At 39.6% G+C, this 57,671-nt stretch carries 45 protein-coding genes and 1 pseudogene (1 of these 46 running past the window's edge); 32 read left to right on the top strand and 14 right to left on the bottom strand.

Annotation, left to right across the window (positions count from 1 at the left end; genetic code table 11):
* The 8 genes from L2567_RS19715 to L2567_RS19680 form a co-directional block, all read left to right on the top strand.
* Nucleotides 1-75 carry the 3' end of a C45 family autoproteolytic acyltransferase/hydolase gene (locus L2567_RS19715; RefSeq protein ID WP_235299579.1) on the top strand. Its footprint begins 1,170 nt before the window's first position, so 75 of the gene's 1,245 nt are visible here — the last part of the coding sequence; its start codon lies off the left edge, out of view; the stop codon is at nucleotides 73-75.
* A 39-nt stretch (nucleotides 76-114) separates the two neighbouring features.
* Entirely contained in the window at nucleotides 115-816 is a 702-nt protein-coding gene (locus L2567_RS19710) for a DUF6090 family protein (RefSeq protein WP_235299578.1), read from the top strand.
* Nucleotides 817-858: 42 nt separating this feature from the next.
* Entirely contained in the window at nucleotides 859-2,496 is a 1,638-nt protein-coding gene (ggt, locus tag L2567_RS19705) for a gamma-glutamyltransferase (protein WP_235299577.1), read from the top strand.
* 81 nt (nucleotides 2,497-2,577) lie between these two features.
* Complete coding sequence (locus tag L2567_RS19700; protein WP_235299576.1) at nucleotides 2,578-3,267, top strand: DUF6090 family protein; 690 nt, start codon at nucleotides 2,578-2,580, stop codon at nucleotides 3,265-3,267.
* A complete protein-coding gene (locus tag L2567_RS19695) occupies nucleotides 3,260-4,015 on the top strand; it encodes a DUF6090 family protein (protein WP_235299575.1) in 756 nt (251 codons plus the stop codon). The genes L2567_RS19700 and L2567_RS19695 overlap by 8 nt, the downstream gene beginning before the upstream one ends.
* 41 nt (nucleotides 4,016-4,056) lie before the next feature.
* Entirely contained in the window at nucleotides 4,057-4,767 is a 711-nt protein-coding gene (locus L2567_RS19690) for a DUF6090 family protein (RefSeq protein ID WP_235299574.1), read from the top strand.
* A gap of 28 nt (nucleotides 4,768-4,795) precedes the next feature.
* The gene (locus L2567_RS19685) at nucleotides 4,796-5,086 is read left to right on the top strand and encodes a DUF6090 family protein (protein WP_235299573.1); all 291 of its coding nucleotides are present in this window, start codon (nucleotides 4,796-4,798) and stop codon (nucleotides 5,084-5,086) included.
* Nucleotides 5,087-5,407: 321 nt separating this feature from the next.
* Entirely contained in the window at nucleotides 5,408-5,953 is a 546-nt protein-coding gene (locus L2567_RS19680; protein ID WP_235299572.1) for a hypothetical protein, read from the top strand.
* A 466-nt stretch (nucleotides 5,954-6,419) separates the two neighbouring features.
* Here the strand turns inward: L2567_RS19680 and L2567_RS19675 are convergent, their stop codons facing one another.
* Nucleotides 6,420-10,469 carry a hybrid sensor histidine kinase/response regulator transcription factor gene (locus L2567_RS19675; RefSeq protein WP_235299571.1) on the bottom strand — a complete coding sequence of 1,350 codons (4,050 nt, stop codon included), beginning with the start codon at nucleotides 10,467-10,469 and terminating at the stop codon, nucleotides 6,420-6,422.
* Between the two features lie 136 nt (nucleotides 10,470-10,605).
* Between L2567_RS19675 and L2567_RS19670 the strand changes: the two genes are divergently transcribed.
* Nucleotides 10,606-13,011, top strand: a complete 2,406-nt coding sequence (locus L2567_RS19670; protein ID WP_235299570.1) for a penicillin acylase family protein — start codon at nucleotides 10,606-10,608, stop codon at nucleotides 13,009-13,011.
* 54 nt (nucleotides 13,012-13,065) lie between these two features.
* A complete protein-coding gene (locus L2567_RS19665; RefSeq protein WP_235299569.1) occupies nucleotides 13,066-13,428 on the top strand; it encodes a DUF2200 domain-containing protein in 363 nt (120 codons plus the stop codon).
* A 1-nt stretch (nucleotide 13,429) separates the two neighbouring features.
* Here the strand turns inward: L2567_RS19665 and L2567_RS19660 are convergent.
* The 4 genes and pseudogenes from L2567_RS19660 to L2567_RS19645 form a co-directional block, all read right to left on the bottom strand.
* Nucleotides 13,430-13,894, bottom strand: a pseudogene (locus L2567_RS19660) (GNAT family N-acetyltransferase); the annotation flags it as partial.
* A gap of 108 nt (nucleotides 13,895-14,002) precedes the next feature.
* Entirely contained in the window at nucleotides 14,003-15,346 is a 1,344-nt protein-coding gene (locus L2567_RS19655; protein WP_235299568.1) for a M28 family metallopeptidase, read from the bottom strand.
* A gap of 57 nt (nucleotides 15,347-15,403) precedes the next feature.
* Nucleotides 15,404-15,622: a hypothetical protein gene (locus L2567_RS19650; protein WP_235299567.1), complete on the bottom strand. Its 219-nt coding sequence runs from the start codon at nucleotides 15,620-15,622 to the stop codon at nucleotides 15,404-15,406.
* A 38-nt stretch (nucleotides 15,623-15,660) separates the two neighbouring features.
* Nucleotides 15,661-16,512 (bottom strand): hypothetical protein, encoded by an 852-nt coding sequence (locus tag L2567_RS19645; protein WP_235299566.1) that lies wholly within the window; start codon nucleotides 16,510-16,512, stop codon nucleotides 15,661-15,663.
* Nucleotides 16,513-16,721: 209 nt separating this feature from the next.
* On the opposite strand from L2567_RS19645, the gene L2567_RS19640 reads away from it, so the two are divergent.
* From L2567_RS19640 to L2567_RS19625, 4 genes are all read left to right on the top strand, one after another.
* The gene (locus L2567_RS19640) at nucleotides 16,722-17,519 is read left to right on the top strand and encodes an alpha/beta fold hydrolase (protein WP_235299565.1); all 798 of its coding nucleotides are present in this window, start codon (nucleotides 16,722-16,724) and stop codon (nucleotides 17,517-17,519) included.
* Between the two features lie 3 nt (nucleotides 17,520-17,522).
* Nucleotides 17,523-19,475 (top strand): PAS domain-containing hybrid sensor histidine kinase/response regulator, encoded by a 1,953-nt coding sequence (locus tag L2567_RS19635; RefSeq protein ID WP_235299564.1) that lies wholly within the window; start codon nucleotides 17,523-17,525, stop codon nucleotides 19,473-19,475.
* Nucleotides 19,476-19,581: 106 nt separating this feature from the next.
* The gene (locus tag L2567_RS19630; protein ID WP_235299563.1) at nucleotides 19,582-20,259 is read left to right on the top strand and encodes a hypothetical protein; all 678 of its coding nucleotides are present in this window, start codon (nucleotides 19,582-19,584) and stop codon (nucleotides 20,257-20,259) included.
* A gap of 28 nt (nucleotides 20,260-20,287) precedes the next feature.
* Nucleotides 20,288-21,889 (top strand): thiol-activated cytolysin family protein, encoded by a 1,602-nt coding sequence (locus tag L2567_RS19625; protein WP_235299562.1) that lies wholly within the window; start codon nucleotides 20,288-20,290, stop codon nucleotides 21,887-21,889.
* Between the two features lie 7 nt (nucleotides 21,890-21,896).
* Here the strand turns inward: L2567_RS19625 and L2567_RS19620 are convergent, their stop codons facing one another.
* A complete protein-coding gene (locus L2567_RS19620) occupies nucleotides 21,897-22,853 on the bottom strand; it encodes an alpha/beta hydrolase (RefSeq protein WP_235299561.1) in 957 nt (318 codons plus the stop codon).
* Nucleotides 22,792-23,409 (bottom strand): hypothetical protein, encoded by a 618-nt coding sequence (locus L2567_RS19615; RefSeq protein ID WP_235299560.1) that lies wholly within the window; start codon nucleotides 23,407-23,409, stop codon nucleotides 22,792-22,794. The genes L2567_RS19620 and L2567_RS19615 overlap by 62 nt, the downstream gene beginning before the upstream one ends.
* 125 nt (nucleotides 23,410-23,534) lie before the next feature.
* Here L2567_RS19615 and L2567_RS19610 point away from each other — a divergent pair, with 125 nt between their 5' ends.
* From L2567_RS19610 to L2567_RS19575, 8 genes are all read left to right on the top strand, one after another.
* Nucleotides 23,535-23,852 (top strand): DUF3467 domain-containing protein, encoded by a 318-nt coding sequence (locus L2567_RS19610; protein ID WP_235299559.1) that lies wholly within the window; start codon nucleotides 23,535-23,537, stop codon nucleotides 23,850-23,852.
* A gap of 200 nt (nucleotides 23,853-24,052) precedes the next feature.
* Nucleotides 24,053-26,056, top strand: a complete 2,004-nt coding sequence (locus L2567_RS19605; protein WP_235299558.1) for a tetratricopeptide repeat-containing sensor histidine kinase — start codon at nucleotides 24,053-24,055, stop codon at nucleotides 26,054-26,056.
* Complete coding sequence (locus L2567_RS19600; RefSeq protein WP_235299557.1) at nucleotides 26,029-26,769, top strand: LytR/AlgR family response regulator transcription factor; 741 nt, start codon at nucleotides 26,029-26,031, stop codon at nucleotides 26,767-26,769. Before L2567_RS19605 ends, L2567_RS19600 begins: the two co-directional genes overlap by 28 nt.
* 1,329 nt (nucleotides 26,770-28,098) lie before the next feature.
* The gene (locus L2567_RS19595) at nucleotides 28,099-29,820 is read left to right on the top strand and encodes an IlvD/Edd family dehydratase (protein ID WP_235299556.1); all 1,722 of its coding nucleotides are present in this window, start codon (nucleotides 28,099-28,101) and stop codon (nucleotides 29,818-29,820) included.
* A gap of 9 nt (nucleotides 29,821-29,829) precedes the next feature.
* Nucleotides 29,830-31,182, top strand: coding sequence for a GntP family permease (locus L2567_RS19590; RefSeq protein ID WP_235299555.1), 1,353 nt, complete (start codon nucleotides 29,830-29,832; stop codon nucleotides 31,180-31,182).
* A complete protein-coding gene (locus L2567_RS19585; RefSeq protein ID WP_235299554.1) occupies nucleotides 31,183-32,028 on the top strand; it encodes a fumarylacetoacetate hydrolase family protein in 846 nt (281 codons plus the stop codon).
* 124 nt (nucleotides 32,029-32,152) lie between these two features.
* Nucleotides 32,153-34,705 carry a hypothetical protein gene (locus L2567_RS19580; RefSeq protein WP_235299553.1) on the top strand — a complete coding sequence of 851 codons (2,553 nt, stop codon included), beginning with the start codon at nucleotides 32,153-32,155 and terminating at the stop codon, nucleotides 34,703-34,705.
* Nucleotides 34,706-34,764: 59 nt separating this feature from the next.
* Nucleotides 34,765-36,444: a hypothetical protein gene (locus tag L2567_RS19575; RefSeq protein ID WP_235299552.1), complete on the top strand. Its 1,680-nt coding sequence runs from the start codon at nucleotides 34,765-34,767 to the stop codon at nucleotides 36,442-36,444.
* A gap of 433 nt (nucleotides 36,445-36,877) precedes the next feature.
* Here the strand turns inward: L2567_RS19575 and ruvB are convergent, their stop codons facing one another.
* The gene (gene ruvB, locus L2567_RS19570) at nucleotides 36,878-37,903 is read right to left on the bottom strand and encodes a Holliday junction branch migration DNA helicase RuvB (protein ID WP_235299551.1); all 1,026 of its coding nucleotides are present in this window, start codon (nucleotides 37,901-37,903) and stop codon (nucleotides 36,878-36,880) included.
* Between the two features lie 90 nt (nucleotides 37,904-37,993).
* A complete protein-coding gene (locus L2567_RS19565; RefSeq protein ID WP_235299550.1) occupies nucleotides 37,994-40,357 on the bottom strand; it encodes a TonB-dependent receptor domain-containing protein in 2,364 nt (787 codons plus the stop codon).
* A 285-nt stretch (nucleotides 40,358-40,642) separates the two neighbouring features.
* On the opposite strand from L2567_RS19565, the gene L2567_RS19560 reads away from it, so the two are divergent.
* Complete coding sequence (locus tag L2567_RS19560; protein ID WP_235299549.1) at nucleotides 40,643-41,653, top strand: sensor histidine kinase; 1,011 nt, start codon at nucleotides 40,643-40,645, stop codon at nucleotides 41,651-41,653.
* A 30-nt stretch (nucleotides 41,654-41,683) separates the two neighbouring features.
* The gene (locus L2567_RS19555; protein ID WP_235299548.1) at nucleotides 41,684-42,367 is read left to right on the top strand and encodes a LytR/AlgR family response regulator transcription factor; all 684 of its coding nucleotides are present in this window, start codon (nucleotides 41,684-41,686) and stop codon (nucleotides 42,365-42,367) included.
* A 12-nt stretch (nucleotides 42,368-42,379) separates the two neighbouring features.
* On the opposite strand, the gene L2567_RS19550 is transcribed toward L2567_RS19555, so the two are convergent.
* The 3 genes from L2567_RS19550 to L2567_RS19540 all read right to left on the bottom strand — a co-directional run bounded on the left by L2567_RS19550 (nucleotide 42,380) and on the right by L2567_RS19540 (nucleotide 44,593).
* Nucleotides 42,380-43,000 carry a hypothetical protein gene (locus L2567_RS19550; protein WP_235299547.1) on the bottom strand — a complete coding sequence of 207 codons (621 nt, stop codon included), beginning with the start codon at nucleotides 42,998-43,000 and terminating at the stop codon, nucleotides 42,380-42,382.
* Between the two features lie 15 nt (nucleotides 43,001-43,015).
* The gene (gene moeB / locus L2567_RS19545) at nucleotides 43,016-44,137 is read right to left on the bottom strand and encodes a molybdopterin-synthase adenylyltransferase MoeB (RefSeq protein WP_235299546.1); all 1,122 of its coding nucleotides are present in this window, start codon (nucleotides 44,135-44,137) and stop codon (nucleotides 43,016-43,018) included.
* Nucleotides 44,138-44,239: 102 nt separating this feature from the next.
* Complete coding sequence (locus tag L2567_RS19540; RefSeq protein WP_235299545.1) at nucleotides 44,240-44,593, bottom strand: HesB/IscA family protein; 354 nt, start codon at nucleotides 44,591-44,593, stop codon at nucleotides 44,240-44,242.
* A 163-nt stretch (nucleotides 44,594-44,756) separates the two neighbouring features.
* Here L2567_RS19540 and L2567_RS19535 point away from each other — a divergent pair, with 163 nt between their 5' ends.
* The 8 genes from L2567_RS19535 (at nucleotide 44,757) to L2567_RS19500 (ending at nucleotide 54,175) form a co-directional block, all read left to right on the top strand.
* Nucleotides 44,757-45,272: a DUF7935 family protein gene (locus L2567_RS19535; RefSeq protein ID WP_454824040.1), complete on the top strand. Its 516-nt coding sequence runs from the start codon at nucleotides 44,757-44,759 to the stop codon at nucleotides 45,270-45,272.
* A 4-nt stretch (nucleotides 45,273-45,276) separates the two neighbouring features.
* Entirely contained in the window at nucleotides 45,277-46,035 is a 759-nt protein-coding gene (locus tag L2567_RS19530) for a 5'-nucleotidase C-terminal domain-containing protein (protein WP_235299543.1), read from the top strand.
* Nucleotide 46,036: 1 nt separating this feature from the next.
* Nucleotides 46,037-46,957, top strand: a complete 921-nt coding sequence (locus L2567_RS19525; RefSeq protein ID WP_235299542.1) for a bifunctional metallophosphatase/5'-nucleotidase — start codon at nucleotides 46,037-46,039, stop codon at nucleotides 46,955-46,957.
* A 328-nt stretch (nucleotides 46,958-47,285) separates the two neighbouring features.
* Nucleotides 47,286-48,689, top strand: coding sequence for a chromosomal replication initiator protein DnaA (gene dnaA, locus L2567_RS19520; RefSeq protein ID WP_235299541.1), 1,404 nt, complete (start codon nucleotides 47,286-47,288; stop codon nucleotides 48,687-48,689).
* 302 nt (nucleotides 48,690-48,991) lie between these two features.
* Nucleotides 48,992-49,663 carry a TetR/AcrR family transcriptional regulator gene (locus tag L2567_RS19515; protein WP_235299540.1) on the top strand — a complete coding sequence of 224 codons (672 nt, stop codon included), beginning with the start codon at nucleotides 48,992-48,994 and terminating at the stop codon, nucleotides 49,661-49,663.
* 53 nt (nucleotides 49,664-49,716) lie between these two features.
* A complete protein-coding gene (locus L2567_RS19510) occupies nucleotides 49,717-50,670 on the top strand; it encodes an NAD(P)H-quinone oxidoreductase (protein WP_235299539.1) in 954 nt (317 codons plus the stop codon).
* A gap of 3 nt (nucleotides 50,671-50,673) precedes the next feature.
* Entirely contained in the window at nucleotides 50,674-51,258 is a 585-nt protein-coding gene (locus L2567_RS19505) for a uracil-DNA glycosylase family protein (protein WP_235299538.1), read from the top strand.
* A gap of 136 nt (nucleotides 51,259-51,394) precedes the next feature.
* Complete coding sequence (locus L2567_RS19500; protein ID WP_235299537.1) at nucleotides 51,395-54,175, top strand: zinc-dependent metalloprotease; 2,781 nt, start codon at nucleotides 51,395-51,397, stop codon at nucleotides 54,173-54,175.
* A 92-nt stretch (nucleotides 54,176-54,267) separates the two neighbouring features.
* Here L2567_RS19500 and L2567_RS19495 read toward each other — a convergent pair whose 3' ends face one another.
* On the bottom strand, nucleotides 54,268-56,373 hold the full coding sequence (locus tag L2567_RS19495) for a proprotein convertase P-domain-containing protein (protein WP_235299536.1): 2,106 nt from the start codon (nucleotides 56,371-56,373) through the stop codon (nucleotides 54,268-54,270).
* Nucleotides 56,374-56,444: 71 nt separating this feature from the next.
* The coding region (locus L2567_RS19490) for a T9SS type A sorting domain-containing protein (protein WP_235299535.1) at nucleotides 56,445-57,671 on the bottom strand (1,227 nt) is incomplete at its 5' end.

Here is a 57,671-nt window from a genome sequence, read left to right as displayed (position 1 = left end):
CTTGGTGAAAAACCATACATGTTGATCACTGCGGGTCCCCCTGATGAAACGGAATATCAAACTTTAAATTTTTAAGACGAAATGCTGCGACTATTCCGAAATCTACGCAAGCAAATGTTACGACAAAATGGCGTATCCAAGTATCTGTTGTATGCGCTTGGTGAAATCCTACTGGTTGTTTTTGGAATTCTCATTGCGTTAAAGATTAACAATTTGAACACAGAAAGGAAAAACGCTGAACTTGCCGAAGTGTATTTAGAATCTTTGATCCGCGACTTGGTGTCTGACACGATAGATATCAATAGAATTGTCGATGTTCAGAAAAAAGATCTCCTTGCGATTAAAAGTACTTTGAATAAAATACACTTGGCATCGACTACCATCGATACAATGGAGAAAATTATAAAATTAGAATACGACTATGCCTTTAAAGTGAAACGTGATTACGCGAATAACACTTTCAACACCATTATTTCTTCAGGTAACATCGAATTGCTAGATAAGGAACTGGTAGAAAAACTTATGGACCTAAATAGCTTGCAGATAGATCAACTAGAACGATTTAGGAGCAATATTGAATACTATCAATCGGTAATGTCAATGCACATGGTTCATTTCCCAATTAACGTTGAGGTTCATGAAGGAGATATCATCGATCAAATTTTATGGGACAATCTTGACCCCAAAGAACTGGTCGGCACATTCGTGGCAGCGCTTGGGGTCAGAAAGTTTATGTTTGAAAATACAACTGCCGCACATACAAGGATTAAAGAAAAATCTATTGAAATCATTAATTTTATTGAAGAGCATAAATGATGATCATTGAAATAGAAAAACTTCCCCTAAAAAATTAAAAAAATGAAAACGGTCACCCTTCAAATCCTATTTCTTGTAACATTACTTTGTTCTTGTAGCACGAAAGTGGAGAAACCCTTATTATTTGGTGAAGTCGCCTCTGCCCATCCTTTAGCTACAAAAGCAGGCCTGGAAATACTAGAAAGAGGAGGAAATGCCTTCGATGCAGCGATCGCCGTTGCGGCAACACTGAATGTAGTAGAACCGATGATGTCTGGAATTGGCGGATATGGAACGACGCTCATTTACGATGCAGAAAAAAAGAAAGTGAGATATTTGAACTCAAGTGGCCGATTTCCTGAAGCAACAAATTCGGATTTGATGAGGGCACCTACTTCTAGCCACATGGAGAATCGTATTGGTCCTAAAGCGATTTCAACGCCTGGAAATTTGAATGCTTGGGCTGCTCTACATAAGGCATATGGCAGTCTTGAATGGTCAGAGCTTTTTGATGCTGCTATAAAACATGCAGAAGAAGGATATTTAATCAGTGCTAACACTGCAAGATTTATCGAATATTCTTTTTCGGCTTTTAATGATTATCCGAAGTCCTTTTACAGCAAGAATGGAGAACCGCTTAAAGAAGGTGATCGGCTCATCCAAAAAGATCTTGCTCAGACCTTTCGAACCATTGCAAAGGAAGGTGCTGATCCATTTTACAGAGGCGAAATTGCCGAAAAGATTGATCAGAAAATGAAGGATATCGGAAGTTTTCTTAGGAAAAAAGATCTTGAGTTAAATGAAGCGGAGTGGTGGGAGCCTTTAAGTTATAACTATAGAGGTTACGAAGTCTATACCGCATCGCTGCCAGCCAATTCATTCCCAACGTTGTTCAACCTTGGTCTGATGGAACAGTTTCCCAGGGATTCCTTGAATCATAATTCAACAGATTACCTCCATCGATTTGCTGAGATGACAAAAGAATCTTATAGAGCTCGTTTAGCCTATTCTTTTGACCCTGATGTTAGAGAAGCACCGATTGATAGTATCCTCTCAAAAGAAGTGCTCAACGCATTTGTAAGTTCAATTGATAAGGATAGAGCAACCGAGTTTGAACCACCTTTTTCACCCAATAGCGTTAATACTACGCACTTTGTAGTTGCAGATCGATCTGGCAACATCGTCAGTGCAACACAGACTCTTGGCAATGTTTTTGGAAGTCGAATTATGGTCGAAGGTACAGGAGTATGGCTCAATAACTCTATGGCTTATTCCACTTTTGAACCAAAGGGCAACCCGATGGATGCTTTTCCTAGTAGGCATAAATTGTCTGGAGACAGTCCGGTAATTATTATGAAGGATGGGAATCCTTATGCTGCGATGGGTTCTCCGGGAGGTCACACGATAACGCAGAATGTTCCTCAAATCATTTTCAATCTTTTAGATTTTGACATGTCTATGCAAGATGCGATAGACGCTCCGAAGATTACATTTGTAGAACCTAATACCATTCGGGTAGATTCAGAATTGGACGCTACCACGATTAAAGCATTAGAAGAGAAAGGACATCAAATGGTAAAGGGTTCTATCGGGAATGCAACTGGAATCAAGTTGATGTATGATGAGCAAGGGGTGTTGAAGTCCTATGATGTGGGTATAGATCGAAGAGGTGAAGGTAGAAATGCAATAATAGATCATTAGATGGTGTGTAGACGGATCTTGCCTACTGGGAATTGAAATAATAAGATGATTAAGTTTTTCAGAAAATCACGATATAGACTTATGAGAGCAAATAAGGTAAGCAAATACTTTACATATGCCATTGGTGAGATAGTCCTTGTTGTCATCGGCATTCTCATTGCTTTACAGATAAATAATTGGAACGAAAACCGTAAAAACAAGATCAAGGAGCGTAACATCATTTCAGAAATTCATCAGGAGTTTATCAATAATAAGAAGCAGCTGGCATTCATAAAGTCTATGCATCAATATCATTTGGATCAAGTTAATAAAGTGGTCAACTTATTTCCTATAGATGTAACGAAAACGAATTTAGACTCATTAAGCTCATTTATGCTCGAGTCATTTGCAGATTGGACTTTTGAACCTACACAGGGCAGGATAAAATGGCTCGTTAACAGTACAAATTTTGATTTGATTCAAAACGAAGAACTTCGGGATGCCTTTTTGCTTTGGGAACCTACTTTTGAGTACTATCATGAAGATGAGCAACATGCAATAGAGTTTAACAGACAAAGTTTGTATCCCTACATGCGAAAACATTTCAGTCGCGGCATCAACTTTGAAGATGATCGAATGGATTTATCTGTACTGGAATCGATTGAATTTGAGCAGATGATGCATACGCGTAGAGCAAGACTTAGGGCAATTCTAGAAAATCACACCAATGAATTACAACGTCTAGAAGCAATAATTGAAATCATAATAGACTTAACGAAACGAAATGATTAAGTTCTTTAGAAGCATTAGAAAATCTTTGCTAAACGAAAACAGGACAGGCAAGTACCTCAAATATGCCATCGGCGAGGTACTTTTAGTAGTCATTGGCATCTTGATAGCGCTTCAGATTAATAACTGGAACGCGGGACAACAGCAATCTAAAAAAAATACAAAGCTCCTAAGGAATCTGGTCAGTGATATTAAGAAGGATATAGATGGTTTCACAAAAGTAGATTCAGTGTATGCTATCTATGAATCGAATGCAGAAAAAGGCCTTCACTTATTTTATAAAGCCAATACTGTAAAGGATATCGATTCTGTCATGCAGCTTTCACAGACCTCTTGGAATGAATTGTTCTTTACTAGCAGAACCTATGACGAAATGGTCAATTCTGGTAGTATGTACACTCTGGATAATGAAGAACTTCAACAAAGGATAAGTGCATATTACACCAGCATATACGCCAATCAGCGGTATATTAGAGAGGTGAACACCTCGCAGAGAGAATTATTTGTGCAATCTAAAGATATGTACCCGGTTTTTCAGCTTTTATCAGAATTCAACGACCCAAATATTGGATTAAAACTCTTAGATACTACGTGGATTAATAATCCCAATTCTTCAACTTACTTGGCTTTTAGTCACTATTTAAACTTAAGCCAGAGTGATAATAACCAGTACCGTCGTAGAGTTTTTAGAAGGCTTCTAAAGCAAGCCGAGGCACTAAAGTCAAAAATTTATGAAGAAATAGGAGATTAAAGAAAATGATTAAATTTTTTCGTCAAATACGCTATAAACTCATGAGTGAGAACAAAACTGGCAAATACCTCAAATATGCCATTGGTGAGATTATACTTGTGGTAATAGGCATCCTCATTGCACTTCAGATTAATAATTGGAATGAAACCTTAAAAAACAAGGAAAGAGAACGCGAAATCTTGCAAGACATCAAAACCTCACTACAATCAGATCTGGAATTATATGACAAGGTGTTTAACGGTCGGTTTGAGACCAAAAGAATAGGTTTAGAATTCTTAAAAAAAGCAGCATATGCCAATCAAAATCACAGCAAAGACACGCTTATGCGATACGTGAGAATGATACAGCTTGACATTCAATTCCGATATGAACGGGGCCCATTCGATGCGTTAAAATCTGCAGGATTTGAACTGATTAAAGATAAGGAAATGAGAAAAAAGATCATCACAACTTATGAATCATATCTACCTGGATATAGTCTCTTTATTAATAACTATAACGATGATAGGGTAACATTAGGGCAAAAATTTCAGCAAGATATCCTCAAAGAAGTTCTCATTAAAGAGGAAGAAGGAAGGCTTGACATAGTGGCTCGTATAAAGGTCGATAATCTGTTGCAACACCCATCATTCATCTCTCTATTAGCCTTAGAACAAGACAAATATGAAAACTATATGGATCGAATGGCTGATGTCAAAAATCAGATGAACGTCCTAATTGCTGAATTAAATGGTCTAATAGTCGATGATTAAATTTTTTCGTCAAATAGGCTATAAACTCATGAGTGAGAACAAAACTGGCAAATACTTCAAATATGCCATTGGCGAGATTATACTTGTGGTAGTTGGTATACTGATAGCTTTACAAGTCAACAATTGGAACGAAAAGAGAAAACTGAACAATGAAGGAAAAGAAATCTTGACTGCCTTGCAAGCAGAATTTACAAGCAATAGAAAAGTACTAAAGGAACGTATTCAAAATCTTGAGGAAGCGAATCAATATGTAGAATTGGTCCTCCAATTCGTCGGTTCCAATGAGGCAAGGTTGCAATCTGAGAATACAGTACAGTAATGAAGATTCAAAATTGTTTACGGGAAATTATGAAGAGGTTTTCTCAGACCTGGAATTTGAAAATCTTTACTATGGAAAAAAATTTTGGAATTTAGTGATGATTGATCATTATAAATCATTGGATCACTTAGCAAAAGAAATCATTGGTAGAACGGAATGAGCGAGGTGGGTATAGCAGAATTCTTTTACGTAGATATGCTTATTTTCAGTGAACGAGTGAATACTTTAGGTCTATGTAAATGCGGTAGAATTCATTAGGGGTGACATATTTGATAGAACATAATTTTGTTAACTTTCAAAATTATAGTATTTTCATATATTATGGGATGGGAAGAATTACTAAGTTTCGTACTAATAGGTTTGTTTGCTGGTTTACCAGTCTGGTACATCCATTTAAAATCCCGACAAGTGGTAGAACCGGATGATGATGGTAAGTATCATTTGAGAATGAATAGAACTTACCAGGTCTTAGGATACGCCTCGCTCGCTATCATGATCGTTTTCCTGGCGATAGCTATTTATTCAAATGATCGTGCGATGTTTGAACTGACAGGTTTAATTCTTATTTTATTTGGTACGATAGGCGCACCCATCCTACTTTACTATGTGAATCACAAAGTACATTTTGATGATCATGAACTACACATTACGGATTGGTTAGGTGAAGATAACATGATCAAGTGGTCAGAAATTGATCAAATACAATACAATCGATTTTCTGGCAAATTGAATATAATCTGTGGTCAGCAAAAATTCTGTTTACACCAGCACCTGGTTGGATTTAAGACTTTAGTGGGTGTGATGGAAGAACAGACCCAATTTAATGCTCAGGACTTAAAAATTCCGATCAAAGGCGACAGAAGTTGATCCAGTTCATCAAGCGTTTATCCATTTAATTCACTTCATCAGCAGATAAGATTCTCTGCATAAATCCTCCATGAAAATTTTAATACTATCTCAAAAGCAAATCATTGAGAGCAACCGGAACAAGACATTCGCACTGCGTAATTGTACAATTATAAAAACTTGATAGGGTAGAAAAGTTTCTTAATAAAATAAGTCTGCGTGTAAAACCTGTGTGCTGTACACAAGGAGACTTCTTTGAAAGAAAAAATATGGGTGCCCTCTCCTGTAGCTACAGTAAATTTTTCGAGTGAAGTAAATGGCTTCTAGAGTGTTGGTTCAAACCTAAGCTTCTGTAAATTTTTCAATTTGAATTCAAGGGTCTTGAGCATTTTATAAGTATTATTTTAGATGCAGATAAAAATGTTTTATTAGTCCGGTTTTGTAGTGGGTTATTATACTCGAAAGGTGTAAAATTATTCAGAGACCATTAATTATCGGAACTTGAGGATTGATGATAGTTGCTTGGACTTGTTCCATATTCTTCTTTAAACACTTTAGAAAAGTATTTGGGATCTTTAAATCCCAACTGATAAGCTATTTCCGATATGTTAGCTTTCGAATGATTGAGGAGAATAGTGGCCTCGTGCATCTTGATCATTTTTTGGTATTGGATTGGGGTTTTTCCAGTTAAGGTCTTGATTTTCTCATGCAAGTGCGTTCGACCCATACCCATAGCACGACACATTTCTTGGATTCCGAAGTTTTCGCTATCGATATTCTTTTGAACTACACTTCTGAAATGAAGAATAAATTGGTCTTCTCTGTTAGGTAGACTTACTGCGTCATTGATATTTTCTAATTTATTGTATCTTTCTTGAAGAGCTTTTCTCATTGTGAGAAGATTTGAAATTCGAAGTAATAGTTCTTCTTTGTCAAATGGTTTCATCATGTAGCCATCTGCTCCGAGCTTCAAACCATCTAACTTAGATTCTTGATCTGCCTTCGCTGTGAGCATGATGATAGGAATGTGGCTGGTTCTTATATCACTTTTTAACTGACGGCAAAATTCATAGCCGTCCATTACAGGCATCATAATGTCTGAAATAATGATGGTAGGCATCGTCTGAAGCGCAATTGATCGTCCTTCTTCACCGTTGTGAGCCTTTAAGATATAGTAGTTTTCATTAAGGCATAATATTAGATAATGCATGACATCTGCATTATCTTCTACAATGAGTACTGTTGGTTTATCTTTGCTCTGGTTGTTGAGGTCAATCTGTTCCTTTTCTTGTTTTCCGTTAATAGGAAAGGAAGCAGACCATTGATGGATTGAACTGAAATCCAGTTTAGTCTTAAATTCAGCTTGGTTTGATTTTGGTAACTTAATAATAAATGTTGTACCATAACCTTCTTCACTGGCGACATGCATTTGTCCATTCATTAATGCAACCAATTCCTTAACAATCGTCAAACCTATTCCAGTTCCTATCCCTGCCTGGCTATTGGCATTCCCAATTTGGTAATAACGATTGAATATATTGGTCAAGTTCTCCTTTGGTATACCTACACCATTGTCTTTCACCATAATTTGCAAAACCGCTTTGTCTTCCTTTAGGCCAATTTTTACATAGCCACCTTTGAGTGTATTCTTAATTGCATTATATACAAGATTGGATATGATTTTGAGAACTTGATCTGGGTCAAAATCGCAAATCAATTCATCTTCAGGGACTTCGTAGAGCAACTCTACTTCATTAGAATTCGCAATGGGTTCAAATGACTCCCCAATGTACCTTAGATAGTATGAAAGGTCGGACTGAATGGGATTATGAAGCATCTTTCCAGACTCCAACTTCCTGAGATCTAGCATTTGATTAACCAGAGAAAGTAAACTTTGTGTATTCCTCCTGATCATTTCAGATATTTTGGAATCGCTATCAAGCTGCTTAGATAATCCGTCGATAATGGTAAGTGGTGTGCGAAACTCATGTGTAATATTAGTATATAGCTTAGATTTCAATCTATCTAATTCTTCTAATTCCTCTGTCTGTTTCTGAATGGTGTAAGTTCTTTTATCTACTTCTTGTTCCAGAAGTTGTCGCAAACGCTTTTGCCTGATTGACCATGCGATCAACAGCGTTGTTACAAGGAATACACAAATCAGAACAAACCACCACGTCTGATAGAAATAACTGCCCACTATTAATGGTACCCTGATCGTATTGATAGTAGGCACTCCTCTGTAATCTGATCCTTTTATAAGCAAGTTGTATGATCCACGGGGTAAATCCACCAGGGAAAGTTCATGGATATTACCTATGAAGTTCCATTGATCGCTGACAGTCTCCAACCTATAAGCAAAACTTGAAGAAGTAGGATTTGTGTACCTAGATAATCCATAAGAAACTTTAAGGTTTCTGTTCGCTGCTGGCAGATATATGCCTTTGTCCAGATTAGATACGATAGACATCGTTCCTTCTACAATGGTAGAATCACCAAAGCTGAGACTGGTGAGATAAATCTTTACTGGATCATCTTCATTGATCTTTTGCTTGTATTGGATAGGATCGATGATGCTGATTCCGGCAACACTTCCAAAAAACAAGAGGCCATCCTGATTCTTAAAAATAGACCACCTGTTGCATTCATTATTGACAAGACCGTCAGCTTCGTAGACGTGACCAATGATGTTTAAATTTTGATCGATGATGGTAATGCCATTAAAGGTGCCGATCCATAAATCACCTTCGTTGTCTTTTTCCAGCACTGCAACGGTATTGTCACTTAAACCCTTGCTCTCATCTACTATCATCAGATCTTCAGTCCTGGGATCGAATATCCATACACCTTCAGCAAAAGTGCCTAACCAAAAGCGACCTTGATCATCAGAGGTCATCATGTTGATGGGAACTCTTAAGGAGGGATGAACCAACTTAAAATCCTTATTCTTCATTCGATCTAATTGATACAGCCCAATGCTGGTCACCAGATATACCTCCTCTTCAAAGAGGAAAATTTGGTTCACATAACCTGGGACATCTGAATCAGATAATAGTCTTTGCTGATTGGTCTCCGTATTCCAGGTGTAGAGCTTTCTGTTAGATACAATAATATATTCGTCACTGTCTGGAATGATTTTATATCGTAGGATGTTCCTTCCGAAATTAAACTCAGAGCACTCTAAAGTGATCGGATCTATCTTATACAATCGGTTCAGCCTGGGTTCAATGATTCGTCCTCCATTATCTTTTTCGATAACACCGTCATACATATATTCATCTTTGCAGTCTAAAACCCCGTTTTGAATTTGTAAACCTGTAGAATCGATTTCCAGAATACGACTGCCACCCAAGTAGTAATGCTCGTTCACTAAATGATGGATGCCTCTCATTGCCGAAGATTCAATTTTCTGGATGCCTTCGTTAGAAGTAACATCTACAATTTGAAAGTTATATGCAGCTTTAACCACTTGCTTGGTAAAGTCGGTACTGTAGTAGTTTAGGTCAATACCATATTCCCAGCCGATATCATCGAAACTTTGAATAACTGCAGAGTAATCAGAATATTGTCCTAACTGACTTCGTATCAAACCTTTTTTAGAGCCATCGAAATATTCAAATATTAGTAAGATATTGGATAGTTCATCTAGAAATAATCCCATCTTTTTGATGTTCCCTTTATATGCCTTAGGAACAGAGTATCGAAAGTCTTCGAACTGCCCTGATTTCCTATTTAGTTTGAAAACTTGATCAACTTTTGAGAGGTAGATAAATTGTTCACCCTCTAATGTTTCAATAAATCGTGTTATTACTAAATGAGGATCCCTGACATCTTTATCAATAGTGAAGATCTTTTCGACGGTTTGCTGTATCGGATCAAAGCGATATAGATTATAAAGATCCGATGCATAATAAAAGTCTTTGACTTTTAAAAATGGATAATTACGTGTTGCCGATGGTATTTTTTTGAGAACTTTAAAACTACCCAGGATCCGCATTCGTCCTGATTCAAAATTAACGATGACCATATCCTGATCTGTATGACAAAGAAGATCATAACCTTTATCATTTTTGATGGCACTGCCTATTCTCAGTTTTTTTCCTTCAAGCGTCGGAAGATTGTAGTGATCGAATTGTCCTGAGATTGGATTGAACTCATAAAATGCATAATTTTCTCTTGCCATTTCCTGTGTTCTTTTGAACAGGTATCCATAGTTTATATTATTATTAAACCCTATGGGATGTAGATAGGAAAAATCATCTAATCCTGAATCTATAATATTTTTTTGCAGCGGCTTAAAGCCATCTAGCTGATAGAATGAAACATCGTAGGATATCTGGGCATGAAAGCATGGAATAACCATCAACTTTCCAAGGCTGTCAACAAAAGAATAAAACACACATCGATCAGGAAGGCCATTTTCAATCCCATAAAGTTGTTGAGCAGAAGGGTAAAAGACGCGCTCTATGTTTGCTTGACTTAATCCAGTCGTGATTAACAGGAAGAAGTTTAAAATTATAAGCAAATTACTTCTCATACAAAAGGTGGTTGGGCGTTATGTGCTTACCAAATTAAGCAAAACCATTGATTTGTTTAAATGAAGAGTCTTAATGGATGTTAAATAATTTGTATTTTACTTCATAGATTACTTCTACTAAAAAGACTTACTCGTTATGTTGCACTTCAAATCGACAGGGTTTATCCTTTGTCTCCTATGCTTTTTTGCTGAATCTATTGATGCGCAGATCATTCCTGAGCGCTTAACACTCGATCAACTTGACAAAGAGGTAGAGATTTTAGTAGACGAGTGGGGCATCGCTCATATTTATGCACAAACAGAACACGATTTATTTTTCACGCAAGGCTGGAATGCCGCAAGAGACCGTTTATTCCAATTTGAAATATGGCGCAGGCAGGCTGAAGGAACAGTTGCAGAAATACTGGGTCCAGAAGAATTGCAAAGGGACATTGGAACCAGATTATTTAAATTCAGGGGTAATATGGATGACGAAATGAACCACTATCATCCAAGAGGAAAATCCATCATCACAGCTTTTGTAGATGGTGTAAATGCCTATATTGACCTGGCCAATAAGAAGCCAGAAGAACTGCCACTTGAATTTAAGCTCCTAGGCATTCAGCCAGTAAAGTGGACACCTGAGGTGGTCATTTCTCGCCACCAGGGACTACTTGGAAACATCGATGATGAATTAGATGTTGCAAGACAAGTTGCTGCTGTCGGTGTTGACAAGACACTTGATTTGAACTTTTTTCATCCTAAAGAACCTAAACTGGCATTGGATTCTACGATAAAAAAAGAGTGGTTAGACCACGATATTCTTGAATTGTATAATGCATATCGAAAACCTGTTGCTTTCAGAAAAGAAAACCTGGTTTCAGCGGTCAACGAGATTCCTGAAAATAAGAGACCATTCAATGAATTTCAAAATGACCAGTCAGATTATAGCATTGGTTCTAACAATTGGGTCATTACAGGCGAACATACTGTGAGCGGATTTCCAATAATGGCCAATGATCCGCATCGAAGGCAGTCTGTTCCTTCATTGAGATATATGTGTCACCTGGTCGGTCCTGGCTGGAATGTCATAGGAGGGGGAGAACCTGAAATACCGGGAATTTCCATCGGGCATAATGGAGTTGGTGCTTGGGGATTGACCGTTTTCAGAACTGATGCAGAAGACTTGTACGTTTATGAGTTAAATCCATCTGACCAAAATCAATATTGGCACAATGAGGAGTGGGTCGATTTTGATTCTATAGTGACTATGATCCCGGTAAAAGGAGCTCAAGATTATCGGGCTGTTCTGAAATATTCGATCCATGGACCTGTTGTCTATTCCATTGAACCTGAAAATGTAGCATTTGCAGTGAAATGTGGGTGGATGGAAGTAGGTGGTGCTCCTTATTTAGCCAGCTTGAGAATGAATCAATCCCAGAATTTTGAGGAATTCAGAGAAGCCTGCAATTATTCAAATATTCCAGGGGAGAATATGATTTGGGCTGACAGGTCTGGAAACATCGGATGGCAGTCGGTGGGCATCGCGCCTTTAAGAAGAAACTTTAGTGGGATGGTCCCCGTTCCAGGTGACGGCAGATTTGAATGGGACGGCTATCTGCCCATTATCGAAAAGCCTAATATTTATAATCCTGAAAGTGGTTTTTTCATTACTGCTAATGAAAATGTCACTCCATCAACTTATACTGAATGGGATGCAATTGGTTATTCCTGGGCTGATCGTTTCAGGGGAGACCGGATTCATGAGGTTTTGTCTCAAGGTGGCAAGTTTTCAATGATGGATATGGCTCGATTGCAAACGGACTATAAATCGATTCCTGCCACCCAGCTTATTCCATTGTTACGAGGTGTGAAGTCAAATTCACCCGAAGTTAAGTATATCATGGAGAAACTATTAAATTGGGAGGATTTCGAACTGAATCCGGAGTCGGTGTCGGCTGCCATATATGTAGAGTGGGAATCCGTTTTGAAGCAGGAATTTGAACGCAGTTTCGTACCCGTCGCGATCAGAGATATATACAGTGTGCAAATGAGCAGATTAATTGACTTACTCACCTTTCCTGATGGGCGATTTGGTGAAAATATCATAGCGGGAAGAGATGCCTTTTTACGTTCTACACTTCGGGAAACTTCCGAAAACTTGAAAGATAGGTTGGGGGATGATACAAGTCAATGGCAATATGGACAACTTGAAAATAAACACATATTCCTGGAGCATGCCTTAGGTCAATTGGTGAGTGATTCCATCGCTGAAAAGCTAAATGTGGGGCCTCACATCAGAGGTGGAAATGGATATACCGTAGGGAGTACAGGCAATAATTTAAATCAATCCAGTGGTGCGTCTTTCAAAGTGATTATTGATACAGGGAATTGGGATGGTTCGTTATTTATGAATAGCCCAGGTCAGTCTGGTAATCCTGATTCAGCATTTTATGATAATCTTTTCGAGGACTGGGCATCTGACAGGTATTATCCTTTATTTTACAGCAGAGAAAAGGTAGTAGGTGCCACCGCGAAAAAAATTCTTCTGAATTCAAAATAGTGCCTCATTATATTAAATTCAAGATATCATTATATTTAAAGTAAAACCGCAAACATGAAAGTCACTCCTGAACACAATGAGAGAATTGCGAAGATGAAGTTCTCTTCAGTATATCCGCATTACGTGACGAAAGTCGAGAAGAAAGGTAGAACCAAAGCAGAGCTGCATGAGGTGATTCATTGGCTCACAGGTTACTCTGATCAAAAGATAGAGGAGCTGATCCATGAGGAGGTCACTTTTAAGCAATTTTTTGAAAAGGCTCAACTAAATGAAAATGCAGATCAAATTAAAGGAGTTATCTGTGGTTATAGAATCGAAGAGATTGACAATGACCTCACAAGAAAAACCAGGTACTTAGACAAACTGGTGGATGAACTTGCGAAAGGTAGAAAGATGGAGAAAATTCTAAGAAAATAGGTTATTCGATTACCTTCTTGAAGCATATCAAACCCGCTTCCTGATCAAGTTCAGACAATTCACTTTCTGCTATCGATTGAAAACCCATCTTCTCCAGAAGGTTTACAGTAGCTATGTTTTTGGGTGAGCAAACGCCAATAATCGTTTTTAAATCCAACATGTGAAATCCAAACTTCAGAACCTCATCAATGGCTTCTGACATTAATCCCCTTTTTTGAAAATCTGGATGTAAATCATAACCGATTTCTCCCTGGTTTTGGTTAAAGTCTAGATGCCAAAGCGTAATGGTTCCTACTAAAAATCCAGTGGTTTTTAATTCCATTCCCCAGAAAATGGACTTCTTGTAAAAAAAGTCCTGATCCCGATCCCGTATGAATGAAATGGCATGATCTACATTTTCAGTTCTGGGTCTTTCAACATAAGCATTGACCCTTGGATCATTCCTTAGAAAATGTATAAAAACGGCATCATCTGAGGTTAATTAACGCAAGATCAACCTATTGGTCTCTAACCTTGGAAATCGGTTTGCAAATTTGAATTTCATCGAAATCATGGTTAATGGCGTAAGATTGAATCATTTTTTAAGCACAGGTCTGCCAAACTCACTGTCCGGTTTCCATTCTGGCCATACATCTGAATTAGCCAGGTGCCAGCCTACATTGAAGTAAAGTTGACCATCCTGCAGCATACCACCAAAATTCCAATCCTCCGGGTCAAAATTATCCGCGGGCGCATGATACCTTTTGGCTATGTATGTATCTGTGAATTCCTTAGCATATGCTTTTCCTTTTTCTTTGTGATCATAAGTGCCGCCGGCATAGAGTACCGGGATGCCTTTCTTTGCAAAATTAAACTGGTCTGATCGGTAGAAGTAGCCTTTCTCCGGTTCCTGTTCTGGAATGGTATATCGGCCTTGCTTTTTAGCCTCCTCTGCTGCAATGTCATCCATAGTAGAATATCCCATTCCGGTAATACTCAAATCTTTCATCTCTCCTGCCGGATTTACGCCGTCCATATTCAGATTGGCTACAATCTGATCATTCGGTATCGTTGGTTTTTCAGCATAATACTCTGAGCCAAGCAGACCTTGCTCTTCAGCGGTCACAAGTAGGAATGCCACTGATCGATCGGGCTTTTGTTCTGCAGTAGCAAACATCTCGGCAATAGCAAGGACTGTAGAGGTGCCACTTGCATTGTCTAATGCTCCATTATAAATACTGTCACCATCGATAGGCTCACCTACTCCTATATGATCCCAATGCGCCGTGTATAGTAGATATTCTTCGGGATTTTGCTGACCGGGAAGAATGCCTATCACATTTTGAGATTCACAAATATTGCTTTCAGCCTCTATCTGAACAGACACCTTAGCCTCAAGTGGAATAGGCTTAAAACCCGGAGTTCTGGCAGCATTGATCATCGCAGTAAAATCCTGACCTGACATTTTGAATAATTCCTGGGCGGCATCGATGGTGATCCAACCTTTAATAGCCGTATCGTTTTCTCGATTCATGTCAGCCAAACCCTGCTTTGGTCCGGTCCAGGAACTTTGAATGACAAACCAGGGGTAACCAGCCATCGACGTTTGATGAATGATCAAAAGACCATCAGCCCCTAACTCATCAATAAAGTCATACTTGTTGTCCCACCGACCACCAAAAGTCATGGTATTTCCCTTAAAGAAAGTAGAGTCCTCACCACCAAATCCTGGATCGTTGACCAAAACAACTGCAGTCTTACCCTCCATGTCCATACCAGCATAATCATTCCAGTTGTCTTTTTCGGAGACAATGCCAAAGCCACAGAAGACCAGGTCGGAATTATTCAAGCTATATTGGCCAGCACCTCTTTCTGTGTGAACGACAAAATCTTTACGAGGCTGTAGGTTGAGCTCGCCCGATTTCGTTTGAATTCTCATCTCGCCTAATATCTCTGTCTCGATTTCGATCAGCGGCACTGTTTGGGTGTAAAGATCTCAGTTTCCAGGCTGAAGTCCCAGGGCTTTCATTTCTTCGACCAGATATGCGATTGTTTTCTCCTCACCCTCAGAACAAGGCATGCGGCCTTGGAATTCGTCTGAGGCAAGCGCTGCCATATGCCGTGCAATGGTGTCTTGAGATATTTTTTGGTCAATGTTTTCTTGCTGACAAGATATCAATACTGCAAAGGAGAATAAGATCGCTATTCGATTCATTAAAATCATTTTAGATGAATAATGAAGTTAACAAATTTTCAGGATCTTACAGCCACTATACTTTCCTCTGGAGTCGTCACCGTGAGTGAACTGATTTGGTTATTTTCCGAATTAAACCTGATCTGCACAGATGGGGCACCGTTATAAATAAAGGTATGATCTGCTGTCTTGTAAATTGCCCCTCCAAACCCTCCAATCGGGGCTAACGATAACATTTTCCGCATATTCAACTGCACTGTAAAGCCTTCAACTCCTTCGCTACCATAGTAATAGTCACCTAAGAATTGATCGGATTCATCTTCACTGACATCGAGATAGTCAAGCCCACCGGCATCTCCAAGTTCCTGTAGATAAGCAATGGTTTTTTCTAAGCTTAGGAGGTCAACTTTATCCATATTATCTTTCATACGTTCACCGGCATAGGCATGGTCAAGCAGGCTAATACCATGGGGTCCCATTGTCTTCTGCATTCCCGGGTAATTTTGGATGATGCTTTGTAAGGCCTGGAAATTACCCATCATGGCAAAGGTGAAAATTGTAGGCCTGGCATCTTTGCTTATCAGAAATTGAACGATATCTCTTCTGCCGACATGCGATGCTGCACCAATTGCCGATTCAAAGTCTCCAAAGCGCCACTCCCAAACAGATCTTGCCAGCTCAGGTCTCTTGTTTACCATTTTCATGACGGTGTCCAGATCAGCGTGAGATTTGCCGACTACCTGTGAAATCACTTCGGGGTCTATGTTTGGAAAATGACGGGATATAGGCTTACTGAAAGGATAAAAAGTATCGTTCTGCTTATAACTTAACTTTGCGGCGTCCGGTAAAATCAAACCAATTATTCCTAAAGTGGTCAATTTAAGGGCGTCTCTACGTTGATTGGATTTCATTTTATTGTAGTTTAGATATAAAATTGAACGTTTTCGAGTATCATAAAGATGCATTCGTATGTCAATGTAAGTTTTGAGATGATAAATTTGTGGAAATAAATTCACAAAAATTTCATTTAAATTTTAATATTGCTGATAAAACATGTTGATTTTCAAATAAATTTGGGGATTTAAATGCACAAGGGTACTTTTAATGAACTAGTCGTAATATGAGCACACTACTACATAAGAATAACGTAAAGATTACAGGAAATGGTGATCAAGCCATGATTTTTGTTCATGGATTTGGTTGTGATCAAAACATGTGGAGATTTGTAGCTCCTTCATTTGAAAATGATTATAAAGTTGTTCTACTTGATTTGGTTGGAGCCGGGGGATCTGATGCCAGATATTACAACAAGCAGAAATATGATACGCTGACTGGACACGCACAGGACATTATCGACCTTTGTGAGTTCTTAAATCTTAATGATATCATTTTCGTTGGGCATTCTGTTAGTGCAATGATCGGTGCATTAGTGGATATACATCAGCCTGGTTTGATCGAAAAGCTGGTTATGATTGGTCCGTCCCCGTGTTATATCAATGATGAGAATTACCACGGAGGATTTGATCAAAAAGACATTGAGGAGTTGTTGGAAGCAATGGATATCAATTATTTGGGCTGGTCATCCTCTCTTGCACCGGTAATTATGGGAAATGCTGATAAACCTGAACTGGGTAATGAGCTTAAAGAAAGTTTCTGTAAGACCGATCCTGAGATTGCTCAGGAATTTGCAAAAGTTACGTTCTTATCTGATAACAGAGCAGACCTCCACCGCATCAAAGCTGACTGTCTTATTTTACAATGTCAGGAAGACATCATTGCCCCTGAAACAGTTGGAGAGTATCTCAAAGAAAAAATTCCTTCCAACTCTTACACGGTTTTGGATGCAACCGGTCATTGTCCGCATATGAGTGCCCCTGAGGAAACGATAGCAGCTATCACGGACTTTCTGGAACTATAGTTTATGAATAAAACCCATATAGACCATAGCACACCAAAAACTTCCGATGATTGGCTGAAACTCCTACGAGATGCTCCTTGTGGTTACTTGTTATTAAGCTCAAGAGGCGATATCGTTTATGCCAATGATACTTTTTTGAGTTGGATGCAATATGAACGATCGGAAATTGAGGACCAAAAAAAATTTCAAGATTTTCTACCCATTGGTCACAGGCTTTTTTATGAAACTCAGCATTTGATGAAACTTCGTTTACAAGGAGAGGTCAATGAAGTCAATTATTCTTTAAGGAGAAAAGATGGAGGCCTCAAAGAAACCTTAATCAATTCCAAAGTTGTTAAGGGTGAATTAGATAAAGTCTCTCAAATTCAGCTGATTATAATGCCTTTCTCTGAGAGGATTACGTATGAAAAAGAATTGCTTAAAGCCAAAAAAGCTAGTGAAGAAGCTGCACATTCGAAGTCCAATTTTCTGGCAACGATGTCACACGAAATCCGAACACCAATCCATGCCATCATTAATGCGAGTAAAATATTAGATCATTTTGAGCCTCAGGGAGAACAGAAAGAGTTATTGGACGTCATTCATTCAGCAGGAGACCATCTCTTGAAACTGATAAATTCCGTACTGGATTTGAGTAAGCTAGAGGCTAAAGTCATGGCACCTGTTTCTAAATCATTTAACATGAGTGATTTGTTAGAACAACTGGTCAAAATCTATAGACCATTGGCAAAGATCAATCAAGTTATGCTTACATCAGAGATTGACCCAAACTTGAAAACAGAGTTGGTCAGTGACGAGGTCAAGATTAATCAGATCCTTACCAACCTTATTGGGAATGCGATCAAATTTACCAAGAATGGAACCATCACGATCTTTGTTAAAGTTCAAGGAGAAACTAGTGATCAAATTCACTTGCGGATAGAGATTAGAGATACGGGTATAGGAATGAGTGAAAGTGAAGTACAGAAAGTAAAAGATCCATTTACACAGGCCAATTCAGAGATTTATAGTCTTTATGGTGGCAGTGGTTTGGGCTTATCTATAACCAATCGGTTACTGGAAGTGCTTGGAAGTAATCTGCAAATAGAAAGTACCAAAGGTCAGGGCTCCACATTTTGGTTTGAACTCAGTGTAGATAAAGGGCACGAAATTACAGTTTGTCAAAATGAGCATTCGAAGACTTTCTCAGGAATGGATCTTTCACACTTGAGAATCTTAAATGTAGATGATCAGCCATCTAACTTACTGATTATAAAACATTTTTGTCGAATGTGTAATGCTAATTTTTACGGAGCTAATAGTGGGGAGGAGGCATTGGATTACCTTCAAACGGAGGATTTTGACCTGATATTAATGGACATTAATATGCCAGGTATGAGTGGTTTTGATGCCACCCAGGCCATTAGGACATTAGATGATCCGAAAAAAGCACAAGTACCGATTATCGGTTTTTCTGCTTATGAATCCCAGGATATCATTGTGAAAGCAAGGCAGGTAGGAATGAACAACGTTCTCAGCAAGCCCATTGCTATGTCAAAATTATATGAGCAAATTTCATTGCTTACTTCAGAGATAAACCAGGTCGTTCAATCAGTGCCTCAATGGACGCCCTTTGAAAATCTGACGGATGTACCTAGTTTAAGTTCATTGAAGTCTTTTTTTGATAACGACAAGGAGGCGATCTCTGAATACCTTACCCTCGCAGCCAGGGACCTGGATGACATTATAGAAGACCTTGAAGAAGTTCTCGAAAATAATTCGATCGAAATCTATAAGAAAGCAACGCATAAATCCACTACCATTCTGCGATTTCTGGAAATGAATTCTATTCAATCAATGATAGATGAAATGAAAGATTTACTGTATGATTCAGATGACTTCCACAATGAACTGATAAAACTGATCGCCGTGTACCAGGATACTGCGCACTGGATACGGCATCAGCTAAGCGATTGAGTATCCTTTAGCTTTTTCATAGACCTACTCAGCTCAGCCATGAACCATAGGTAACCTTTTCAAAGGTCTTGCTATATGATGTCAGAAATCATAAAAATCAAGATCGATGAAATCATTTTTATTCCTTTTACTTCTTTTTGGATGTCTGACAAATCTCCAGGCTACCGATCCGATTAGTAAGAAGACCTTCTATATTCAAGCTGACCTCGGATTTTCTTTTTTTCATTATTATCAACAAGCTTTATTTAAAAAACAGAGCTTGTCCTACCATGGTGCCTTAAGTGTTGGTCACAGATCAATTCCGGTATATCTGGAATATGTATATCCTTCATCCATGCGCTTTGATTATCGCAACAACAGTATTGTTGATCGTTATCAGGAAATTGGGCTTAGGTACAACCTTAATCACTTGACTTACCTTATCCCCCTCGGTTTAGACCCATATGTTGGGGTAGGCTTAATGTGGCGTAAAAATGAATTTACTCAATTTGAATTACAGGAATCTACTACGCCTCAAATACTTTCACAACATCAATCCTCCAGTACGACATATAAACTGTCTGCGGGAATCCGCGCAGGCAGACGTAATTTGATTCTGGGATTGCACTACGACTACCTACCTGGAGGATTTCAAATTCCGAATCCAGAAGGCCATACGCTCCAAATATTCAACAATTTGCATTTATTCTCTGTGAGAGTAGGTATTCGGCTGTATCAGCGTCCAAACCATAAAATCAGATGTCCGAGATTTAAATCAAAGCATAAAAGATCATTATCCTTCTAATCATAACATTGACCTAAAATTTATAGATATGAAAAATATTGTATTTCCAATTTCAATCTTCATCTTCTTGGCCGCTTGTCAAAAGCAAGGAATTGAAACCGTTAAGGAACTCAACAAAGAAGCCATCGAAAGTATTTTTAATCCTGACGACATCGTTCCTCGTCCCGAATCTCACTATGAGGAGACAGACCGAGGTTACAATGAAGATGTCGCTAATAACGGACACAAGTTCCTTTGCAACGGGAAAAAAGTCAAAGAGACTGTGGTGATCGAAAATCTGACACTAAATGCCTTTGACGATGCAGCAGCCACCAATACTGCTTCGCTTTATCCCGGATCTATCATCAAAATCAAAGACTACATGGAGCAAAATGATCTCAGCGGAATCGGAGGAATTAAGCGTGCTCCCATTATGGTGTCCTCTGACCTGGGTGACATTCGGGAAGTCAGGGACCCCTCACAAAGAGGAAATGTAGACAAAGCGATTAAAGAAATGGAAAATGCAGCTGGATCCTTTTCAGCGAATATCAAAGCAGAAGCAAAGGAAGCTTATTCTTTGGAACAGAGTATGGTCCATGTTGGTCTAGATTATAAGTATCTGGGCAATAGTGTCAAAGGTCGATTTGATTTTGAATCCAATATTGAAAAACACTCTTTCATCGTCAAATTTTATCAGATTTATCACACGGCCAGCATTGGTAATCCGGAAACACCTGCAGATCTTTTTCACGAAGAAATAGACCCTTATAAGCTCAGTGATATCACATCGTCGCAAGGTCCACTTGGTTTGATTACAGAAGTAGCATATGGCCGAATGTTGATAGGAATCTTTACTTATGAAGGTGTGGAATACAACACTTCAGCCGAAATAGAGGCAAAGTTCAGATCCGGATTTTCAAAGGTGGATGGCGAAATAAGTACGGACATAAAGAATTTCTTTTCGAATTCAACTTTTAAGGTAGCGATCTTGGGAGGCGATGCACAAGAGGCTGCAGCGGTGGCTGGCTCAGGATTGGGTATGGAATCCATTCAGTCTTGTTTTCAATGGATGAAAGATGGTGGCAGCGATCCATCTCTAGGAGTCCCTATTCAATATAAAATCAGACAATTAAGTGATGCTACTTATCCACTTCTTGCCATTGCAGGAGCTGTGGAATATGAAGTGCCTGATTGTTCGAAGCTACCCAATCACCTGGTCATTAAGAAAACAGAAGTGACATCTTTTCCAGCTTTGAATGAGGATAATGGTGAATGGGACCAACTTGTGATAGGAAAAAAGACCTATAATCCTGATATGATACAGTATTATCAAAGGTATACAAATGGGGAGTGGGACTGGATTGGTAAATTTGATGATCACAAATGGCAGGATGTCCAGTCATCTGACCTGCCTAAATCCTTAAATATCAACATACCGGTGGCTGAAGATCAGTTTCGAAGCGCTCATGTCGTTCAATTCTTTGATCAAGATTTATTAGATCTACAGAAGATGGGTGAAATTCAATTCAACTTCAGTCCATATCTCAAGTCGCTAGCTAAGCCAGAAAATGAAAATGCATATCCTTCGCAAATTGAAATTAAAGACAAGGCTTTCACAGCGATTCTACACCTGGAGTGGACGACGAAATAAATTGTACTTAGTTTTGGTGCCTGATAAATTCATGGATAGACTTGCAATAACGTTCTTCTCCATACATGAAAGGACAATTGTGGTGGTCTGCATACCGAACAGGGACGGCTACCTTATATGTTCCCCCATGATTTCTGTATATGGGCTCGCCATGTGTATAGTAGTTTAGAAAATTATCAGATTGACCATGGATCCAGAAAAGATCCTGGTCAACTTTTTTTATCTCTTCGATATTATGGGTTTCCAGATCAGCATAAAAACTGGCTGGAAGGGATAGCATAGAACCATTTGCCGCCATGGTATTGATACTCCCAATGGGTGCTTCCAACATCAACTTGTGAGCCTTCATCGATCTTGGATTAGCAGCGAGGTATACGCTGGGAATAGAACCAAGGCTATATCCATATAGTATCAATCGTTCATCAGTCAATCCCCGATTTTTTAGCCATTGCAAACAAGCATCTACATCACTCATCAGTGCTGATTCAGAAGGGGATCCGGTGGATAAGCCAAATCCTCGATAATCCATCATCATGACACCGTATCGGGACTTTCCACCTGCATGATAAAGTAATTGAGCCCAGGGATAATAGGTGTCCATGCTACCCGAATTGCCATGATTGAAAACAATGACCGTATCGGTATCTATTTGGTCGATGTCTCCAAGGTATAGTGCGTGAATGGTTTCAACCTGTCCCTCGTGATCTGACTCCAAAGTAAAGTAGTGAAACTCTTCTGATGGAACTGTATATTTCTGCTCCTTGTCAAAAAAAGCATTGTCGGGATAAGCTGACCATTGATATTCTTCAAAGTCTGTTTTCGGGTTAAAGAGCAAGGGTGCCAGATCCTGACAAGAAGCCAGAAAGATCATAAGCGGCAGCATAAACAGACTTTTTTGCATTTTAAAATCTCTTTTGTAGGGTGACATATAATCCATTTGCTCCATGGTCTCCAGTCCTGGCATAACGGACTACATGACCTTTATTCCATGAAAAAGGACCAAGGTTTTTATACTCAAAATTGACCTCCCATTTTTTAATTTTAATGGTCTGTCCCACATAGAAAGCAGGAACCCAGGGATTGTATTGAGAGCCATCAGGAACTTGCCCGGGATATAAATCCAACCACTGTTCCATGCCTCCATAAAATCTACCATATTTGTAATCGTAGAAGAAGTTGCCAGCCAGACTTGGATAAAGGCGATGATTAAATTGCTTTAAATCAACGATACCGTTTAAGGTGCCATTGACAGATATTCCCGGCCACTTACCTTTCTGATTAGATAAAAGATAGGTGCCACCGGCGTCGATTTGCAAGTTTTTAAATATCAAGCTTGTCGTATGTAATCCGGCATGGACTGTAAGTCTATCATTGACACCATATCCTGCATAAACGGAACTGAAGGGGATGGGTAGGATGGTATTGAAAAAGTTAATCAATGGGCCACCTGCATTTACGCCTACTGCCCATTCCTCCTTTTCAAGCGGTTTAACAAATCTAGCAGGAGCGCAATCACTCAAGAGGATCGCGATAAGTATTAAAGAGAATAAGACGCCTGGTTTGTACATAATCTTTGTCAAAACGCAAACATAGATAGTAATGTTCTGGTTATTAACCTTAGTTTTACATTAAAATTAAATTAAAAATGGCAGACGAAAAGAAGCCTGGAAACCAGGTCAACATAGATTTACCGGAAGAAATTGCAGAAGGCACCTACTCTAATCTGGCAATTATTTCCCATTCACATTCTGAATTTGTAGTGGACTTTATCAGACTGGTTCCTAATGTTCCTAAAGCTAAAGTGAAATCAAGGATCATAATCACTCCTGAACATGCTAAAAGGCTCATGAAAGCCCTTGCAGATAACGTCGCAAAATATGAAAAGCAGTTTGGTCCTATTGGCGAATCTCAACAGAAGGAGATTTATCCTCCTATGAATTTCACGCCTACTGCTCAGGCATAACATATCATTTCCCGGTTACGAACCGAAAATAGCAGCTTAGAAATTGGTTAACAGGTTTTACCTGAAAGTTTCCTATTTTAGGAGGAATAAAACTAAAAAATTTGAATAAGGTTTTTAAGCGGCTATTGCTGATATCAGCCTGCTATTTCATTTTCTGCGTGCATCTTCTCAGCGCTCAAGCGGAAGATAGTATAAGAAGTATGATTGATATCTACCTCTCTTTCGAAGGAGATACACCTGGTCTTCAACTGGAGGCCATTATGTATGCGAATGAAGCACTATCTGTAAAGGAAGCTCGAGAAATGGGTGCTACCTTAAATAGTAATGTACTGGAGCGTGCCATGCATGATATGGTCATGGCAGATGTATTTTATTACAAGAATAAAACTGATAGTTCTAGATTCTATTATGAGCAAATGCTCTACAAGGCGATAGAAGCTAAAGATACCATCTTAGCAGACTGGGGAGCAAGTAATCTCTCTTCCGTGTACAGTGTCATGGGAAATCTAGCAAAAGCGCTTCAAATTAAGAAGTATTATGTATCTAAACTTAAAATTAATACTGAAAAGGATGGGACACATTATTACAATTTAGGGAATATTTACTTGCAACTGGGTCAGATAGATAGTGCTACTTATTTTCTGCAAAAGACGGCTGATATAGATAGAAAGAACGGCAACCTGAGAGGACTGCTATTTGATTTACTTGCTGTCATTGAATTGAATTTTAGAGGTGAAAAATTTAGTGAGGCCCTATCGATCTGTGACGAGTGCATTGATCTTGGTAAAGAGATAAATTACACCAGAGGCCTTGCTATGTGTCATTATCTCAAAGCGGATGTTTTGAGGGAGTTGGGCCTTAATGAAGAAGCTCTTTTAGATATAGATCAAGCACTTGAGATAGATGAAGAACGTGGAGATCTTTCTCGATTACCTTTAATCTATCTCATCAAAGGTAAAATTCTACTGGCTTTAGATAGAGCAGATGCTGAGGAGTATCTTATAAAATCAGTTGAAGTCGCTAAAGAAAGAAGCGATCCTTCCGCCGAATCGTCTGCTTTACTCAGCTTGGTCAATTATCATTCAAACAAGGGAGAGTTCTCTCAAAGTGAAAATTATTTGACTGAGGTCAAGAAACTGGTTGATGAGAACAACTTGGCTAGGATTAAGATGGAATATCTGGATGCAGCCTACGATTTATATAGTAAAGAGGGAAGTTATAAAGCTGCGAATGAAGTTCTTGCCGAGAAAGTATCCCTTCTCACTTCAGATAATAGCGAACTAATAGCCAGTCAGGCTGAAAGTATAGATCAATCTTATGACCTTTTTCGGGTCGAAAGTGCTAATGAAAGGCTTGCCTATGAGAAGGAAATTAATGAATTAAAGTCCAAGCGCAAAAATAATCTTTACCTGGGAATCGGGATCATTTTATTGTTAACATCACTGCTTTGGTATTATGCCTATCAAAATCAGAAAAACAGGATGGCTAACGCTGAAGCTGAATCTAAAGAGCGCGAATTGCGTTATTACAATGACCTTTTGAGAAAAGAGATGAATAATCTTCGCTCTCAGATGAATCCTCACTTTCTATTTAACAGTCTCAATTCGATCAATGACTACGTGATGCACGAAGATCCTAAAGTCGCTTCTATTTACCTAACCAAGTTCTCTAGATTAATGCGTACAATACTAAATCACTCTAAGAAAGAATTGATCAGCTTAGAAGAAGAGTTAAAAGCTGTGAACCTTTATATGGAACTTGAGAAAATACGATTTAAAGACAGGTTTACTTATGAATACCAGGTAGACACATCTTTGAATCTTGAAAATTTATTAATTCCTCCTATGTTGATTCAGCCATTTTTAGAAAATGCAGTCAAGCATGGAATGAAAAACTTAGACAGGTACGGTATCATCAACCTTCAAGTGAATGAGAGAGAAGGGCGTTTGGCTATAGTAGTGACAGATAATGGAGTAGGCAGAACCAGAGCAGCAGATGATAAGAGTGAAAATGACATTGGAAGGAAATCTTACGGAACGCAGATCACATCTGAAAGAATAGATCTACTCAACTCCATATATAATGTTAACGCAGAATTAAAATACAGAGATTTATCAGACCCTACGGGAACAGAAGTTACCATTCTTCTGAACCCTATTAAAATCCAGTCTAGAGGATGGAAAGCATTAAAGCAGTTATCATAGATGACGAGGAACACTGCCGTTCTACGCTTAGCAAACAAATAGAATGGTTTGCACCAGAAATCAATTTGATCGGTGAGGCAGAAAGTGTATCCAATGGAATCAAAGAAATTAAGGACAAGAACCCGGAACTTGTTTTTTTAGATATAGAAATGACGGATGGTACGGGTTTTGACCTTTTGAAACACTGGAGCAAGCCTCCATTCAAATTTATTTTTACCACTGCTTTTGATGAATATGCCCTTGAAGCTTTTAAAGTTCATGCCATCGCTTATTTATTGAAACCCATCGATGGAGAAGAGCTGTCGGAAGCAGTCAAGTCCATAACCATTGAAAAACAGGATGTACTGGGCAACAAGCTGGAGTCACTAATGAAGTATCTCTCCGGGAAAGACCAGGTGCAGAAAGTGGCTCTTCCTGTATTAGATGGTTTACAGTTTGTAAAGATTGATGATATTATCAGAGCTGAGGCGAGTGGCAACTACAGCACAGTCTACATGAATAATGGAACACAACATTTCATTTCCAAGACGCTTAAATTTATTATGGAGGCTATCGAGCACTCCAAGTTTATTAGAGTTCATCAGTCCCATCTGATCAACATGGATTACGTCAGTAGATATATTCGTGGCAAGAATGGCCAAATCATTCTTGACGATGGATCTGTCATTCCTGTAAGTAGATCGAAAAAGGAGGATTTTTTGGATTTATTTTAACGTGAGGAATAGCCAAAATAGTAATGCACTTACAGGGCTGCAGCGGAGCTTGGAGAAATGCGTGCCCTATAAGTGCTTGCAAAGGTGGTAGTAAATGAAAGAAATTGAAAGTTGGCAAATCAAAAGCTCTTTAAGGGCTTGCAAGCGCAAAGGCTAGATTTAGCCCTTGAAGAGCAGTGTTATATATGCACTTACAGGGCTGCAGCGGAGCTTGGAGAAATGCGTGCCCTATAAGTGCTTGCAAAGGTGGTAGTAATGAAAGAAATTGAAAGTTGGCAAATTAAAAGCTCTTTAAGGGCTCGCAAGCGCATAGGCTAGATTTAGCCCTTGAAGAACAGTGTTATATATGCACTTACAGGGCTGCAGCGGAGCTTAAGGGGAGGCGTGCCCTTTAAGTGCTTGCAAAGGTGGTAGTAATGGAAAGATATTGAAAGTTGGCAAATGAAAAGCTCTTCAAGGGCGTGCAAGCGCATAGGCCAAATTTAGCCCTTGAAGAGCAGTGTTATATATGCACTTACAGGGCTGCAGCGGAGCTTGGAGAAATGCGTGCCCTGTAAGTGCTTGCAAAGGTGGTAGTAATGAAAGAAATTGAAAGTTGGCAAATGAAAAGCTCTTCAAGGGCGTGCAAGCGCATAGGCCAAATTTAGCCCTTGAAGAGCAGTGTTATAAATGCACTTACAGGGCTGCAGCGGAGCTTGGAGAAATGCGTGCCCTTTAAGTGCTTGCAAAGGTGGTAGTAAATGAAAGAAATTGAAAGTTGGCAAATGAAAAGCTCTTCAAGGGCTTGCAAGCGCACAGGCCAAATTTAGCCCTTGAAGAGCAGTGTTATAAATGCACTTACAGGGCTGCAGCGGAGCTTAAGGGGAGGCGTGCCCTTTAAGTGCTTGCAAAGGTGGTAGTAATGAAAGATATTGAAAGTTGGCAAATTAAAAGCTCTTCAAGGGCTCACAAGCGCATAGGCTAGATTTAGTCCTTGAAGAGCAGTGTTATAAATGCACTTACAGGGCTGCAGCGGAGCTTAAGGGGAGGCGTGCCCTTTAAGTGCTTGCAAAGGTGGTAGTAATGAAAGATATTGAAAGTTGGCAAATGAAAAGCTCTTAAAGGGCTCGCAAGCGCAAAGGCCAAATTTAGCCCTTGAAGAGCATTGTCGTTAAAGAGCAATGCTGATAAAGTAAATCTTTTCTATCAGTGTTCATCACTAACTGGCAACAGCCTATTGCCATTAGCGAATGACAAATTGGCGAAAATCCAATAACGATTGGCGAATTACAGAAAAAATTGGTAATCCAAATTTAAATTCCCATTTTCAATACCAAATCCACAATTAGTATGGCAAAGCACAAAAAGCTCAGAAGCGAAGATTGGTTCGGTAGTGACGATAAAATGGGTTTTGTCCATCGCTCATGGTTGAAAAATCAGGGCTATCCTGATGACGAGTTTCGCGGAAAGCCTGTGATCGGCATTTGCAACACCTGGTCAGAATTGACACCATGTAATGGTCACCTTAGGGAATTTGCGGAAGTGGTCAAAAGAGGGGTTTACGAAGCGGGCGGTTTTCCTTTAGAATTTCCGGTAATGTCACTAGGTGAAACCATTATGCGACCAACTACCATGCTTTTCAGGAATCTCGCAAGTATGGATACAGAAGAGTCGATTAGAGCCAACCCCCTGGATGGCATTGTGCTGCTAACGGGTTGTGATAAAACCACACCTTCAACGGTGATGGGCGCCTGTAGTGTTGATTTGCCAACGATCGTTGTGCCAGGTGGTCCCATGCTCAATGGCAAATTTAGGGGAGGTGAATTGGGATCGGGTTCATTTACCTGGACCATAAAAGCCAATGAAAAATCGGGAGCTTTTTCATCCGAAGACTTCAGAGAGGCTGAAGCTTGCGCATCCCGGAGTCAGGGACATTGTAACACCATGGGGACAGCATCTACTATGGCTTCCATGGTTGAAGCTCTGGGGCTGACAATGCCTGGTGCATCCGCTATTCCAGCCGTAGATGCTCGAAAGAAAACCATGGCCTGGCTGTCAGGCAGGAGGATTGTGGAGATGGTACGAGAAGATCTGAAACTCAGTAAAATTCTAACTAGAAAAGCCTTTGAAAATGCGATTGTCGTTAATGCCGCTGTCGGTGGATCGACCAACTTGATCGTTCACCTATTGGCTATTGCGGGCAGGATCGGCGTAGAGTTAAATTTGGATGATTTTGATAGGTTGGGTAGTAAGGTGCCCTTGTTGGTCAACTTAAAACCTTCTGGTCAATATCTCATGGAAGACTACTATTACGCAGGTGGTTTACCGGTCGTTATCAAAGCGCTTGGTGATTTGCTTCATCAGGAATGCATGACCGTGAATGGTCACATATTAAGTGAAAATACCGAGAAAGCCACATGTTATAATGATCGTGTCATAATGACACTAACTAAGCCTTTGAAACCGGAAGCGGGGATTGCCGTGTTGAAAGGAAACCTGTGTGCCAATGGTGCAGTGATTAAACCCTCAGCAGCCAGCGAGGAATTGATGCAACACAGGGGAAGAGCCGTAGTATTTGAGAGTATGGAAGATTATCACGCAAGGATAGACGATCCTGATCTGGATATTGATCAGAATTGCGTTATTGTGCTGAAGGGAGTGGGACCCAAAGGTTATCCTGGCATGCCAGAGGTGGGAAATGTAGATTTACCTGAAAAACTATTGCTTCAAGGCGTGAAAGACATGGTTCGTATTTCCGATGGTCGGATGAGCGGTACTGCTGCAGGAACAGTGGTGTTGCACATTTCACCGGAATCTGCGATTGGCGGAAACCTGGCTCTGGTGCAGAATGGAGACATGATAGAGTTGGATGTTGAAGCAAGGCGACTTCATTTGGATGTAAGTGAGGAAGAATTAGCTGCGCGAAGAAAAAATTGGATACCTCCAGCACCACTTGCTCAAAGAGGTTATGTTCGCATCTACCTGGATCATGTTCAGCAATCCCATTTAGGAGCAGATTTTGACATTTTAGTGGGTGGTAGCGGCAGTGAAGTCAAAGGCGATAACCACTAACTATATACAATGGCCATTCTTTTTCTTTTAATAAGCGTCCTCCTGATCATTTTACTCACAGTAAGATTTAAGGTCCACCCTTTCGTTGCTTTACTACTGGTAGCTATACTTTATGGTTTTATGGCGGGTATGCCTATGAATCAAATCATTGCATCTGTAAATAAAGGTTTTGGAAACACCTTAGGTGGGATCGGAATGATCATTATTTTAGGTGTTATCATTGGAGCCTTTTTGGAGAAGTCCGGAGGGGCATATGCCTTGGCTAACAAAGTAATCAAAGTTACTGGTCCCAAGAGGGTGCCTACTGCCATGGGGATCATTGGCTGGATCGTATCCATACCCGTTTTTGCAGATAGCGGCTTCATCTTGTTGTCACCTTTGAATAAAAGCTTGTCCAAAAAAGCTGGTATCTCTTTGTCAGGTTCTGCCATTGCATTAGGGCTAGGGCTTACTGCTGCCCATACCATGGTACCTCCTACTCCCGGACCTATTTACGCCGCTAATGAATTGGGAGCTGATTTGGGATTGGTCATGCTGGTAGGTATTCCTATTAGTTTGCTAGCGCTGGCAGTCGGATTGCTTTTTGCAAAGAAAATTGTTGGCAAATCCTATATCGATCCTGCTCCCGATATTTCGGAAGCAGAAATAGCGGAACAGATGAAAACTGCACCTGGAGCAGCCTGGTCAAGTCTGCCCATTGTGGTGCCTATTATTTTGATAGTTGTTCGATCACTACTGGTCACTCAGGGATTTTCCCCGCTTTCAGAGGATTATGACAACTATAATATTGGCATTCGGCTGCTGCTTTTTCTCGGGGAACCCTTTATTGCTTTAATTATAGGGATGTTTCTTTCGTTTACCCTGCCTCGCGGATTGGAAGCCGAAATGTTTTCTACCTCCGGTTGGATTGGAAAGGCACTTGTTAGTGCTGCAGGTATTTTATTAATTACAGGAGCGGGTGGAATTTTTGGCCAGGTTTTACGAGATTCTGGAATAGCGGTAATGTTGGGTGATATTCTAGGAGGAGTGGATTTAGGGATTTGGTTGCCTTTTTTCCTGGCGGCTTCCTTGAAAACGGCTCAGGGTTCTTCCACAGTGGCATTGACAACGGCAGCAGCTATTTTGGCTCCGATCACGGGAGATCTAGGATTTGAAACAGGATTGCAGAAAGCGATGGTGGTGATTGCCATAGGTGCGGGATCGGCTGTAGTTTCGCATGCCAATGATAGTTTCTTTTGGGTATTGACCAGATTGTCGGGAATGAATGTGAATCAAGGATATCGTTTCTTTAGCTTAGGGACACTGATTTTAGGGACATCAGCGGCCTTCTTTTTATTTCTTGCCTATGTGATATTGACATAAATGAAAGCATTACGATTATTTAAAAATCAGGATTTGGTAGTTGTTGAGGTCAATGGTAGTTTTCAGGTGGTGAAGAATTGGACCTGGGACGATTTGTTTACAAAGGACGATGCATTTAACCGTATCACTATGCATATTGACCGTGGACAGTATGAAATATGGGAAGACTTCAATAAAGATTTTATTGAACCTCCAATAAATAGTCAGGAGTTATGGGCAAGTGGAGTGACCTATTTGAGAAGTAAAGAGGGCAGGGAAGAGGAGTCTCAAGCTTCAGGTGGAGCATCTTTTTATGATAAGGTTTACTATGCAGAACGGCCAGAATTGTTTTTTAAAGCCACAAAACACCGGATCGTAGGACATGGATATGCAGTGCGTATTAGGAAAGACAGTACATGGAATGTTCCTGAACCTGAATTGACCCTGGCCATAAATAAGGATGGACATATAATAGGTTATACTATAGGTAATGATATGAGTTCAAGGAGTATAGAAGGAGAGAATCCTTTATACTTGCCACAAGCGAAAACTTATGACGGAAGTGCAGCCTTGGGTCCATGCTTATTATTGACCAATACCGCTTTGAATCCAATGTCCCTGATAATGTTGCAAATTATGCGATCGAGTATTTTGGTTTTTGAGGATCAGATCAGTATAGACCAAATGAAAAGAAAGCATCATGAATTGGTAGAGTATCTGTTTAGAGAATGCTCTTTCCCATTTGGTGTGCTTTTAATGACGGGTACAGGCATTGTACCTTCACAGGATTTTACGCTAGAGATTGGTGATGAGATCAATATATCCATCGATGGCATTGGTGTTTTGATGAATACAGTAAGTAATTAGCAGTCCAGAATAATCACTCACTGACCCAGAATAGGTATTGAGAGGCTTTGAATAGGTATTTAACCTTTTAAAGAGGCTGGTTTGGGATTAATTTAGGTCAATAATTGATCCAATTAGCATCCAAATGAACAAATTAATCCAAGCATTTTTCTGTATAAGCCTGTTGACAAGCGGTTTGACAGCACAAATCGAATCTTTAAGCCATGACATCAATGGTGTAAGAGTTTTCCATCAGACAGTAGACAGTGCCTCCATGCAGGTGCAGCACATGAACTGGGGGAAAACCGCGAATAATATCAGTTCTGGACTTTACTCAACAACCTGGGGTACGGACAATGAGGCTAGCAGTAATCAAGCTACTGCCTGGGGTAATGGAAATACAGCATCTTCATTTAATACTACTGCATTTGGAAACAGAACCATCGCAAGTGGTTCACATGCTACTTCCTGGGGAGCATTCACGGTAGCCTCAGGAGTTTATTCCACTGCGAGTGGTTCTGAGACGGATGTATCAGGGGGCTATGCTATGGGTTGGGGAAGGAAGAATACACTCTCCAGCGCTTACGGAGCAGTTTGGGGGCAAGAAAACAATGTAGGATTTACCTATGGAACAGCATGGGGGTATCAGAATGACATAGAAGCACATTTCGGAACCGCATGGGGCAAAGAAAATCGACTGCAGAGTCAGATGGCGACCACCTGGGGATATAACAACACCGTGACCGGAGACACAAGTACTGTCTGGGGCAGCACCAATCAAGCACTGGCCATGCATAATTCGATTTGGGGAACAAGAAATTCAAGCTCTGGTACTTTTAGTACCTTATGGGGGCTTCAGAATGATGGTTCCGCTGATCATTCAACAATGTGGGGAAGTTTCAATACTTGTTTAGGAGCTTACGGAACAATTTGGGGGCGTAACAATAGAAATACAGGTGCTTTTGGTACGGTGTGGGGTGAAGATTTGACAGCCAATTCGTACTTAAATACTGTCTTTGGAAGGTACAATGTCAATAGACTGGGTACCGAAGGAGGTTGGAAGGATGAAGAAACGTTATTAGCCGTGGGAAATGGCAATGAGGATGAAGCAAGAGATGGATTGATTATGCTTAAGAACGGAAAAGTAGGCTTAAATTTTCTAGCTGAAGAGGGTTTGCCCAAGGAGATTCTAGATGTCCATGGAAATATTCACAGTACCCAGCATGTAAAAGCAAATCAAGTTTTGGCGAATCAAGCAGTCGGAATTGGTACCATGACACCTTCTCAAGAGCTTGAGGTGGTAAGCACCACCGATTCCAGTCATGTAGTGATTAAATCAACTGCAAGTGTTAGTCTCCTAGAATTAGACGGGTCAACACAGTCTGCGATTAAGATGCTTGACAATGGCACTGTAAATGCCGAAATGCGCTGGTCAGGAAGTAGCTTTGATTTGTATAGTTCCCCACCCGTTACTTTTCCTTTGCTTAGAACACCCACGATTAAGATGACGACCAACAATTATGTTGGCATTCGAAAGGGATTATTAGCACCAACTGAGGTTTTGGATGTGAATGGAAGGATTAAGCTTGGAGATGGGTCTAATACACCGTCTGCAGGAGTAATGCGTTATAACCAATCGCTTGCAAGATTCGAAGGGTACAATGGGTTCGTGTGGAATACTTTGGATGGTCTTCCGATCGACGGAGACGGAGACACAAAGATGGCATTCGCAGAATCAGCAGTAGACAGTGTGAAATTCATTGTGAATGGAGATGAGCAGATGAGCTTCAATGGTCATTCATTGGACTTGGGCAAGAAAGGAAATACTTTTATCGGTCACCAAAGTGCTAGACAAGACTTCAACGACAATACAGGTAATACTTCCTTAGGTTGGCTAAGCACACCATTTATTTTTAATGGATTGAATAACACACACATTGGAAACAGTGCGGGGCATGATCTGACAACCGGTGATTTTAATACAGTAGTGGGCGCTTCTGCGATGCTTACCAATCAAAATGGAAGTAAAAACACTGTTTTAGGCTACAATGCAGGTAGAAGAAATACTGGTGATGGGAATATATTCATAGGCTATCTCGCAGGTCATAGTGAACCCGGTAGTAATAAATTATACATAGAAAATACAACGAATCCTAACCCTCTGATCTACGGAGATTTTGAAATAGATTCGCTCGCTCTTAATGGGGATGTGGAAATAGGTGGAGATGTGTTGATGAAAGCAAATGTGAAAATTGACGCGCTTTCTAATTCATTTGGTCTTATTGCGAATGTCATCGCCCTGCCAGATGGAAGAATGGTGAGAGAATTTTTCCCTTCCATCAACTATCACTCTAGCGACTTCACAGACTGGATAGGCATGGTTGGCAATATAAAGCAGGTAAAAAATATGGATAGAGACTTACAAACAAATTTGGTCATCGAAGGTATCCGCTTAAAATATGTAGAATTTGACCCAACAGCACCAAACCTAGTTGTCAAATTTATGCGTCGAAATTTAAATACAGGCGCTTTTGAGACAATATTCACTATTACGGAAACTAACATACCAACTACTCCAATCGAGAAAAATTACTCTTTTGCTCCTGTAACGATAAACAAGGAATTGTATTCCTATTTTCTAGCGACAGAGTTTGACGCTACCCAGATTATTGAGCTAACCCTAATAAGAGATCTATGAAAATTAAAATTGCCCCTTTTTACTTATGGCTTTCTATACACAATTTTAAAACATTGACAATGAACACATCACTGATTCTAATCTTAATAATCATTTCCGTTTCGATTTTTGCTCAAACTAATCCAGTAGAAGTCAAAGTTAGTGATAAGCTCTTAATTAATAATGAAGGAGATACAAGTCAATTGGTCATTAAATCGGCAACGCAGTCCAGCGTTATAGATTTACAAGGTGCAAATATATCTACCATTCGATTTTTACAAGATAATGTCTCAAAAGGTGAAGTAAGATTGTCTGGGAATAACTTTGATCTGTATAGCATGCCACCGGTTACTTTTCCACAATTGAGAACTCCGACGATTAGAATGACATCGGATCGACAGGTTGGAATTAATAAAGGATTGTTAAGTCCCTCAGAAGCTTTGGATGTAAATGGTCGATTAAAGATTGGATACACAGAAGGAGGAGCTTCGCCTGGAGTTTTGCGCTACAATCCCGATGAGAAGAAGTTCGAAAGTTATAATGGAGCCAATTGGAAAAGCTTTGGGAGTTTATCGCTTGATAACGATGGAGACAGTGGGATTCGAATAGTGGAAAGTGGGGTGGACAGTATTGTGTTTAAGGTCAATGGGAATGAAGATATGCGATTCTGTGGTCATGCTTTAGAGTTTGGAAAGGATGGGAATACGTACATAGGTAAAGGAGTGACACCTAGCGACGTTCCACAGAATATCGCTAATACAGTTACAGGCTGGTTATCTGCAAGTAGTATGAGTTCAGGTGTATCAAATACTATTTATGGGTTCAGATCTTCCGAGGAACTATCGACTGGTGATTTTAATACGATTGTGGGTTCTGAAACAGCAAATAAGTTGTCATTCGGCAGTCGAAATACCTACTTAGGTTATCGCTCCGGATGGAATGCAGGACCCGGAAATTCGGGGAATGTTTTTATTGGTTATAAGGCGGGTCAGGACTATATAGGCAGTGATAGGCTGGTGATAGCGAATTCAGAGACTTCGACACCCTTGATTGATGGGAATTTTGCCAGTAAACAATTGGGAATTAATGGAAATCTGGATATTGATGGTAATACAGTTCTGGATGGGCAGGTACAGATTAATGGCGTGACAACGATAGATGATCAGTTGACTAGTCAGGATATAAAAATTGATGACAATGACCCTTTTTTAGAATTTAAGCAGCTGGGAAATTCGCAATTTTATTTTCAATATCAAAGCAGCAACGATCAATTAGTATTAGTAGAAAGTGGTGTAGGTCAAGTAGCTAAATTCAATAATGGAAATGTATTTTTCCCCACATTAGGAAATGAAGCAGGAAAGGAGATGACGGTGGACAATGAAGGAAAAGTAGTATTTGTAGAGCCTATGTCTAATCCTACGCTCACTTACTATGGTACCGAATTCAGCCTTGCCTATGGCGATGCTCTAAAAATCATTGATCTGACTAAGGATTTTCAAGAATATAACAAGTTTTTTATTTCTGAATTAAGAGCAAGATTTGATTGGGATAGCGACTCAGATACTCCAGCTGTGATCTTACGAAGAATGCATAGAGCTACGGGAAATTTTCAAGTATTGAAACTACTGGAAGGCAGTTTCGGTAGTTACAATCAATATTTTTCATCTTCGATGAATCATATAGTAAATACGGATGATTACTCTTACTATCTATTAACTGATAACTCCTATAGAACGGTAATGGAAGTGCAGATAGAGTAGAGAAATTTCAGTGATAAAAAACCTCCCCCATATCCACCTTTAACTCAGGCAACATCGGAGGAAAAACAATATTCCCTGCTATGTATTTACCCTGACTGAAATACTTTCCTTCTTTGTGAATATAAATTCAAATATGCGTTAAGAGGATCTACTTTTTGATAGATTTCGTATTTCAGTCTGATATCCTTTGAATGTGAGGCGAAATAGCTTCAAGCAGAAGATCTGGAACTCCGAAACAACAAGCGTCATCCAGACTTGCAGTATTATAGACAATACCGAGATCTAGCTGGAATAAAGTTGTGTTGTTCTCCTTATTCTTGCGACTCTGAACTGGAGCGACGACGTCGAAGAGAGCTATGAAAACATTGCGCTTTACATTGACATATTATAAAACCTGACATCAGATACTTTCGCAAGGGAAAATTCACACTATTTAAAAAAGCGACCCCGCTTTTCCTGGTGGCACAATACCCAAATGCTGATACGCTTTATGTGTGGCTTCTCGCCCCCTCGGAGTGCGTTGTAAGTAACCTTCCATGATCAGAAATGGCTCGTGAACCTCTTCAATTGTGCCGGCTTCTTCACCTACTGCAGTGGCAATGGTCGTAAGACCTACGGGCCCTCCTTTAAATTTATTAATCACTGCGTCCAGAATGCGATTATCCATTTCATCCAAGCCACTATCATCTACATTCAAAGCATCTAATCCTACTTTACTGATGTCTTTGTCAATGGTTCCGTTTCCTTTGATTTGAGCAAAATCACGAATTCGACGGAGTAGCGCATTCGCAATTCGAGGTGTACCCCGGGAACGTTTGGCAATCTCGAAGGAACCTTCGGTAGTTATGGGTATGTCCAAAATGCCTGCACTTCGCTCAATAATACCTTGTAAGGTTTCGATATCGTAGTAATCCAGTAAGAAATTGATGCCAAATCGAGCACGCATCGGTGCAGTTAGTAATCCCATTCTGGTCGTTGCACCGATTAAGGTAAATGGTTCCAAACTCAACTGAACAGATCGGGCGTTAGGCCCGGAATCGATCATAATATCGATTCTGTAATCTTCCATCGCTGAATACAGATACTCTTCAACAATATTATTCAACCGGTGGATCTCATCGATAAACAAAACATCACCTTCTTGCAAGTTCGTCAGCAATCCAGCCAAATCACCCGGCTTTTCGAGGACTGGTCCCGACGTCAATTTCAGAGATGAGTTCATTTCCGTGGAAATGATGTGCGAGAGCGTGGTTTTCCCCAGACCTGGAGGGCCATGTAACAGCACGTGATCCAGTGCTTCAACTCTTAGTTTCGCGGCCTTAATAAAAATTTCCAGATTTTCTACGATCTTTCTTTGACCCTTAAAATCAGATAGTACAGCCGGGCGTATACTTTGCTCATAGCTCTGTTCTTCAGAACTCAGTTTTTCCCCACTTGCGTCTAAATGTTCGTTTAACATATTAGGATTTATGCAAATGTAAGAAAGAATTTCCACCTGTGAGAAATTCAACTGCGGATACGTTTACATCTACCGATTGACAGCTAAAGGTTAGTGCCTTCTGCTACCTGAATACTGCATGGCCTCACCCTTACCAAAACCATAGCTGAAGCCAAGGGATACAAATCGCCCTCTTTGCTGACGACTATACACTGAGAAATTGGCCTGCTCTGTGAAAGTCTCACGAACTCTGGATGCAAAAACGTCTCTGACGCTCAGGTTGAATACAGCCCGGCCTTTGCCAATTTTATATCTCATACCTAAGTCAGCCCACAAATTATCTGAATTTGTGCCTTGAACTGTTCTTTCCTCAGACTCATATCTTCCGGTAACTTCGAAATCGAGACTTTTTGAAAACTTTAATTTGGAGGTCAATTTCGATGACCATTGATCAGCCGTAAAATCAAAATTAACATCTTGGTATTGACCTTCTCTTTGGAATGTAAAGTAATTGGCGTCTCCAGTAAAAGTCAGAAATTTAGCTGCCTCATATTTGAAATTGAATTCCAGTCCTGTTGATTTCCGGGTGCCAATGTTAAAAGGTTTAAAGGTGCTAACATTATCCTCAAAAGTCACGAATCGCTCTACGACATCAGTGGTGTACCTATAGTAAGCAGTAGCATTTAGAGAAGCTTTATCCAGAATATAGATGGCTCCTACCTCATATGAATCAGAAAATTCAGGCAAAAGATTAGGATTACCCGTGCGGACATTGAAATTATTTCTAATATTAAAAAACGGGTTAAGGTCCCAAAGCCGGGGTCGAAAAATTCTTCTCGAATATCCGGCTTGAGCAGAAAACCGTTCTGATATCTTGTAGGAAGTATGTGCTGTCGGAAACCAATTGGTGAAGTTTTGATCATTTTCTTCATTGGTATTTTCCAATACCGTTCTCAAATCAGTATTCTCAGCCCTCAGACCTAATTTCAATCCCCATTTTTCACCTTCAAATGCTCCGGTCCCGTAGACGCCCAGCACATTTTGATAATAATTAAAAACGTTGGTAAATCCTGGTTCAATTACAAAATTACCGTCCTGACAATTACTGACTTCAAAATCATTGCTGACATCATTTGCAATATATTGTGCACCAGTTTCAAGCGTCCATTGTTCATTAAATGGTTTGGTATAATCTAAATTGAAAGTGTATTTACCCTCATTAAATTGAGTCCTTGTTCGTTGATCACTGAAATCATCGGCTCCGGAGATCAAAGTATTAGTGAACTCAGACGATTGTGTTTTGCCAAAGTAATTTCCAATGGCGCTAAACAGCAATTGATGGTCTTCATCATCTACAAAATCACGTTTATATTGCAACTCATATTGGACCTTAGGGTTAAAGGCCGAAGTGGTCTCTTCTCTTTTCCATTCTTTCACTAAATCACCCGCCGCATCCGTCATCTGAAAATTTGTCTCTGAAGGTTGCTGCTCGATCTCGTAGGCAAAACTTCCGGAGATGGTCATGACATTCAATGGATTAAAATAGTAGTCAGCGCCCAAGATGAGGTTATAAAAATTCTCATTTCGGTATTCGACACCCTCCGAGTAAATGGTGCGACCGGTTAACAAATTCTCATTGATGTTTCTGACATCACTGGGCAATACCCGATATCCTACTCCAAGTTGGGTAAAGAGATTCAATTTTTCTGTTCTTTTATTCAAACTGAAGCCTAAACTATGGTTCTGTGGATATCCTGTGTTTAAGGAAATTGAACCATTGACCCCTTTTTTCTCATCCTTCTTCAAAACGATATTGATGATACCAGCGGTACCTTCTGCTTCATATTTGGCAGATGGATTTGTAATGACCTCCACCTTTTCAATCATGTCCGCTGTAATGGTTCCTAATGCATTTCCTTGTTCATTGGTGAGGATGGAAGGCTTTCCGTTGATTAGAATTTGTACCCCGGCACTACCCCTTAGCGAGACGGCACCTTCTATATTCACATTGACAGAAGGTACATTGTTAAGTACCTCCAGGGCACTGGCCCCTGTACTAGACAGGTCCTGACCTACATTAAAAACACGCTTGTCTAATTTGAACTCTGTGGATGACTTTTCAGCCCTGACCACTACTTCGTCGAGTGCCGTTGCATTCATGCCTAATTGGACGACGCCAACATTGGCTACCCCATTGTTAAATGTGATATCATTTAAGGTGATGGTTTCATAGCCAAGAAAACTTACTTCTAGATAAACGTTGGTCTCATTGACTTCAATGCTAAATTTTCCCAGGTTTTCAGTGGTTACTCCTTGAATCATTTCCTTACTCTCTTTATCCAGGACCATGACGGTGGCATAATCAATGGGCTGTTCGCTGGATGCATCAGCTACTCTACCGTTGATAATGTTTTGGCCATCCAATCCTAGGATAAAAGTCAATAGGAATAAAAGGACATATAGTAAATTTTTCATCGACATCTATTTTTACATTTCAAAAATGCAGCATCTAAGGAGCTCTTGCAAATACATTCGGCGAACTACCGATTGGCACCCTTCAACGACAAGACTACTTGCACTCAGGTTAGACTCCTACCAAGTAAGTGACTTCTTGTTGTAGCGCATCGCCTTAATTTTAACCATCTTTCTCACCTTTGGTTTGATTAGATCGCTTATATTCAGCGTAGTTCAACCTTATAATATGGTTGTTCACAGATTGTTTGAATGCAAAAAGGCAACATTAAATTATATTGCAGTTCGATGAAGTCTAAATTCACAACCAGGGAGGTGCTTTTTCAAATTGCCTTAAATGCGATAGTCTTCCTATTTTATGCTTACGACCGAAGGGGCGATTCTTTCATGAATTTCCATTTCGCATTTTTCGCTAATTATGCAATTGCCGCGCTGGTCATCAATTATTTAGCTTTACCTTATTTCTATTCGAAAAGGAACGTTTGGACTCTGATTGCAATCGTTATGGCCACGCTTATCGTTTCGGTGTTGATAGAGGAACTGTTTTTAGAGCAGATTTACTTTCCGCAAAGAGGTGCTTCATTTAAGGCATGGTTAGCCTTCATGGATCTTATACCGATCATTACGATCATATCAGGAGGTAAATTTGCTTGGGATGCCATTACGAGTCAAAGACAAGTCGAAATCTTAAAGGACGCCGTACGTCAAAGTGAATTGCAATTTCTGAGATCTCAGATCAATCCACATTTCCTTTTTAATAACTTAAACAATCTTTACTCTTATGCGCTTGAAGGCTCGGAGAAAACACCGGAAATCATACTTGAACTTTCAGGCCTGTTGAGATATATGCTTTATGAATGCCAGGACGAATTGGTGGCATTAAGTAAGGAAATACAACAGCTGGAAAGTTATGTGAATCTTAATAAATTACAGATAGAAGCACGAGGCGAGGTTAAGTTTACGAAAGATGGAAATTTTCAAGAATATCAAATAGCGCCTTTAATTCTGATCGTATTTATTGAAAATGCATTTAAGCACAGTTTTGCCAGTCTTTCGGAAGGAATTGCTATAAACATAAATGTGAAGGTCGATGAAAATGGCCTCCTGAAATTATATTGCAAAAACAAATTCCATGAGCAGACTAACAATGATCAGGTGGCAAGGGGCATTGGACTCGAAAACGTAAAGAAGCGCTTGGACTTGATATATCCGCAAAACCATGAGCTGAAGATCAATATAGAAGATGATGAGTATATCGTTTTACTGACCATTGAACTCCAAAAGGGAAAATTGTACTGATCCAAACCTCTTTTATTATAAATTGCAAATATGAAATGCATCATTGTAGAAGATCAACCACCTGCTCAGAGGATCTTACAAAAGTATATTAAGGATTATGGTAAAATAGAATTGGTCGCAACATTTGCCGATGCTATCAAAGCCATTGATTTCTTAAATTCAAATAAGGTAGATTTGATATTCCTCGACATTCACCTTCCCAAGCTTTCAGGTATGGATTTCTTGAAAGCGGTGAGCGACGCTCCACCTGTGATCCTCACGACTGCCTTTTCAGAATTTGCCCTGGAAAGCTATAATTTTGATGTAGTTGATTATTTGCTGAAGCCTTTTTCATTTGCTAGATTTCTAAAAGCAGCGAATAAAGTTCATCCTGAAACGGCCCATGTAAGAGCTCCGGTCAACCAGTCCATCTTTATTAAATCTGGACATGAACACATTAAAGTAGATATCCGTGAAATCATTTACATTAAATCTGATGCAGATTACACCGAACTGTTTACCACTGAGCAGAAATTGCTATCTAATGAGACCCTGAAGTACTGGGAAGAAGAACTAAAGTCTGAAAATTTTCACAGAGTCCATAGATCTTATCTGATTAATGGTCATAAAATAAAGAAAGTCAGAGCCTCTATGGTCTACCTGAAGAATGATCATGAAATCCCGATTGGTCGCGCTTACAAGGAGGAGTTTGAAAAAGTAATTCTCAAGCATTAAGTAAACTTTATATTACCTCCTTACCTGCAAAACTTTACCTTCTCCTAATGTTTCTATTAAGGACAAACAGTCACCTCCATCTTCTGTAGTGCACATTTGGTTACCTAAGCAGTCATACAAGTAATTTACACCATTGACATTAAACAAATACAAATAGCCTACATCATAGTCGTATTCATATATTTTTTGAGGTTTAAGCTTGGCATTAAGATTTTTCATCCATGGCGTCTTTGCAATATTCCTTACGGACTCACAATCTTCATAGGTTAGAGAAGTCTCTGCTTTTTCATCTTCATATTCACGTATACAAGTGATTTCCACCACCACATCTTCTTGTCCACAGAGTGAGTTGGTACGAGTTTTTACCTCATCATACTTTTTATATCCGATATAAACGTAGGATCCATCTATAAAAGGAATATCTACGCTAGGCATCTCAGAGGGAAGCAGCTTTGTCCCATCATCCAGTTGAAATAGAAAGCCACAATTTTCGTTATTGGTGAGATCAACAAGGAGTGCTCTATGGTTACAAATGGTGGTCTCATCTTCCAATTCATTAGTTGCTTCAAGCACTTTAGTGGTATTACATCCATAGATCAACAAAAAAATTAATATCGCCGATAAAACTTTCATTCAAAGTAATTTTGATTAGTAAACGGTAAGTTGTGGATCAACATCGGTAGCATACGCTAGGATGCCACCCTCTAAATTAACCAAATTATCAAATGCATGTTCGGACTTCAGGTGCCGAATGACTTCTTCGCTGCGCTTTCCACTCCTACAGTGCACCACTACGGGAATATCTCTTTTAATTTTATCTAGATATTGGTCAATCTTGGCCTTGGGGAAAAGGTCACCTCCCAAATTGACGATTTCAAATTCATAAGGCTCTCGCACATCAATCAATTGATACTGCTTGTCAGTGGTCTCCCATTTCTTCAATTCCAAGGCTGATATACTTGTAATCTCTTCAAGGGGATGGTTTGGACTGCAAAACTGTTGATAGTCAATCAATTCAGTGATAGGAGGCTGGTCTTTTCTCTTGCCAAAACGAAAACTGCGGTACATATTGGTTAAAGTGTCGATGGTTAACAATTTGCCTGACAACACTTCACCCACACCTGTTACAACTTTAAGGGCTTCAAGAGCCTGCATGGAACCTACCATACCGGGCAATACGCCCAGAACACCACCTTCTGAACAATTAGGCACCAATTCAGGTGCAGGAGGCTCAGGAAAAAGGTCCCGATAATGGGGTCCACCATTGAAGTTGAAAACGCTCACCTGTCCTTCAAAGCGAAAGATAGAACCATATATGTAAGGCATGTCCAATAAGACGGCAGCATCATTCAGAAGATACCTGGTTGGAAAATTATCTGTTCCATCGACGATCAGGTCGTAATCACCCAAGATTTCTAAGGCGTTATTTGAGTCCAACCAGCATTCGTATTCATTAACTTGTACAAGTGGGTTTTGCTCTTTGACAAATTTTGCGGCTAGTTGAGCTTTACTTTTGCCGACATCTTCAGTTTTGTAAATCACCTGCCTTTGCAAATTGCTAAATTCCACAAGATCGAAATCCACAATCCCCAACTCTCCAACACCTGCTGCAGCCAAATAAAGGAGGACAGGAATCCCCAGACCACCGGCTCCGACCACCAGTATTTTTGCTGCCTTTAATTTGGTTTGACCCTGCACACCAAGATGAGGTAAAATGATATGTCGTGAATAGCGTTGGTATTCTTCCTTGGTGAGATTTCGATCTTTCATAACTTAAAGATATTGTTTAAGCTACGAATATCGAACGATACCATTTTGAATTGTCAGATAAAAATTGAAAAACCGTTTGATTTGAATCGTCGAGTCGATTGCTTATGCAGAAAAACTGGTTCCGCAACCACAAGTTTCTTTTGCATTAGGATTATTGAAAACAAAGCCTCTGTTATTCAAACCATCCATCCAGTCAATTTCGATTCCTAGAAGATAAATAGCATGTGCTTTATCAATGATGACATCCATTCCCGCTACTTCATAGGATTCATCTCGATCCTTCTTTTTATCAAATCCGAGTATATAAGAAAAGCCTGAACAACCGCCACCTTTGACGCCTACTCTCAATGCATGATCCTCAGGAATATTTTGTTCCTGCATAATTCTGTTTAATTGTGCACCGGCACTTTCAGTTATATGAATCGGTTGTGCTTTAGTTGCTGTCTGTACTTCCATTTCTTCACATTATATACCTAGTAAACGAATGACGATCGCATAAAGTTCTTTAAAACTGATAGTGTCAATTGGTAAACTTGACCTACCAACAAATTTTAAGAATTATCATATGATATAAATTACTTCTATGATAAAAATACGATCTTGCGCAAAAATAGTATAAATGGAGCACTTTTGGGAATTATTAAAATATACTCTGCCATCTCTTGTCCTATTTCTGACGGTTTTTTTTCTGTTAAGATCTTATTTTAGAAATAGAATAAACTTAGAAGCTATGAGATTGCAGGCGGATAAAAAGAGTGAAACTTTGCCGCTGAGAATTCAGGCTTACGAACGGTTAATGCTTTTTTGTGAAAGAATCAATCTAGATCAGTTGGTCTACAGAATGCGTGAGCCCTCAATGACTGTGAAAGAGCTTCAGTCCGTTCTGATGATAGCCGTACAGCAGGAATATGAGCACAATCTTTCCCAGCAGATATATGCTTCAAATAACCTTTGGAAAATTATAGAGTTGGCAAAAAATGAAGTGCAGAACAGCATAGCAAGTACAGCGGACAGATTTGCTCCGGGCGATGATGCACTTGGATACAGCAATGCCCTCATCGCAGAACGAGCGACCGCTCCCATCTTGGATAAAGCCAAAGAAGCACTGCGTAGTGAGGTTAAATTGTTATTTTAGAAGAATGGAAATGCAATTGAAAAATCTTTTACAGTTGCTGCTTTTGTTATGCTCTATGGCAAGTTGTACCCAACAGGTCTGGCACACTGCAGATGCTAAATATGAGCGGTACGATGTGGGTGATCAAGCCGGTACTGATGAGGCGATGGCTGAATTAATAGAACCATACAAAAGTCAACTCGATTCAAAAATGGACATTGTCATTGGAGAGTTAGAAGTGGAGTTGGTGAAAGAGCGTGTGGAATCCAATATAGGGAATTGGTTTGCTGATATTATGCTGGAAGAGACACAACGTTTAAGCAACCAACCTGTGCATTTCGCTGTGCAGAATTATGGAGGTGTCAGAAGCAATTCAATTGCAGCGGGGCCCATAACGATTAGAACGATTTACGAAGTGATGCCATTCGAAAACAAGATGGTGGCAGTGGATTTAACGGGAGATGAGGTGATGAAGTTGTTGGATAGGATAGCGGATTATGGTGGATGGCCGGTAAGCAAAGGCGTTAAATTTGAGATTAAGGATGGAAAGGCCATCAATGTTACACTAAATGGTGAAGCCATTGACGAGGAACAGATCTACAGAGTAGGCTTGAATGACTATCTGGCCTACGGAGGTGACGGTACCAGTGTTTTTGCCGGCAAAGAGATATATGATTATGATTTGTTGGTACGAGATGCATTGATACAGCACGTAAAACGCGATACAGAACAGGGCATTAAGCAAATAGCCAAAAAGGAAGGACGCATCGTAAAAATTAATTAAAATGATCAGAAGAGCTTTTTTACGTCATACGATTGTTAGTTCCATAGGAGCATCTTTACTTCCCTGGGAGGTATTTAGTGCCAATGCTGAATTTAGCCAAATCACCATATTGCATACAAATGATATGCATAGTAGAATTGATCCTTTCCCGATGGATGGTGGAAGAAATCAAGGAATGGGAGGTGTGGTCAAGCGCGCGGCCATGATAGATGAAATCCGAAAGGAAAAAGAGAATGTTTTACTTCTGGATGCAGGTGATGTGTTTCAGGGCACCCCTTATTTCAATTTTTTTCATGGAGAGGTAGAGGTGAAAGCAATGTCGGAAATGAAGTATGATTTGTGTACTATCGGAAACCATGACTTTGATGGAGGAATTGAGAACCTGGCCATGCAAATGGGAAAGGCAAGTTTCACCATGTTGAGCAGCAATTACGACTTTTCGAATACTGCCATGCAAGGGGTGGCAAAGGATTACATGACCTATGAGATGGACGGTGTAAAGATTGGTGTTTACGCCTTAGGTATAGAGCTTCAAGGACTCGTTCCTGCAGAGCTTTATGGAGAAACACAATATATGGATCCTTTGGCGGTGGCTATAAAATATGAGAAGAGACTCCGTAAGGACGAGAAATGTGATTATGTGATCTGTCTGTCTCATCTAGGTTATAAGTATGGAAGTGAAAAGGTGTCAGATCTGGTGATTGCAGCCAATACTTTCGAAACCGATTTGGTCATTGGTGGACACACCCACACATTTATGAAAGAGCCGGATGTGGTAATCAATCAAAAAGGTGATCGAGTACTTGTCAACCAGGTTGGTTTTGCGGGCTTGATGCTCGGAAGGATAGATTTAGTGTTCGAAAAGAACAAGAAAGGGAACTGCACATCATGCCAGAACACTTGGCTTGGAAAAATAGTTTAGGTTATTTTTTACATATTAAGGGATTATATATATGTAAATTTCGGTGTCCAGCATGGGTTAACATATGACAACTTTCATTATATATAGAATTCTTCTATATGTTTGATTTTCAATTCATTTTATTGGTTTTTTTTTGTTAAATTTCTATTACGATTGATTAAAAAAATTGATATTTGTTTCCCCGAAAAAATGATTGGTTAGTTATCCTCCTTGAAATAAGGAAAATCGATTTCTCGCGCCATTTTAGTAAATCTATTGTAGTGTTGCCCCATGCTATACTAGACTTGGTTTGCGTATACTATTGTTAAAACCTGAAAGAAATATTCGAATGAACGAAGACTTTACTACAGCTTGGAATGCATGTGCGGAATATATTAAGTCTAATATAAATCCACAAAGTTTCAAGACCTGGTTTGAGCCCATCAAAGCGGTAAAGTTAGAGGAGAATGTTTTAACCATTCAGGTGCCTAACAAATTTTTTTACGAATGGTTAGAGGAGAACTATATTGATCTTTTAAAGAAAGGATTACAAATCTCTTTAGGTGAAGGTGGCCGGTTAGAATATCAATTTCTGATGGAGAATCACCGAGCTGTAGGTCAGTCCGCAACTAATAAGCAAGATCATTCTATTCAGAAAGGTTTTGATACAGATGAGATCAAGAACCCATTTGTAATTCCTGGTATTAAGCGGGTTAAGTTTAATCCACAACTTAACGAGAATTATACGTTTAAAAACTATATCGAAGGTGACTGTAATCGACTGGCAAGATCTGCAGGCAAAGCCATCGCAGAGAACCCCGGAGGGACAGCATTCAATCCATTGGTGATTTATGGGGATGTCGGACTGGGCAAGACACACTTAGCACAAGCCATAGGTAATGCTGTTTTGCAAAAATTCAAAAACAAAAACATTCTATACGTAAGTACTGAAAAGTTTACGAATCAACTGATTCAATCTATTAAGACCAATGCGGTCACGGATTTTGTCAATTTTTATCAGTTGATCGATGTGTTGATCATTGATGACATCCAGTTTTTAGCAGGTAAAACAAAGACTCAGGAAATATTCTTTAACATTTTTAATCACCTGCATCAGGGCGGTAAACAAATTATTCTGACTTCTGACAGGGCTCCTAAGGATATGGCAAGCATGGAAGATCGACTTATTTCTCGATTCAAGTGGGGATTGGTGGCTGATTTACAGATACCAGATTATGAAACCCGATTGGCCATCCTGGAGTCAAAAATGAATAAAGAGGGCATCGATCTACCTGGTGATGTGACAGAATTCATTTGTTACAATATCAAGAATAATATCCGTGAGCTCGAAGGAGTGTTGATACAATTGATCGCACAGGCTTCATTGAACCAAAGACAGATCGATATGATGTTGGCCAAGGAAGTGATACAGAGCTTTGTGAACCAATTGAATAAGGAAATCACAGTAGAAAATATTAAGCAATTGGTGGCAGATCATTTTCAGGTACCAATAGAGAAACTTGGAGGTAAAACACGTAAGCGATCTATCGTCATTGCCCGTCAGTTATCCATGTATCTCGCCAAGAATTTAACCAACAAAAGCCTGAAGAATATTGGCAATAATTTTGGCGGCCGTGATCACAGCACCGTCATTTATTCCTGCAAGGCAGTACAGGACCTGATGGATACCGACTTGATTTTTAAGGATACGGTGGCTGAGTTGGAGAAGAAAGTGCAACTTAGCTTATCGTAGTTTTCTTCAACTACCAGATCATTTTAGTACTGGTAATTCGTGATTCTTTGACTGGCATTTCGTGATTTTGCAAGTGAGACTTCGTGATTTTGAGAATTGCACTTCGTGATTTTGAGACTGGCAAATCTTATTAGCCAGCTGTATGAGTCACTCTCATGCTAAAACAGTTAAGAATTACCCATATGTTATTTACAATTTATCACAACTCTCATTAATTTCTATACCTAAGAATTAATCTCGCACTCCCTTCTCGTATCCTTATTAAATACTTATGTTTGTCTCAGCGCAGCAACTTATTCACTATGGCTACTTCTACGAAAAGAAATCTGAAAGAAAACGCGATCATCGATGCGGCTGAAAAAGTATTTTCAGAGCAAGGATTTGCCAACACAAAGATGGAAGATGTGGCCAGCGAAATCGGAATATCTAAGGGTACCATATATTTTTACTTTTCTAGTAAAGAGAATTTGTATATGGCCATTACCTACCGAGCATTTCAGGCTCTTATTGATACCTTTTATGAAAGTGTGGAAGCAACTAAAGATCAATCGGGATTGGAGGGATTGGTTGGCTTAATGAAAAGTTTCATCGCTTTTAGCGAGAAAAACTTTCTATATTCAGAAGCTATGCTTGATTTTATTTCCTTTGTCAGGTCTACCAGCAATGGTGTATTGGATGAAAAAATAACCGATGCCATGAAGGTGTCCAGTTATTATGAACGAGTTCGCGACATTCAAAACATTCCCATCAGCATTTTTCTCAAAGAAATAGAAAGGGGAAGAAAGGATGGAAGTATTCTCAATAAGCAAAAACCTGAGCTAATTTATCTGTATGCATGGGCCAATGTTTTGGGTTTTGTAAAGTTAAATGCAACTTCCGGCAAAAAAACCTCTATACTTAAAGTTGAGATTACAGATTGGAGAAACTACATTATTAGACATACCAGAAAGATGTTGACGGATCCAGATGCCTGACTTTAATTGTTCTCTTCCTTCAAATAAAAATTAAATCTCTCTATCTTTAAAACATGAGAGCAATAATAGCACAGAATCAAGAAATCGCATTCGTGGAACGACCTAGACCTGAAATTTCACCTAGTCAATGTCTGATTCAAGTTGCTTATGCCGGGGTAAATAGAGCAGATTTATTACAAATTAAAGGTCTTTATCCACCCCCTGAAGGTGCTTCTGATATCCTTGGTCTTGAATTTTCGGGAACAGTTGTGAAATTAGGTTCAGAGGTAAAAGATATAAGCTTGGGTGACAAAGTTTGCTCCATTGTCGCAAGTGGAGCATATGCAGATCATCTAGCTGTCGAAGCTTCCCATCTTATCCACCTGACTGATAACATTGACCTAAAAGAAGCTGCCGCTGTTCCTGAAGCTTTCATTACATCATATCAATCCCTTATTTATATCGGCGAGATACAAGCAGGTGAACGCATTTTAATTCACGCCGGGGCCAGTGGAGTAGGGGCTGCAGCCATACAAATTGCGAAATCATGTGGTTGTCATGTCATTTGTACGGCATCCAAAGGCAAACACGATTTCTGTAGGTCCTTAGGGGCGGATGAATGTATTGACTATAAAAAGGTATCCTTTGATCAAGCTACAAGCGAAATCGATTTGATTTTGGACCTTGTTGGAGGACCATATTTTCAAAAGAATTTGAAAGTTTTGACAACAGAAGGAAGGATGGTCATGCTTGGATTTCTGGGCGGAGTCAATATTTCCGAGACCAATATTGCAGCTATTATTACCAAAAGATTAAAAATAGAAGGCAGTACATTGAGAGCAAGAGATGATGTTTACAAATCCGAATTAATTAGCGGCCTAAAGAAGCGGTTTATTTTTCCAGATCACTTTCCCTTTAAAACCAATGTGGACCGAGAATTTGACTTTGAAAATGCTTGCGATGCTCACCAATATATGGCAGAAAATAAAAATAAAGGAAAGATTGTGCTGAGAATCCACAAGAAATAGTTCATGAAAAATCTTTTGCAGAACATCCGATCTTGTACGCTTTGTGCTGACCAACTCCCACTTGGACCCAGGCCCATAGTTGTTGCCAGGCCTACTAGCAAAATTATTCTGCTTAGTCAGGCTCCGGGAAGTATAGTTCACGACGTAGGAAAACCGTGGGCAGATAAATCAGGAGATAACTTAAGAGATTGGCTGGGTGTAGATGAAGATATTTTCTATAACCCTGACCAGTTCGCAGTGGTACCTATGGGATTCTGCTATCCTGGCCGAGGCAAGTCAGGTGATTTGCCTCCGATGAAGATCTGTGCACCAACATGGCACCCTGAATTGCTCTCTAAGATTAAAGACGTGCGCCTCACTTTATTGATTGGTAAATATGCACAAGATGCTTATCTGAACTCTCCCTATAAAACATTGACACAAAATGTAAAGAAATTTGAACAGTTCTTACCCAAATATTTCCCTCTGCCTCATCCCTCTCCCAGAAACAATATTTGGCAGGCCAAGAACCAGTGGTTTGTTCAAGAAGTCATTCCATCTCTGAAAAATATAATACAAAACCTATTATTTTTTGATAATAGATCATAAATAGCGTGGAAGATTCAATTTCAGAATTTTGCTTCCCGCGACAAAGACATTTCGGGATTTAATTTTTCTCTAAGTGATTTACAACTCTATTTTTGGCCACTGTTTAAAAATTGCTAAACTAACAATCAATTAAATTATGGGAATTAGAAAACTGTTTACACTTACTTTTATTTGCCTGTTTGGATTGTCCAGCAACTTTGCACAATCCAATAAATTGGCAAACCTGGTCCAGTCCAAAAAGAACCAAAATGTTAGCTTTGAATCCTTTGATATTTTTGCAAAGGCTCAAAATCTGCGAGATGCCAATGTAGATCACAGCGTATTTACAATGACTCAAAAAGATTTAAAACAGCTGCTAAGTAATGATTCAGAGGCTATAAAGATCCCTCTGGAATTTAGAAACAAAAGCTTAACACTTGAATTGGTCGAGCAAGAAATTTTGTCTCCGGGCTTCAACGTCAAAACAAGTTCTGGCAACCCATTTTTTGGGCAGATTGAAGCGAAATTCTACAGAGGGATCGTTGAAGGAGATAAGAATTCCATTGTGGCCTTAAGTTTTATGGAGGATCGGTTAATAGGTATTATCGATTCCAGAGAGCGAGGCAATCTCGTCATTGGCCGACTTCAAAACTCCAAGGATAAATACATTTTATTTGATAACAATCAGAGAGAGGACAAGCCAAATTTTGATTGCGATACAGAAATGCTTCAAGAGGTCAGAAACAATATAATTGATGGAAATACTGGAGCCAGGGTTGAAAATTGTGTAAATGTTTATTTTGAATGTGAACACGATATGTTTTTGGAAGAGGGCTCTGTACAGAATACCGTGAATCAATTGACAGGTATTTTCAATATCGTTGCCACGCTATATGCTAACGAATCTATCACCACTAAAATCTCTGAGATCAAAGTTTGGGATACTCCTGATTCATATGCAACTACTTCTACTAGTAATGCATTGACATCCTTTAGAAGTCAGGTTCCTAGCTACAACGGCGATTTGGCTCACCTTGTCTCTCGTGGCGCTCCAAGTGGTGGAGGTATAGCATGGGTGAATGCACTTTGTACTTCCTATGGATATTCATACAGCTACATCTATAGCTATTATAATGAGTTGCCATCTTATTCATGGACAACCAATGTTATTACGCATGAGATGGGTCATAATTTGGGATCACCACATACCCACTCTTGTGTATGGAATGGAAACAATACAGCAATCGATGGTTGTGCAGCGGCCAGAGGCTATGGAGACCCTAACTGTCCCACCCCTCCACTACCAAACAATGGAGGTACCATTATGAGTTATTGCCACCTGGTTTCGGGAGTAGGCATTAACATGAGCAACGGCTTCGGTCCACAGCCCGGCGATTTGATCAGAAGTAGAGTAGCTGGAGCAACTTGTCTTTCACCTTGTGCGGATTGTACGGATGAAGGACTATTATGTGATGATGGAGACCCATGCACAACTGGTGATGTTTATGATGCTAATTGTAACTGTATAGGTACACCAGAGCCGGATAGCGATGGTGACGGAGTCTGTGATGCTGAAGATGTTTGCCCTGGATTTGATGATGGATTAATCGGAACTTCTTGTGATGATGGCGATGCTTGTACGGTCAATGATATCTATGGCGCAGACTGTAATTGTACTGGTTCCCTGGCGGATAGTGATGGTGATGGAATTTGTGATGGAGAAGATGTTTGCCCTGGATTTGACGATGCTATTGATAGCGATGGCGACGGAGTTCCAGACGGTTGTGATCTTGATTGTCAGGAATTGACTGGTACATTTGCCGGTAATCCTTTAACGCATTCTGGAGGTGGAAGTAGCTCCACATCTTACGTTTTTGATAGGACGTCTCAGAATATTTCATTTACCGTTTCAGGAATCAATTCCGTTACCGGAGGAAAGCCGAGTGATCGGTATACGGAATCGGTAAATGTTGTTTATATCAATGAGGAAGGGCAGACTGTAAATTACGGTTCATTTAACGGCAACCAAGGTTCTGTATATAATGTGAGTATTTCAGCTAAAGCCTTATCTGTAGAAGTCAATCTTTCTGATTCATATGATGGCAGTGCATCTGGTTTGAGTGTGAATCTGAGTTCAATAAACTATTGTGAAGACAATAATCAATGCCTTACTCCAGATTCAGACGGAGACGGGGTCTGTGATGCGGATGATTTGTGTCCAGGCTTTAATGACGCGTTAGATGCTGATGGAGATGGAATACCTGATGGTTGTGATGACTGTAGTTCTGTTACATTTACAATGAATCCTTCAACGTTGACGCACAGTGGAGGAGGATCTTCAACTTCAACAGTAGATTTTATGGGAATTGCTGATAATGTAAGTTTTACTATCAGTGGTTTGGGTAGCAAATTGAATGGTAAAGGATCTGGAAGATATGACGAGAGCGTGAGTATAAATTATGTGGATGGTAGCGGTGCAGTGGTCAATTATGGCAGCTTTAACGGTGCCAACGTGGCTTTTGTGAATGTAACCATACCTGTAGCACAAAGTGTATCTGTTGCTTTGTCTGATGCTTATGATGGTAATTCTTCAACACTCATGTCTGTTTCGATATCTGAAGTAGAGACTTGTGCTAGTGCGTTACCTGAAAACCTGGGAGAGAGTGTTTTGGGTACAGACATGTCATTTAGCTTTTGGCCCAATCCTACAAGACAGCAGCTTTTATTGGATTATAGCAATAAGGAATCGGTTTCAGATGTAGTGAATATGGACATTTTTGACATGAATGGCCAATTGGTTATCAGTAAAAACTACAGATTTGAGGGGAAGGTGATATCAGATAGATTTTCTATAGGAACATTGCCTTCCGGGATCTATATGATCAAACTTCAGGATGGTGAAAACTTGTTAACTGACAAGCTGATTAAAATAGACTAATAGAGGTTATTCCCAATTACATTTTTTTAAGTGGCTCTGCGCAATGTGTGGGGCCGCTTTTTTATGTACTTAACCTTGATCGCCAATACAGCCTACTGAGTAAATGTCAAAATCCCATTTGCACTTACTTTTATTTTCATTGAATTGACAGATTTGCCCTCAATGCTAATATTCTTGAGTGTTGTTGTTCCTGTCACGTCAAATAAATAATTGGTATTATTTAAACTTGAGTTACTGAATCGAAGTGGCGCTGAAAAGTTAGTAGCATCAAAGATCTTATTATTTGAAAGGGTAATTGTCGGAGTTGAAAACTCAAGTATTTTCCCTTCAAGTGATGAATGAAAAGAAACGGTAGTATTACTAGGAGAGCACTCTACGACATGACGAAGACTATAAGAACTATAGTCATAAAATGATCTTACTTCAGTAGGGCAATCACTCTCTTCTTTTATACACATATTAAAATCTATGAATTGTGAATTTGGAAGTACTGATGCCACCCTAATTAAATAAGAAATATTGGTATTTAAGCCAGTCAATGTGATTTGTCCATTTGGAATAGCATCGTAGCATAAGATTAATTGTAAGTTGGAGCAGGAACCGGAAAATATCTCAAACATAAGATCATCATCTGAACCTGTGATATTAAAAGCATCAATGACAATATTTGGAACAGATGGTGTGAACCTAAACCAAATGTCATCATTAAAAAATTCTAAGTCAGGACATGGATCTTCTTGTGGTGACTCAGTCGCTTCCGTTAAGGTATAATTGACATCATTGCATTGGCCGACAAAAAGGTCAATGGGATTTTCACAGTTGTCATTTATAGGAGGATTACTGGAAGCAGCACAAATGTCAAAAACAGTATTCTGGGGCATAGTGGAAGTCGCTAGTCTGATAAAATACGAGTTTCCCACAGTGAGTTGATCAGTGGAGAAACCAATTGTATTACCTGGATTTCCATCTACATAACAATCAATTCTAGAAAGATTATGCGAAGGTGGGTTGTTGCAATTTATAGGTCCACTCAAGATTTGGAAATAAATAAACCTGGAAGTCCCCACCATATTACTTATCGTGAAAGATACATTTTGAGATTGAGCGACAAATTTGAACCATATATCATTGCTAGGATCTGGAAATTCAAAACCTTGGCAATCAGGAAAAGTCGATGAATGTGTAGCACCAGCAAATGTAGCCCCAGAATAACAAAATCCGTTTGTTGAATTCAATTCATATGCGTTACAGAAATCATCGTTGGCTGGAGGAGGGGGAATACCTTCACTGATACAAATATTGAATACCGTAATTTGTGGTTCGATGGAGGTCGAAGCAACCCTAATATAATAGGATTGACCAGGAATGAGGTTATCCACCTGGAAGCCACTTGTGGAGGAGCACATTATTGAAGTCAAACTACTACAATTACCCGAAAAGACTTCATAGATCAAATCAGTGCTTGGGTTTACTTCGGAGGTGCTAATGACATGTTCTTGATCTTCTGCAGTGAATGAAAACCAAATGTCATCATTAAAATTGAATCCTGAACAGGAGGTGCTGACTCCTGAATCACTAGCCTGAGATAATGTTGCTGAAGTAGCAAGCGTACAGTTATAACTGTTGTTTATTTCAAGTGGTAAACTCATAGCGCATTCATCATTGGTAGTTGGCTCTATAACAGGTGGTGAATCACCAAAAGTTAATTCATAACTGACAAAACTACCTTGAAATAACACTGAATTATCATAAACTTCGATTCTCCAACTTCCATTAAAAGGTCCACCGTCATTGATGAGTGCGATAGGGTCTTCTGGTTGGTATGTTCCTGAGTAAGGGTGATTGCCAAATTCTATGATTTCCGTTGATATACCGTCAAAGCAAGTATTTTCAAAATTGTTTTGACTTCCTCCACGATTTGAAACAAGATCGATTTTAGTGCCCGAAGGTGATATCAAAGCCACATTCAATTGACCTACAAATGAGTGGTTGATGTTGATACAAACTTTTTTCAGGCCGAATGCCGAATTGAGATTGGAAAAAGATTGGCCCGAAATAGTAAAGTCAATATTCGTAAAACCGAAATCTGCCAAAGTCACTGCCGGATCATAGGTATCCGAGATCACTACATCTTGACTTTGTATTGGTTTACAAATATTTAAAATGCAGAGAATAATGACAAGTGTTGAAATCTTCATGACCTATGGTAAAGTCAGGCCCGGTTATGACAACCAGGCCCGACAAGTTTGTAATACCTAATTACCTAATTTTAGTCTATAAGCATTATGGTTAAGGTTTTAAAATCTTCTCCATTAAATACTTGTAGGTGGTATATACCATTCTCTAATTCATTAGACAAGTTCAGATTCAATTCATGAACAGCGGGATCAGTCAAAGTTATCTCTTTAACCAATTCTCCAATATTGTTGATAAATCGAATTGTTGTCATGTCTGCTTGTAAACCTTCTAATTTTATAGAAAGCTTGTCAGTAGTAGGATTCGGATAAGCTGCAACCTTAAATTCTACAACTTCCCTTCTTTCGACTACTTCTTCATCGATGCTCTCTAGACTCTCATTATCATCAGAAATAATCTCAAGAGCGCTATCTACTGGCGGATCTACTCTACGGCAAATATCTACTTCAGCATGAGCAATAACATAAGCCTCACCGCTACAGTCAATGTCGCTAGGATCTAATTCAACCATGGCAACCCAGATACCCGGACTCATCTCTACAGCTTCACCGGTGTTGCCATATTGACCAGGAGCCAGTTTGCTTGGTGCTTCACATCCGGCATAAACATGCACAGTACCGATGGTATAGATCTCATCTGCTGTAAGGTCTGCATTCATTATGTTGTAGGTAACGAACAGTTTGCCGTCGTCATACAACAGTGATACCGTTCCAACTTCGGTTCCGCTTTCTAAGTCACATAGACCTGCTCCGGCAATGAATGGATAGGTAATCACACCTCCATTGGCCATGACATCATCGAGATTATCTTCAATGTACCAGCCCCATCTTCCACCTTTCCCTTTCCCTTTTCCTTTCTTGCCACCGCCTTGAATAAAGCAATTACCTTCTTGATAAGCAAATGCAGTTTCATCAGAACAGCAATAAGGTACAGAGATCATTTGAGTATGCGTCTCCGACACATTTCCACAATCATCCATAGCGGTCCATGTCCTGGTGATTTTGAAACTTATTGGATATTCAGTCATATCATCAATAGTTTCTGTATAGATCACTTCGACATCATCATCACAATTGTCATCACCTGTAATCACTGGAGGCTCTGGTATGCTTGGATCAGAGCAGTAATTATCCAGCGTGATGTCTGGTGGTAGATTGCCGATGAGGGTGGGAAGTGTCTCATCGGTAACTTTGATGGTTTGAGAAGCTGTGGAAGTGTTTCCACAAGCATCCTTAGCCGTCCATGTTCTGGTGATGCTATATTCTTGAGGGCAGTCACCATCCGTTCTTTGATCAACGAA

It is taken from the genome of Portibacter marinus, from assembly GCF_021533195.1.
In the GTDB taxonomy this organism is placed as follows: Bacteria; Bacteroidota; Bacteroidia; order Chitinophagales; family Saprospiraceae; genus Portibacter; species Portibacter marinus.
The sequence above is the reverse complement of the archived record's forward strand: the minus strand, read 5'-3'. Positions and strand labels throughout refer to the sequence as shown.

What these genes read in the sequence shown, in the direction of transcription:
- L2567_RS19710 (WP_235299578.1), top strand. Translation starts at nt 115, where the DNA reads ATGTTACGACAAAATGGCGTATCCAAGTATCTGTTGTATGCGCTTGGT.
- ggt (WP_235299577.1), top strand. Translation starts at nt 859, where the DNA reads ATGAAAACGGTCACCCTTCAAATCCTATTTCTTGTAACATTACTTTGT.
- L2567_RS19700 (WP_235299576.1), top strand. Translation starts at nt 2,578, where the DNA reads ATGAGAGCAAATAAGGTAAGCAAATACTTTACATATGCCATTGGTGAG.
- L2567_RS19695 (WP_235299575.1), top strand. Translation starts at nt 3,260, where the DNA reads ATGATTAAGTTCTTTAGAAGCATTAGAAAATCTTTGCTAAACGAAAAC.
- L2567_RS19690 (WP_235299574.1), top strand. Translation starts at nt 4,057, where the DNA reads ATGAGTGAGAACAAAACTGGCAAATACCTCAAATATGCCATTGGTGAG.
- L2567_RS19685 (WP_235299573.1), top strand. Translation starts at nt 4,796, where the DNA reads ATGAGTGAGAACAAAACTGGCAAATACTTCAAATATGCCATTGGCGAG.
- L2567_RS19680 (WP_235299572.1), top strand. Translation starts at nt 5,408, where the DNA reads ATGGGATGGGAAGAATTACTAAGTTTCGTACTAATAGGTTTGTTTGCT.
- L2567_RS19675 (WP_235299571.1), bottom strand. Translation starts at nt 10,469, where the DNA reads ATGAGAAGTAATTTGCTTATAATTTTAAACTTCTTCCTGTTAATCACG.
- L2567_RS19670 (WP_235299570.1), top strand. Translation starts at nt 10,606, where the DNA reads ATGTTGCACTTCAAATCGACAGGGTTTATCCTTTGTCTCCTATGCTTT.
- L2567_RS19665 (WP_235299569.1), top strand. Translation starts at nt 13,066, where the DNA reads ATGAAAGTCACTCCTGAACACAATGAGAGAATTGCGAAGATGAAGTTC.
- L2567_RS19655 (WP_235299568.1), bottom strand. Translation starts at nt 15,346, where the DNA reads ATGAGAATTCAAACGAAATCGGGCGAGCTCAACCTACAGCCTCGTAAA.
- L2567_RS19650 (WP_235299567.1), bottom strand. Translation starts at nt 15,622, where the DNA reads ATGAATCGAATAGCGATCTTATTCTCCTTTGCAGTATTGATATCTTGT.
- L2567_RS19645 (WP_235299566.1), bottom strand. Translation starts at nt 16,512, where the DNA reads ATGAAATCCAATCAACGTAGAGACGCCCTTAAATTGACCACTTTAGGA.
- L2567_RS19640 (WP_235299565.1), top strand. Translation starts at nt 16,722, where the DNA reads ATGAGCACACTACTACATAAGAATAACGTAAAGATTACAGGAAATGGT.
- L2567_RS19635 (WP_235299564.1), top strand. Translation starts at nt 17,523, where the DNA reads ATGAATAAAACCCATATAGACCATAGCACACCAAAAACTTCCGATGAT.
- L2567_RS19630 (WP_235299563.1), top strand. Translation starts at nt 19,582, where the DNA reads ATGAAATCATTTTTATTCCTTTTACTTCTTTTTGGATGTCTGACAAAT.
- L2567_RS19625 (WP_235299562.1), top strand. Translation starts at nt 20,288, where the DNA reads ATGAAAAATATTGTATTTCCAATTTCAATCTTCATCTTCTTGGCCGCT.
- L2567_RS19620 (WP_235299561.1), bottom strand. Translation starts at nt 22,853, where the DNA reads ATGCCAGGACTGGAGACCATGGAGCAAATGGATTATATGTCACCCTAC.
- L2567_RS19610 (WP_235299559.1), top strand. Translation starts at nt 23,535, where the DNA reads ATGGCAGACGAAAAGAAGCCTGGAAACCAGGTCAACATAGATTTACCG.
- L2567_RS19605 (WP_235299558.1), top strand. Translation starts at nt 24,053, where the DNA reads ATGATTGATATCTACCTCTCTTTCGAAGGAGATACACCTGGTCTTCAA.
- L2567_RS19600 (WP_235299557.1), top strand. Translation starts at nt 26,029, where the DNA reads ATGGAAAGCATTAAAGCAGTTATCATAGATGACGAGGAACACTGCCGT.
- L2567_RS19595 (WP_235299556.1), top strand. Translation starts at nt 28,099, where the DNA reads ATGGCAAAGCACAAAAAGCTCAGAAGCGAAGATTGGTTCGGTAGTGAC.
- L2567_RS19590 (WP_235299555.1), top strand. Translation starts at nt 29,830, where the DNA reads ATGGCCATTCTTTTTCTTTTAATAAGCGTCCTCCTGATCATTTTACTC.
- L2567_RS19585 (WP_235299554.1), top strand. Translation starts at nt 31,183, where the DNA reads ATGAAAGCATTACGATTATTTAAAAATCAGGATTTGGTAGTTGTTGAG.
- L2567_RS19580 (WP_235299553.1), top strand. Translation starts at nt 32,153, where the DNA reads ATGAACAAATTAATCCAAGCATTTTTCTGTATAAGCCTGTTGACAAGC.
- L2567_RS19575 (WP_235299552.1), top strand. Translation starts at nt 34,765, where the DNA reads ATGAACACATCACTGATTCTAATCTTAATAATCATTTCCGTTTCGATT.
- ruvB (WP_235299551.1), bottom strand. Translation starts at nt 37,903, where the DNA reads ATGTTAAACGAACATTTAGACGCAAGTGGGGAAAAACTGAGTTCTGAA.
- L2567_RS19565 (WP_235299550.1), bottom strand. Translation starts at nt 40,357, where the DNA reads ATGAAAAATTTACTATATGTCCTTTTATTCCTATTGACTTTTATCCTA.
- L2567_RS19560 (WP_235299549.1), top strand. Translation starts at nt 40,643, where the DNA reads ATGAAGTCTAAATTCACAACCAGGGAGGTGCTTTTTCAAATTGCCTTA.
- L2567_RS19555 (WP_235299548.1), top strand. Translation starts at nt 41,684, where the DNA reads ATGAAATGCATCATTGTAGAAGATCAACCACCTGCTCAGAGGATCTTA.
- L2567_RS19550 (WP_235299547.1), bottom strand. Translation starts at nt 43,000, where the DNA reads ATGAAAGTTTTATCGGCGATATTAATTTTTTTGTTGATCTATGGATGT.
- moeB (WP_235299546.1), bottom strand. Translation starts at nt 44,137, where the DNA reads ATGAAAGATCGAAATCTCACCAAGGAAGAATACCAACGCTATTCACGA.
- L2567_RS19540 (WP_235299545.1), bottom strand. Translation starts at nt 44,593, where the DNA reads ATGGAAGTACAGACAGCAACTAAAGCACAACCGATTCATATAACTGAA.
- L2567_RS19535 (WP_454824040.1), top strand. Translation starts at nt 44,757, where the DNA reads ATGGAGCACTTTTGGGAATTATTAAAATATACTCTGCCATCTCTTGTC.
- L2567_RS19530 (WP_235299543.1), top strand. Translation starts at nt 45,277, where the DNA reads ATGGAAATGCAATTGAAAAATCTTTTACAGTTGCTGCTTTTGTTATGC.
- L2567_RS19525 (WP_235299542.1), top strand. Translation starts at nt 46,037, where the DNA reads ATGATCAGAAGAGCTTTTTTACGTCATACGATTGTTAGTTCCATAGGA.
- dnaA (WP_235299541.1), top strand. Translation starts at nt 47,286, where the DNA reads ATGAACGAAGACTTTACTACAGCTTGGAATGCATGTGCGGAATATATT.
- L2567_RS19515 (WP_235299540.1), top strand. Translation starts at nt 48,992, where the DNA reads ATGGCTACTTCTACGAAAAGAAATCTGAAAGAAAACGCGATCATCGAT.
- L2567_RS19510 (WP_235299539.1), top strand. Translation starts at nt 49,717, where the DNA reads ATGAGAGCAATAATAGCACAGAATCAAGAAATCGCATTCGTGGAACGA.
- L2567_RS19505 (WP_235299538.1), top strand. Translation starts at nt 50,674, where the DNA reads ATGAAAAATCTTTTGCAGAACATCCGATCTTGTACGCTTTGTGCTGAC.
- L2567_RS19500 (WP_235299537.1), top strand. Translation starts at nt 51,395, where the DNA reads ATGGGAATTAGAAAACTGTTTACACTTACTTTTATTTGCCTGTTTGGA.
- L2567_RS19495 (WP_235299536.1), bottom strand. Translation starts at nt 56,373, where the DNA reads ATGAAGATTTCAACACTTGTCATTATTCTCTGCATTTTAAATATTTGT.